Here is a 57671-nt window from a genome sequence, read left to right on the forward strand (position 1 = left end):
ATCAATGGTTTACAAGGACAGTATGCTAAAATTTACCTGTTTGACCGATTTGGTAAGCTTATCAAACAACTTAGCCCTGATACGCAAGGTTGGGACGGTACGTACAACGGTAATCCGCTACCTGCAACCGATTACTGGTTTACTGTCGAATACTTCGAACTCAATACAACAAAAACATTTAAAGCCCATTTCTCACTTAAAAGATAGTGTGATTATAGAATAAATAAAGCCCGAATAGATTACTCTATTCGGGCTTTTAAATTGTATGAATTTCGAAAAGTGGGTAGTAATAAAAGTATTGATTATCCAAAAAAACCAAAAAAAGTTATGACTCTTTTTGGTTTTTTATATTCATTTTATTTCAACGAACTTTAAAATACAAACATAGGTCTATCACTCATAAATGCATTAACTTCATCTGCAATTTGCTCCAACACATCTTCATTTTGATAGTTTGTAATTACTCTATCTATAAAATCTACAATAGTTTCCATATCGGCTTCAAGTAAACCTCTTGTAGTAATCGCAGGTGTACCTACTCTGATCCCTGAAGTAATAAATGGTGATTTATCATCAAAAGGCACCATATTTTTATTTACAGTAATTTCTGCCTTAACTAATGCATTTTCGGCTTCTTTTCCTGTAATATTTTTGTTTCTTAGGTCGATAAGCATCATGTGATTGTCTGTACCTCCAGAGATAATATTATAGCCTCTTTTTGTAAAAGCATCTGCCATAGCTTTGGCATTTTTTTGAACCTGCATAGCATAGCTAAAAAATTCATCTGTTAAACACTCTCCAAAGGCAACTGCTTTAGCCGCAATAATATGCATTAATGGACCACCTTGATTACCAGGAAAAACCGACATATCGAGTACATGGCTCATCATTCGAATTTCTCCTTTTGGAGTAGTTAATCCCCATGGATTTTCAAAATCTTTCCCCATCATAATCATACCACCTCTTGGTCCTCTAAGAGTTTTATGTGTGGTAGTTGTTATAATGTGGCAATGAGGGATAGGGTCATTCATTAAACCTTTGGCAATAAGTCCAGCAGGATGAGAAATATCTGCCAGTAAAATGGCTCCTACAGCATCTGCTATGTCTCGAAAACGTTTAAAATCGATATCACGTGAGTAAGCAGAAGCACCTGCAATTATTAATTTTGGTTGCTCTTTAATGGCTATTTCTTCTATTTTATCGTAATTTAAAACTCCTGTTTCTTTATCAACTCCATAAAAAACAGGACTATATAACTTTCCTGAAAAATTTACAGGAGAACCATGTGTTAAATGTCCTCCGTGAGATAAATCGAAACCAAGTATTTTATCGCCAGGTTTTAAACAAGCCGCAAAAACAGCCGTATTAGCTTGTGAACCACTATGCGGTTGCACGTTTGCATACGCTGCACCAAACAAAGCTTTGGCTCTATCTATGGCTATTTGCTCTACAATATCGACTACTTCACAGCCTCCATAATATCTTTTATTTGGGTATCCTTCTGCATATTTATTGGTAAGACAAGAACCTGCAGCTTCCATTACTTGGTCACTCACAAAATTCTCTGAAGCAATTAACTCTATACCATGCTGTTGTCTATCTTGTTCATCTAAGATGAGTTCAAAAATTTGTTCGTCGCGTTGCATATTTTTAAATTTTCAATAATTATTGCTCAAAAATACAAAATAAGTTTGTCAAATAAATTCTTAATAATATATTTGATTACAAATTTTTAAACAAACAAATCAATATACTTATGCCAAATATAGCTAATGATCCTAATAGAAAAAGCTGGATTGAAGTTCCAGAAAATAGCGATTTTCCTATTCAAAACATTCCTTTTGGAGTATTTATTACTAAAGACGATGTAGTTACTATAGGAACTCGTATTGGAAACTGTGCCATAGACATGGGTGCATTGCAACAACTAGGTTATTTTGAAGGAATAGAACTTACAGATGATATGTTTATGCAAGATACTCTGAATGATTTTATTTCTGATGGGAAAAAAACGTGGCGCTTAGTAAGAAATAGGCTTGCCGAATTATTTGATGCTAATAATCCTAAACTTAGAGACAACAAATCTCATAGAGAAGTTGTAATTTTTAAAGTAGAAGACATAGAAATGCTTTTACCTGTACAAATTGGCGATTACACTGATTTTTACAGTAGTAAAGAACACGCTACTAATGTTGGTAAAATGTTTCGTGATCCCGAAAATGCTTTATTACCCAATTGGTTACATTTACCTGTAGGATATCATGGTAGAAGTTCAACAATTGTGCCAAGTGGCGTGCCTGTACATCGCCCATTGGGGCAAACTATGCCTGCTGATGCCACAAGCCCTATTTTTGGACCTTCAAGATTGGTAGATTTTGAATTGGAAACAGCTTTTATTACTACCGATGCTAATGTAATGGGTGAAAGAATAAGTGTAGACGAAGCCGAAGATCATATTTTTGGAATGGTATTATTTAACGATTGGAGTGCACGTGATATACAAAAATGGGAATATGTGCCTCTTGGTCCATTTTTGGCAAAAAACTTTGCCTCTTCAATCTCACCATGGATTGTTACTATGGATGCATTAGAACCATTTCGTTGTGCATCTCCAAAACAAGAGCCTACACCTCTTCCCTATTTACAACAAACGGGCAATAAGGCTTTTGATATAAATTTAGAAGTATACATTCAACCCGAAAACGGCACAGAAAGTTTGGTATCTAAATCAAATTTTAAATATATGTACTGGACTATGGCTCAACAATTGGCACATCACACAGTAAACGGTTGCAGAGTTAATTCTGGAGACATGATGGGTTCTGGAACAATATCTGGCCCTACAGAAGATAGCTTTGGTTCTATGTTAGAATTAACTTGGGGCGGAAAAAATCCAATTAAACTTAACGACGGAAGCGAACGTAAATTTATAAATGACAATGATACTGTAATTATAAAAGGGTATTGTAAAAATGAAAATGTGCGTATTGGTTTTGGAGAATGTAGTAGCAAACTTTTGCCTGTAATAGAAAAATAAGTTGATTTTGGCTCAATATTTGAACCATTCTACTCAATAACCTAAAATTGATACACCATGAGATTAAAAAACTACTATTTTATTTTTTTGTTTTTTCTAACAAGTATCATACTATCTTGTGGAGTAAGACAAACCCGAGAATCATTATCTTCTGGAGATTATGATGCGGCTATTAAAACTGCTGTTGAAAACCTTAGTAACCGAAAAGATGCAAAAGGTAAGCAAGATTATGTATACATGCTCGAAGAAGCATTTGCAAAAGCCAAAGAACGCGATTTGCAAAATATAAATCTTTGGTTAAAAGATGCCAATCCAAGTAATACCGAAAAAATATACAATACTTACTTGCAACTCAACAACCGTCAAGAATTAATAAAACCTTTGCTACCATTAAAACTATTAGACGCAAGTAAAAATGCATACTTTCCGTTTGATAATTATGCTGATGAAATTGTTAGTAGTAAAAGTGCTTTAGCAAAACATTTGTATGATAATTCTAAAGCTCTTTTAATTACAAAAGATAAAATGAATTATCGAAGAGCTTATGATGATTTAATGTATCTATCACAATTACAAAGCAATTACAAAGATACAAATAGCCTTATTGACGAAGCCAAAGCCAAAGGAACAGACTATGTAAGTGTCTATACAAAAAATGAAACGAATATGGTTATTCCTTCTCGTTTGGAAAATGACCTTTTAGACTTTAGCACTTTTGGATTAAATGATAAATGGACTGTTTATCATAACAATCGACAAAAAGGCATAACTTACGATTATGGTTTAATTGTTAATTTTAGAAATATCGCAATATCGCCAGAACAAGTTAAAGAAAAAGAGTTTATTAAAGAAAAACAAGTTAAAGATGGAACAAAACCATTACTTGATGCCAATGGAAACCCTGTAAAAGATGACAAAGGAAACCCTATTAAAGTAGATAATTTTAAAACAATACGTATAAATATATACGAATTTAAACAATTAAAAACGGTTCAAGTTACAGCAAAGGTCGATTACATCGATTTCAAAAACAACCAATTAATAGATACATTTCCATTAAGTAGCGAATTTATTTTTGAAAACATTTATGCCAAATACAATGGAGATAAAGCCGCTTGTGATGATATCTATATGGGCTATTTTGATAAAAGAGCTGTTGAATTTCCTAGTAATGAACAAATGGTTTATGATTGTGGAGAAGACTTGAAAGCCAAATTGAAAAACATTATTTACACAAATAAATTCAGAAAATAATTTTATATTATAATTTAAAAAATCTGCTTAACTATTTTAGTTAAGCAGATTTTTTTTAGCTAAACCTTAACCTATAAAATAGTAAGATAAAAAATTTACTACATATAACTTATTCTCTGCAAAAACTAAACCACTATGGACTAGAAGTCCATAGGTTTGGTTGGCAGACTAAAAGTCTGCAAGGCTGAAAAGCAAAAAACTGCCACTGATTAAAATGATTTCCGCTGATTAAATCCTTTAAATCATCTTAATCAGTGGCAAAACTTTTTAGAAGCTAAAGCGAGATGCACTCAAAGTGCATAGTTTTAACTATATTTGAGACCAATAAATAATCATTCTGAATAATTATTCTTTTACAAAATAGATACTGATTTTCTTGAAAAACATTTCTAAAATTGACTAGAAAAACACTAAAAATAGCTCATACAAAAGTAAATACATAAAAAAGCACTTCAATTCTAATTTAGAATCTTGAAAGCAACTATAAACAAAAAAGTCTTCCTTTTTCAAGGAAGACTTTTTACTATATTAATTTGAAAATCTATTTATTAGCTTCTTCATGTCGTTTCTCTATAGAATCTATATCTTCTTTCTTCATAGAATCTAACAATACTGGAGTTGCAATAAACAATGAAGAGTAAGTACCTACAACAATACCTATCAACATAGCAAATACAAAGCCTCGTAGTGTATCGCCACCAAATATAAACATGATTAATAAAACCATAATCATTGTTAAAGAAGTATTGATAGTTCTAGACAATGTAGTATTAATAGAAGCATTTACAATTTCTTTAAATGTTCCTTTGTAATTACCATCTAAGAACTCTCTAATTCTATCAAACACAATTACGGTATCGTTCATAGAGTAACCAATAACAGTTAATATTGCAGCAATAAAATGCTGATCCATCTCCATGTGGAAAGGCATAAATTTGTATAGTAAAGAATAAGCGCCTAATACAAAAATAACATCGTGCACAATAGCGGCAATAGCACCTAATGAATATTGCCATTTTCTAAATGAAACAACCAAATACAAACCTACTATAAGCATTGCGCCTAATACAGACCAGTATGCGTTTGTTTTAATATCTGCCGAAATTGAAGGTCCTACTTTCATAGATTGTAATACTCCAAATTTTTTACCTTCAGCAGTGCTTGTGAATTGCTCATAAGAAATATTATTGAAGTATTTTTTCAACACATCATAAAGTTTAGTATTTACTTCTTTATCTACTTCAATTCCTTCGTCTTTAATTTTATATTTTGTTGTAATTTTTAGTTGGTCATCACTTCCAAATATTTTAGCTTCGGCACTACCGTCAAAAACAGCTGCTAGTTCTTTTGAAACTACTTCAGGTTGAACGGGTTTTTCAAATTTTACCTGATATGTTCTACCTCCAACAAAATCAATACCTTCATCTAATCCATTTGTAAAAAACGAAATACAACTAACAATAATTACTGTAGAAGAAATAATATAGGTCCATTTTTTTGCTCCAATAAAATCAAAATGGAATCCAGTAAACCAATTTTTTGACCATGGTGTAGTAAATGTTAATTGTTTTCCATGAGCAATATCTCTATCCATTAAAATTCTAGGTATAAATATAGATGTAAACAATGATGTGAATATACCTATCAATAATGTAGTAGCAAAACCTTGTATTGGACCTGTACCAAATATAAATAATATAGCTCCAGTAAGTATGTGAGTAACATTCGCATCAATTATAGATCGCATAGCACCTTTCCAGCCATAACCTATTCTTAAAGCTTCTTCTAATGTTTTTCCTGCTCGCAATTCTTCTTTAGCTCTTTCATAAATAATAATATTGGCATCTACAGCAGTACCCAATGTAAGTACGATACCTGCAATACCTGGCAAAGTAAGTACTGCACCTAAGCTAGCTAATATTCCGAATAAGAATAATAAATTTACAATTAACGCTACATTGGCATACCAACCTGCTCTACCATAGTATACCACCATCCATAAACATACTAAAAGTAAACCTACAATAGAAGAAGTAGTACCCGCATCAATTGCTTCTTGACCTAAAGATGGTCCTACTACAGTAGATTGAACAATTTCTGCACGAGCTGGTAATTTACCTGCTCTAAGAACATTGGCTAAGTCTTTTGTTTCAGCAACCTCAAAGCTTCCTGAAATTTCAGATCTACCTCCTGCAATTGGCCCTGATGTAACACCTGGCGCAGAATATACTACGTTATCTAAAGCAATGGCTATATATCCTTTTTCTGTATATGCTTTACCAGTAAGGTTTTCCCAAACTTTTGCTCCTTGATTGTTCATTTGCATAGATACAGATGGTTTACCCATAGGGTCAAACGAATCTCTAGCATCAACAATTACTCCACCACTAAGAGGAGCCACACCATCTTTATTTCCTTTTAAACCATATAGTTGAACAGTTTCTGTAACTTTTTTAGTTTTCTCATCTGTAGAAACATCAGGTTTACTCCATGCAAATTTTACGAGTCTTTTATCAGCAGGTAATAATGCTTTTACATCATTACGTTTTAAATAAGAATTAATTTTTGCAGTATCTTTAACCGAAACAACAGCTAAAATTGGTCCGCCACCTTGAGCCATTTTATCAAACAAAGGGTTTGAACCTTTTGCTTTTGAAGTAGCTACAGAATCTTTAGATTTATCGGCTAATACATTGTTTATAGAATCTATAGTAGTCGATTTTTTGTCTGTTTCAACTGTTGCTTCTGATTTTTTAAGCAATTCATTTACTGCTCCAAAAAATTGAGCAAAATCTTCAGCTCTATATGTTTCCCAAAATTCTAATTTGGCTGTTCCAGAAACAATTTTTGTAATTCTATCTACATCTTTAGCACCTGGTAATTCTACCAAAATACGACCTGATTCTCCAAGTTTTTGAATATTAGGTTGCGTAACACCAAATTGGTCAATACGTTTTCTAAGTACTTCAAAAGCACTTTCTACTGACTCATTTACTTTTTTACGAATTACTCTTTTTACTTGATCGTCAGACATTTTGAAATTAATTTCATCTGCTAAATTTTTATTAGCAAAAATATCTGGTGATGCCAATTTAGTTGTTCCTCCTGAAACGGCATCAAATGATCTAAAAAATGCGTCTAAATAAGACTCATTACCTTGTTGAATGCTTTTTGTATTTTCTAAGGCTTTATTAAATACTGGATTTTTAGAATCGTTGGCAAGATTTCTTAAAACATCTTTTACAGATATTTGTAAAATAACGTTGATACCTCCTTCTAAATCTAGACCTTTATTTATTTGCTTGGCACTTACATCTGCATAAGTATAATCTGCAAAACCTAAGCTAAATACATTTACTTTTTTTAATGAGTCTAAATATTTTACTTCAAGCGAATTTAAATCGGGTAGTTTATCGGTAGCTACTCCTTTGCTTTTTAGTTTATTTAACTCGGTTGATGCGAAGCTTTTTGCATCATTTTTAATGTTACTTGCAACAAATGTAAATGTAAGTTGGTAAATACTTACAATTGCAAATAAAATTGCAAAAAATTTAATAAGTCCTTTATTCTGCATTACTACTAAAAATTAATTAATTTTTTGTTTTCAAATATTCTAAAAAAACTATACAAAGTAACTCTTTGATTATCAACTAATCAAAGAAAAAACACTTGTTTTTGCTATTTTTAAAACGTGCAAATATATAATTCTGAACTAGATTATCAAATTATTTGTGTACTTATATCAAAAAAAAGACTGCAATTTCTTGCAGTCTTTCTTATTTGTTTGATTTTGGATATTATAATACAGAACTTAAATCGCCATTCATAGCTCTCACAGCATCTGCACTCTTCGCAAATTTTGCTTTTTCGTCATCATTCAATTCTACAGAAACTATTTTTTCTACACCATTTTTACCTATTATACATGGTACACCTATGCAAATATCGTTTTGTCCATATTCTCCTTCTAAAAATACAGAACATGGTATCATTTTCTTTTGATCATTTAAGATGCTATCTACCAAGTAGGCTACAGAAGCTCCTGGTGCATACCAAGCAGAAGTTCCTAATAATCCAGTAAGTGTTGCTCCTCCAACCATAGTGTCGGCTGCAACTTTTGCTAATTCTTCTTCTGATAAAAATTCAGAAACAGGTACTCCGTTGTAAGATGCTAAACGAGTAAGTGGTATCATGGTTGTATCGCCGTGTCCTCCTATTACCATTCCTTGTATATCGTTGGCAGGTTTATCTAAGGCTTGAGATAAATAACATTTAAAACGTGAGCTATCTAGTGCTCCGCCCATACCAATAATTCTATTTTTTGGTAAACCTGTAGCTTTAAGCGTTAAATATGTCATAGTATCCATAGGGTTTGATACTACTACAATAATTGCATTTGGAGAATGCGCCAAAAGGTTTTCGGCAACTCCTTTTACAATACCTGCATTAATTCCTATTAATTCCTCACGCGTCATTCCTGGCTTTCTTGGTATTCCCGATGTAATTACAACAACATCGCTACCTGCTGTTTTTGAATAATCGTTGGTACTACCTGTTACTTTTGTATTAAAACCAAGCGTGGTTTGAGTTTGCATAATATCTAAGGCTTTTCCTTCGGCAAAACCTTCTTTAATATCTATAAGAACTACTTCGCTAGCAATTCTTCTGTGAGCAATAGCATCGGCACATGTAGCACCTACATTTCCTGCTCCTACAACTGTTACTTTCATTGTATTGTGTGTGTTATATTAGAAATAAATTAAAATTCGTACTCAACAGAGAAGTTTGTGTTTACAAATTTACCAAATGCAACACTAGATTTTACAAAAATTTTGCTAAAATGATATCTACAAGCAATTTCTCCCAATGAATTGAATTTTTCTTTAGAAATAGACTTTAATCTTCGGTTTACTTCTTCTTGAAAATTGAGTACGTCTTCTATACTTCCTTTATCACCTGTAATTTTGTATTTAAAATTACTTTTGTTGGTAATAGAACTTGCCATGATTTCAAATTTTCCAAATTGTTTCGAAGCTGCCACTTGAAATTGATAAGTATCTACAAATCCTGTAATTTCGTTTAAACCAAGATTACCCAAAGGCGTATTGATATCTAAAAAATCGAAACTTATTTCTTCGTTGGAATAATTAGTAAGAAAAGCCAAAGCAATCTTATTTTTTTCTAAATACGGCATATATTGACTGATATTGTGTTTAATACCAAAACCATATACTTGATAATTGCCTTTTTTAAGTTTTACTTTTGTAGAGTATCTAGCTATAAGTTCTGTACCTTTCCAGAGTGCAATGTTTCCTTGCAAAAAAGGATGAAAAACGGTTTCCATGTCTACTCCTTTTGGCGATGCTATTCGAAGCGGATTTGTACCTATACTTGCATTGTAATAAACATCTGTATTACCGCCCAATGCTGTAGGAACGGTAGTTTGATTTGCGCCTTCAATGGTAAAAAGTTTAAAATCTGAATTGGCTACTTGAAAATTTCTATCTCTATTGGGTACAAAAAACAAATTACCATGGAGTGCCAATGAAACTTCTCCAAATTTCTTCTTTTGGGGTGTATTCATCCAAGAGCTAGAGGCTTGATAAACGGCACAATCTGTTGCTGGAGTTATATATTTTTCAGAAAAAAACAGGGCATCATCTAATAGATACCCTATTTGTTGTATTTCTTGTATTTGCGCACGACCAACTATTGATATGAATAGAAAAAAAGGTAATGCAATTTTTAAATGAATATTACGCATCAATATTTGCATACACTGCATTTTTCTCAATAAACTCTCTACGCGGTGGTACTTCGTCTCCCATAAGCATCGAAAATATTCTATCGGCTTCTGTGAGATTGTCTATTTTTACTTGCATTAAAGTTCGAGACTCTGGGTTCATTGTGGTTTCCCATAATTGTTCGGCATTCATTTCACCCAAACCTTTATAACGTTGTATATTTGCACCTCCACCTAATTGTTGGATAATTCTATCTCGTTGATCGTCGTTCCAAGCGTACTCTTTTTTATTTCCTTTTTTTACTAAATACAAAGGTGGTGAAGCTATATATACGTGTCCTGCTTCAATTAATTCACGCATAAAACGATAAAAGAACGTTAAAATTAATGTAGAAATGTGGCTACCATCTACATCGGCATCCGTCATGATTATTACTTTATGATAACGTAATTTTTCTAAATTGAGTGCTTTACTATCGTCTTCTGTACCTATGGTTACACCAAGTGCGGTAAAAATGTTTCTAATTTCTTCATTTTCAAAAACTTTATGATGCATAGCTTTTTCAACGTTCAAAATTTTACCTCTTAGCGGTAAAATAGCCTGAAAATTTCTATCTCTACCTTGTTTTGCTGTACCGCCCGCAGAGTCTCCCTCTACAAGATATACTTCGCATTTTGCTGGGTCTTGTTCTGAACAATCGGAAAGTTTACCTGGAAGACCGCCACCACCTAAAACAGTTTTTCTTTGAACCATTTCACGAGCTTTCTTCGCTGCATGACGGGCTTGGGCTGCCAAGATTACTTTTTGAACAATCGTTTTAGCGTCATTTGGGTTTTCTTCCAAATAATTTTCTAGCATCTCTGAAACGGCTTGAGATACTGGCGAAACGACTTCTCTATTTCCTAATTTGGTTTTTGTTTGTCCTTCAAATTGAGGTTCGGCAACTTTAACGGATATAATTGCTGTAAGTCCTTCTCTAAAATCATCTCCCGAGATTTCAAATTTTAATTTATCGAGCAATCCAGAGGCATCAGCATATTTTTTTAAGGTACGTGTAAGTCCCATTCTAAAACCTTGCAAATGGGTTCCTCCCTCGTGTGTATTAATGTTATTTACATACGAAAATATGTTTTCAGAATAACTTTCGTTGTAAACCAAAGCCACTTCTACAGGAATTTCTCCTTTTTCGTTTTCCATGCTAATTACATGGTTTATGATAGGAATACGGTTTCCATCTAGAAATTTCACAAATTCTTTCAAACCTTCTTTCGAATGGAATGCTTCTCCTTCAAAAGTGCCATCTTCTTTTACTACCCTTTTATCTGTAAGAGTAATAGTGATTCCTTTATTTAAAAATGCCAACTCACGCATACGAGCTGCCAAAGTATCATAGGAATATTCTAATGTTTGTGTAAAAATAGTACCGTCTGGCTTGAAAGTTACAGTAGTTCCTCTTTTATCTGTAGTTCCTGTTTGTTTTACAGGATATAAGGCTTTTCCTCTTTCATATTCTTGTTCATAAACCTTTCCATCGCGATAAACTGTAGCTGTTAAATGATCTGACAAAGCGTTTACACACGATACCCCAACTCCATGAAGACCTCCCGATACTTTATAAGAATCTTTATCAAATTTACCTCCCGCACCAATTTTAGTCATTACAACTTCTAGTGCCGATACGCCTTCTTTTTTATGTAAATCTACAGGTATACCTCTACCATTATCTTCTACAGATATTGAATTGTCTTCGTTTATAAATACACTAATAGTATCACAATGACCTGCTAATGCCTCATCTATAGAGTTATCTACTACTTCATATACTAAATGATGTAAACCTCTTACTCCAGTATCTCCAATATACATTGATGGACGCATACGCACATGCTCCATTCCTTCTAAGGCTTGAATACTATCGGCTGAATAACTATTCTTTTTAATTTCTTCGCTCATAAAAACGTTCTAGTTTAATGATTTTTGTATAACAGGCAAATATACAAAAAAAGAACGTTTTAAAAGCTATTTTAAGGCTTTTATAACACAAGTTATCAACAAAGACATAGCGTTAAGATATCGTTTATTAGAACCGAATAAAAAGCCTTATTACTCTTTATTGTTATGATAAAAAAAGAAACACCTACTAAACTAAAAGCAGGTGTTTCTAAACAAACAAACTAAACTTCAATATAATATTCAGATAACTGTATACTATATACTTTACATATTGTAAAAACTACAAAACTATTGTATTGTAAGCTTCTTCGTGTACATTGGCAACAGCTCTACCTGAAGGATCGTTCATATTTTTAAAAGCTTCGTCCCACTCTAAGGCTTTTTGTGTACTACAAGCTACACTGGCTTCTTGCGGAACACACAATGCTGCTGTATCACTAGGAAAATGCTCGCTAAAAATGGTTCGATAATAATATTCTTCTTTATTCGTAGGCGTTTGAATAGGGAACTTATATTTTGCATTAGCCAGTTGCTCATCTGACACTTCCTTCGATACTATTTCTTTGAGCGTGTCTATCCAACTATAGCCTACCCCATCGCTAAATTGTTCTTTTTGGCGCCAAGCAACACTTTCTGGCAACATATCTTCAAACGCTTTTCGTAATACCCATTTTTCCATTCGTTCACCATTGATCATCTTGTCTTGAGGGTTTATAGTCATAGCTACATCCATAAATTCTTTATCTAAAAACGGAACTCTACCTTCAATTCCCCATGCTGCTAAACTTTTATTAGCCCGCAAGCAATCGTACATGTGCAATTTGCTTAATTTACGAACTGTTTCTTCATGAAATTCTCTTGCATTTGGGGCTTTATGAAAATACAAATAACCTCCAAATAACTCATCAGATCCTTCGCCAGATAATACCATTTTTATACCCATAGATTTAATAACACGTGCCATTAAATACATAGGTGTAGAAGCTCGCACGGTAGTAACATCATAGGTTTCTAGATTATAAATAACATCACGAACAGCATCTAAACCTTCTTGAATGGTAAATTTTATTTCGTGATGAATTGTTCCTAAATGATTGGCTACTTTTTGAGCCGCTGCCAAATCGGGAGATCCTTCTAGCCCTACGGCAAATGAATGCAATTGCGGATACCATGCTTCGGCAACATCGTCTGACTCGATACGTTTTTGGGCATATTTTTTGGCAATTGCCGATGTAATAGAAGAATCTAACCCTCCAGATAATAATACGCCATAAGGCACATCGCTCATTAATTGTCTGTGTACTGCTGCTTCGAGTGCTACTTTAATTTTTTGGATATCAGTTTCATTATCTTTTACGGCATCATAGTCTACCCAATCTCTTTTGTACCATTGAACCAATTTTCCGTCTTTGCTAGAAAGATAGTGCCCTGGAGGAAACAGTTCTATTTTTGAGCAATATCCTTCTAATGCTTTAAGTTCTGAAGCTACATAAAAAGTTCCGTGTTTATCCCAACCCATATACAAGGGAATGATACCCATGTGGTCGCGAGCTACAAAATATTCATTTTTTTCTACATCGTACAACGCAAATCCAAATATACCATTCATTTCATCAATAAAATCGACTCCTTTTTCTTTATAAAGAGCTAAAATTACTTCACAATCACTTTGCGTTTGAAAATTGTATTTTCCTTCAAATTGTTTGCGTAATTCTCTATGGTTGTAAATTTCTCCATTGGCTGCTAAAACCAAATTTTTATCTTCACTAAAAAGAGGTTGTTTCCCTGATGCAGGATCTACGATAGCCAATCTTTCGTGTGCTAAAATCGCTTTGTCATTACTAAATATTCCGCTCCAATCTGGACCTCTATGACGAATTATTTTTGACATTTCGAGTACCTGAGGTCTTACAATCTCAGATTTTTGCTTCAATTCAAAGGCACATACAATACCACACATAATTATTATTTTATTTAGTAAGCAAATTTCTACTTTAAATACAATATTAAAAATTAAAATTTAAAATTTAATTATAGATTGTAACTTAAATTAATAAAAAAAGATAATTATGAAACTCAACAAGCTATTATTAATACTGTGAGATTAAAATTTTTAGATTTCACAAATAAAGGTTATTCATTTTTCCTGCAAATTCGTTAAAATTATAAACAAAAAACTTTAAATTTTATGTATATTTGAAAATTCAATTTATACATCAATATAGAAATCCGTCTAATTATATGTGTGGAATATCTGGCTTTACGCTTAAAACAGATAACGGAACTTTAAAAAATTCGCTTTTAGAAAATTTTAAAACACTACAAAATCATCGAGGTCCAGATCACAATGCGCTTTGGAACATAAATAACACCTATTTTTTTCATGATCGTTTGGCTGTTATAGATGGCTCTGCAACGGCCAATCAACCTTTTTATAATGATCGCTATGTTTTGTGTTACAATGGAGAAATCTATAATTTTGAAAAACTTAAAAAAAATTTACCAAACGTACATTTCCAATCGGCATCGGATACCGAAGTTTTATTTTATTATTTAATTGAATTTGGTATCGATAAAACGCTAAAAGATATTAAAGGAATGTTTGCCTTTTCCTTTTATTGTACAACCACACAAGAACTATTTTTGGCTCGTGATAGATATGGTATAAAGCCTCTTTATTTTGTAAATAATTCTGGTGTTTTTGCATTTGCTTCAGAAACCAGAACTCTAGCAAAATCTTTACAATTAAAACCCGATTCTTATAAAACCATTATGTCTATAAATAGTACTGTAGAAGGAAGTACTACTTATACGCTGTTTAATGATATTAAAAACATCAATGCTGGAACGTATTTAAAAGTTTCTGAGCACTTTACAGTTACTGAACATACTTACTACAAATTGTCTGATGATATTGATGAAAATTTGTTTAATGAACAAAAGAAAAAGTCTAAAAAACAAGTAATTACAGAATTTGAAAATTTACTTGGTAGTTCTGTAGAGCAAATGCTTACGAGTGATTTTCCTGTGGGTTCTTTGGTAAGCGGAGGCATTGACTCTTCAATAATAAGTTCGCTTGCCAAACAATACAGCCCAAATATTGAATTGTATACTGCAAATATTGTTGGAAAACATTCAGAATATGAAGACACAAAACTCTTAGCCTCTCATTTGAATTTAAACTTAAAAAAAGTAGATTTTTTACCGACGGATTTTTTAAACAATTGGCAACAAGCTACAGAATATAATGCAGCGCCTATAGTATATTTTACCAATGCACTTCCATTGGCGCAAGTAACCAAATTAGCTCGAAATAACAACCGAAAAGTTGTTCTCTCTGGAGAAGGAGCCGATGAATTGTTTTTGGGTTATTCAAAATTAATTGCACAACGCTATAAAAGTGCATTATTGTTGCCCGAAACAGTATTGAAAAAGTTATACAAAGTATATCCTGCATTGCACAACTACTTATTTCCTTCCAATTACAGTAATTTAGAGCCTTTTAACATTCGATTAGCAAATGGTTTTAAAAGCGAAGTTCTATACAATGAAGGAAATGATATCTATAATTTTATTCCAAAAAATACCAAGAAATATTATGTAGATAGTTATGAAATGATGCAAAAACATTTACATGCTTTATTGTATAGAAATGATAGAATGGGCATGATGTCATCTGTAGAAGTGCGATTTCCTTTTTTGCATGAAGATGTAATAAAATACATTATGAACCTTCCATTGGAATACAAAACAAAACGCACTGTTGATTTTCACAATAAAAAACATCCTTTTCTTACAGATAAATGGATTGTAAGAGAAATAGCTAAGAAATATTTGCCAAAAAAGTTAGTTTCAAAAAACAAAAATGGTTTACCTATTGATGGATTAACCAATTTGAAAATACAAAAAGATTTTTTTACCAACGGATATATAGCAGAACATTTACAGCTTACCAAGCAGGCTTTACACTATATGATAGAAAATGAAAATCCATATTTTATAGGAAAATTAGCTTCTGTAGAAGTATTTGCCATGCTTTATGAATACCACTGCAATACAGAAGAAATTCAAGAAAAAATAAACCGTAACTGTTACTACAAATAGTATTCTCTCTCTAGCAATATTATTCTACTGAAACTATCTTATACGGAGTATTATTTATTTTAAATTCATCTCCTGTAGTTTTACCCATTAACTCTAACCCGAGTGGAGAATTGGGCGAAAGAGAAATAATAACATGTGTATCTATTTCTATTTTGGGTAAAGCCGCACTCACAAACAACCAAATAGTATTGGCTTTTACCAAGCTACCCAAAGCTATTTTGTTGTGTTTTTTTGTTCTATCAATATGCTGTAAAATTGATTTTTGAGCAATTATTTCTTGTAGTTTTTTAGTAAGTTTTTCCTGCTCTAAGTGCATCATAGACAATGCTGTTTCGTGTTTATCTCCAGCCGAACCTTTTGCATCATTTTGAGCATCGATGGTTAAACCCAAAATCATATCTCTAAAAACATCTTCTTTATCTTGAAGCAGTAAAAGGTGTTGTTGCACGATTTTTTCTTTCATTATTTAGGCTATAAAAACTTATTAAAACATAAGTATTGCTAAGAAATTTTAGAATTAATACCTCTTGATTTATCTTTTTTAAAAATCAAATTTATAATTTGCTCCCAATAACACTTGAATACCTTGTACAGGATAGTTAGTCCATTTTTGGTAATTTTGATTGGCCATATTATTGCTTTTTACAAAGAAAGTCCATCTATCGTTATACTTAAATCCTACGTGAGCATTGGCATCAAAAAAACTATTAAGTTTTACGGTGGTGTTGGTATAGGCAGGTTCGCCAATTGCGGTTACATCTCGAACCATAAGGCGGTCTTTTCTTTCGCCAGTAAAATAAATTTTGAAGCCAGCATACCATTTTGGAGTAATTTGAAAATCTAATGTTGATGCTAATTTTAAAGCAGGAAGATTATACACTTCTTCAAGGTTTTTGGCGGTATAACTGTTTAATGTGCCTTGAATACCAAATACAATGTCTTTAGAAACATCTGCTTTTAATTCTCCAAAAAACGAAATTGTTTTTACAGTATCGTACAATACTTCAAACGAATTTAAATTTACATAAGGCATCGTAGTATCGGTTTGAAAACTATCGTAAACGTTGGAAACAAACATAGGTTTGTAATTTTCGTTTGTAAAAAAACCTTTTATATTATAACCTATTCCACTTGCCAATTTTCCTTTTAATCCTACAAAAACATCATACTGTTGGTCTGTTGGATTAATTTGTAAAGTAGGTGATACAAAATTGTTTTGATCTACAAATTCTTTATACGAATTTTGCTGCAAATTCCCTTCTGCTCCAGCATAACCTATCATTAAATCGCCTACAAGTTTGTACGACGCCGTAATATTTGGGTATACATAAAACTTACTGCTTGCATTGTCTGAGCCTGAAACGCTGTAAAACACTTTAGCTCCTATATTTACCAACAAATCATCTCGCGTAATTTGAAAACTTGGCACTAAACCTAAGTTGGTAGCTCCGTAATTATATGCTTTTGAAAGCAAATAACTTTTATCGAAACTTCCTCCTAAATAATCAAATATAAATTGTGTTTTTATCTTTTGATCTAAAACTTGAATTTCAAAATTTGGTTTTGCTACAAATCTATTTTCTGAAGAAGAAAATTTATCTGAAAAGTGCGTAAAACCTGCGGTTACATCTTTTAAAATACTTTCTGAAAGTGCTACTTTACCTCCTAACGACAGTGTGTTAAAGTTTTGCTTAGGGTTTATAGCGTTTAATTGTTCTGGGGTAAAAAAATCATGAGGAACGCCATACCAATTGTACATTTGATTTTGATAACCCAAATCGATATTCCACGATAGTTGTTGTGTTCTATTACCATACGTTACATCTAATGCAGAATTTGAAAACGAATTTTTAAGTTCTACATTTTTAATACCACCTTGCGAAGACAAGTGTTTTAACTTTGCTCCAACATAATTGTTATTTTCGAGTTGATGCGTAACAAATAACTCTGCGTTAATATTGGTATAATTGCCCGCAGCTAGCGTGGCATAATTGTCGAAATATTTTTCTTGTTTTGATTTTTCAACAGCTGCTGCTTTTCCTTTTGAAGGAGTAAAGGTAGATGCTACTGGAAAAGAAAAAATGGCGTAGTTTATCACTTCTTTCTCTGTGGCAACTTCATCTTCAAAAGTAGGTATTTCCTTTACTTTAAAAGCGTCTGATACAGATGGCGTGTATGGTTTTACAACATTTACCACTTCAGAACCTATAGGATTTTTTTGTGCATAAACACCTCCAAAAATCAATAATGCAATGGTTGTTTTTTCTATATTTTTGATAAAATTCATATCCGCTGTTTATTTTTTAATAGATGAATTGGTTTTGCTTTCTTCCGATTTTATTTTACTCAATTCGGCAGTAGCCTCATCGACAACATCTTTAAAATCTGTAAAATTTTCTAGTACACTTTCCAAAATGTATGTAGCTTGATAGCTGTCTTTAAGTCCGTAGAAATTTTTTGCCATAATTACAAGACTTTTTGCGCCCCAGTATTTATATCCCGAAAAATCTTTGGCTATTTTTTGTACCGATTTATTCGATTCTTCGTATTTATTTTCTTTATTTTTAAAATAAGCATCATAGTACCAAGCCTCGGCAGCAAGTTCTCCTTTGGCAATTTTTTGCAACGTGCTATAAGCCGATTTTGCTTTAGCTTCATCTTTGGTTTGTATAGCTGAGCGAGCCACTATAATTTGCGCATCACTTTTTATTTTATTGTCAGACTTTGGGTTTAACAATACCTTATCTGCATACAAAACGGCATTAGCATAGTCATCTTTTTCGTAATACGAACGCATTAAATTGGCTTGAGCAAATGTTTTATTTTGCGGAAAATCGGCTTCATTTTCCAATCTTACTAATACAGGTATTGCTTTTGAGTAATCTGATTGTTTTAAATAAATTTCTGCAAGTCTGCTTAGTGACTGTTCTGTAAACTCACTTTTGGGTTTTAGTACAACATTTTCATAATGTGTTGTAGCATTGTTTTCCATGCCTTCTGCAAAATACAATTGGGCTAAATAGAAATTGGCTTTTAAGCTATTGTTTCCATTTGGAAATTGATTTACATAGCCTGCAAATCCTGAAATAGCTTGTTTTTTATTTCCTTGTAAATATTGTTTCTCAGCCGATTGGTAAGTATCGCTATCAAGTTCGGCATCTGAAACCTCAATATAGCCTAATGATTTTACCCATGCTGCATATTGGTCTACTTGATTGTTATCCATATAAATTAATCGTGCCGTAGATACTGCCTCCATAGATTCTGGAGATTTTGGATAATCGGTAGCCACTTTTTTAAACTTTGCTATGGCTTGTTCATCTTTATCTGAGTTATAATATATAAGTCCTTGTTTTAATATAGCTTTTGGATTGTAAGTACTGTTTTTAAATTCAGTAAGCAACATATCATACGTTTTTATTGCCATATCTGTTTTGTCTTCAGTAATATAAGTATTACCTAGTTCATATAACACATCATCTCTATATTGCGATGATTTATAATTTTGAAGAAATTTATTAAAATCTTCTATTTTTTTATCGTTTTTACCTACAAAACCATAGCTTATTGCTTTTTGATAGGTTGCATAATCGGCATCTATACTTTTAAGTTCTATTACTTTGTTGTAAGCTTCCATAGCGGGCCAATATTTTGAAGTTACAAAACGACTATCTCCCAAGCGCAAATAAGCATCGTTTATTCTGGTTTTATCATCTTTATTTACTTCAATAAATTTCTGGAAATAAGTAGCCGCTTGTTCGTACTCTTTTTGTTTAAAATATGTGTAACCCAAATTATAGAATATATTTTTATACTCGGGTGTTACTTTTGCTTCTTGGCTATTCTCAAATTGTTTATACGATACTAATGCCTCTTGAAAATTATCTAAAACAAACTCTGTTTCGGCTTTCCAAAAAGTAGCTCTTGCCAAAAATTTAGCATCTTTGGGTTCTCCAATCGATTTTTTAAACATTTTAAGCGCTTCTTGATAAACGCCATCGTTGTACAACTCTATTCCTCTGTAAAACGTAACTTTTTGATACGCATTTTTTGTGTCTGCAGATTTATTTTTATCTAATACCGTTAGGGCTTGCTGATAATTTTTGGACGTAACATACGAACTCACTAATAAACTTTGAATTTCATTTTTACTCGTTGAGTTTGGATATTTATCTAAAAACGCATTCAAAATATCTGGCACACTTTGATACGAATTACCAATATCGTAACTAAGTTTGGCGTAGTTTAGGGTAGCATCTTCTTGAATTTTTTTATCAAAATCCATTTCAGAAGCGTTTTTAAAAGCGTTTAAAGCTTGTGGTTTCTTATCTGTTTTTAAGTAACTTTCTCCCAAATGATAAAACCCATTTTGCGCAACATAATCTTTTCCGTCAATTATTTTATTAAACTGTGAAATAGCATTTTCGTAATCTTTTTGTTGATAAAAGGTGTAACCTAATTGGTAATAATCGGTATTTGTCCATTGCCCATTTTTTCCTTTGTATTCTTTTAAATAAGGTAAAGCCTTGTCATATTGCTTTAAATTAAAATAGCTTTCTCCAATTATTTTGTTTAGCTCCGATTTTTCTTGGGCATTGGACTTTGGCATAGCCGCGATACCTAACTCTATAGCTTTTTTAAAATTACCCAATTTAAAATTCATATCGGCTTGAAAGTACGATAGTTTTTCTTTGTATTTTTCTTCGCCCGAAACTTGATCAAAATACGTATTGGCTTCTTTGTAATTATCATTATCATAAGCCATAAAACCTAAATAGTATTTTGCTTGCGAACCATATTCGCCCGAATTGGCAACTTTATTGAAATAATTAATCGCTTCTTTTTTGTTTTTGGAAGAAAAATAACAATATCCTTTTTGGAAATTATATTTTTCTAACTCCTCATAAGTAAGTGCGCTTTCATCTATTTTATCAAAATATTGTAACGCTTTTGGATAATTTGCTTGCTCAAAATAATAATGTGCAACACCCGTATAGGCTTGATTTTGCTTTGTACTTGTTGGGTTATTTGCCACAAAATCTTCCATAAGTATATCGGCATTGGGTTGGTTTAACCTTATGGCACAATTGGCAATGTAAAACTCAGCATCTGTTTTTGTTTCTTCTGAAACCGAAGTTTCTTTTACTTGCTCAAACATAATTTGTGCTGCCAAATATTGTTTTTCTTGATATAAGCTTAAAGCAGTATCAAATTTTGCTAAACTATTGGAATAAACTTCTGTTTTTTGTGCAAAAGCTGTAGTAGCCAATATACTTGCGCTTATTAAAACTATATTTTTTATAGTGTGCATTTTTTTGAGTTTTTTAAATATCAAAATTAGGTTACCTGTAATGTATAACGAAGTGTTTTATCTTTTTATTATAAACATTTTTCTTAACATTTAATACACAACGATATTTTATAATAAAATTTGTATAGAATGCGTTATAGTACTACTTTTACAAATAATTTAATTTAAAGTTATGCCAGAAACCGTATTATCGCTTAAAAATGCTACTATATATCAAGAAAAAAATGTAATTCTTTCAAATGTTAATGTAGATGTAAAAAAAGGAGAATTTATTTACTTAATAGGTAAAACTGGAACAGGAAAAAGTAGTTTTTTAAAAACACTCTACGCCGATTTGCCTCTTACAGAAGGTGAAGGAAATGTTGTAGACTACAATTTAGTTGGGTTAAAAGACGATGCTATTCCATATCTAAGAAGAAAACTTGGTATTGTATTTCAAGATTTTAAACTTTTAACCGATAGAACTGTTGCCGAAAATTTACTGTTTGTATTACGTGCTACAGGTTGGACGAATGAAAGTGACATGAAAAACAAAATTGATGAAGTTCTAGAAAAAGTAGGCTTAAGCGGATTTTCTGGAAAAATGCCTCATCAACTTTCTGGTGGAGAGCAACAGCGTGTTGCTATTGCAAGAGCTTTGCTAAATGATCCCGAAATTATTATTGCCGATGAGCCCACAGGAAATTTAGATCCGCAAACAAGTGTAGGTGTACTCGAGCTTTTAAGAAAAATTAATTCATTAGGAAAAACCATTATCATGGCAACACATGATTATGCTATTTTAATGAAATTTCCAAACAAAACCCTAAAATGCGAAGACGGAGCCGTATTTGAAGTTATGGTTCAAAAAACCTTATAAAAAAAGCAAAAGCGGTTTTTATAACCGCTTTTACTTTTTTAAAATTATGTGTATATTTTATTCTAAAGAGAAACTCACACTTACATTGGCAGTAACTTCTATCTCACCTACAGCAAGTGTTTCTTGATTTGCACCTGCGCCGTCGGCAACTGCCATATCATACTTCATCATAGCTCTTTGCGGGTAATAAACATTTACAGAATTGTCTGAAATGGTTATTGCTTTCCCTATTTTTTGGTTAAGTACCGAAACATAATCTTCTGCCTTATGCTTTGCATCTTTCATTGCTTCTTTTCTAGCTTGCGAACGAAAATCTTCTATTTTAGACGATTTGAATTCTACATTATCTATATTATTGATGCCTGTATCTACTAAGCCCATCATCAACTCGTCATACTTTGTTATATCTTTCAATAATATATTTATGTTTTGATAAGCTCTATAATTATATTTTTTCTTGTCATAATCGTAGTTTCTTTGCAAACTCACATTTGTAGTTTGAAAATCGGAAGTAGGAATTCCAAATTTTTTAATAAACTTCATGACTTTGTCTACCGTTTCGTCGTTTAATTTTTTTACTTCGGTAGCATCTTTACCAAGATTTTCTACTCCAAAATTTATAGATACTTGATCGGGCTTTACTTTTATTTTTCCTTCACCTGTTACAGATACTTGAGGAACAATCTTGGTTACTTCTTGCGCATTTGTCATGGTTGTAAATACTAATGTTGCTAATAGGATTAATTTTTTCATAATTGATTGTTTTTTAATTAGTGTATTGTCAATTTTTATGCCAATTATAATTTTCCTTGTTTCATTAAAAAATACAAAATTCCAATTGGAACTAATAACCCAACTATTAACAAGGGTTCTATTTGAAGTAATTCGGGCATTTTTATCACAGTAAGCACTAATCCACCGACTGCACCACCAAAATGTGCTGCGTGCCCTATTCCATCATTTTGGGCTTTCATTCCGTAAATAGAATACACCAAATACAAAACACCAAATACATAGGAAGGCATTGGTAGTAAAAAAAATACACCTACAGTACTCTCTGGAAAAAGCAATATAGAAGCATATACGATACCTGTAACGGCACCCGATGCTCCTACAGCACTGTAGCTGTAATCGTTTTTGTAAATAGTTAATGTTAATAAACTCCCAAACAGTAAACTTCCAAAATAAATAAGCAAAAACGAAAAATTTCCAAATGTACTAATGACACCTTGAGAAAAAGAATACAAAACATACATATTGAGCAATAAATGCACCCAATCGGCATGTAAAAACCCTGAGCTAATCATGCGTATTTGTTCTCCAGACCGAATGCTTCCAATATGAAATTTATATTTATTAAAAAATGTTCGGTCTTCAAAACCTTTGTAACTTATAATACACGTTACCAAAATAATGAGTAATACAATATGTTGCATATGCTATTTTTTAGGGTAAAAATAATAATTACTAAATGATTAGTTTGAGAAAATAAAATTATTTTTAAAGTATCTTTGCATTTCAATTTTTACAAAAATATGCAACGTATTGTTTTTTATATACTTTATCCAATATTATGGTTTATTTCTATATTACCCTTTAGGCTATTGTATATTTTATCAGATATAATTTATGTGTTTATATACTACATTGTAGGCTATAGAAAAAAAACAGTTAAAGAAAATTTACAAATTGCTTTTCCGCAGTTTACAGAAAAAGAAAGACTTGCTATAGAAAAACAATCGTATAAGCATTTGGTAGATATGTTTTTAGAAATGATAAAAACAATATCTATCTCTGAAAAAGAAATAAACAAACGATTTGTATTTAAAAACTTAGATGTTTATCTCGACTTAGAAAAAAAAGGAAAAAGCATTGCATTAATGTGTTCTCATTATGCTAGTTACGAATGGATAGTATCTTTAAATAGTAAAATTTCTTTTAAAGGCTATGCTATTTATAAACGTATTGCCAATGAGTATTTTGACACTTTGGTAAAAGACATTCGAGCCAAATTTAAAGCTTACTTGATTACGACCAAAGAAACCAAAAAAACAATTGAAGAAAATAGCTCTAAAGGTATTTTGGGAATTTATGGTTTTGCTAGCGACCAAACCCCACGACGCAATCACACTATGTATTGGTATCGATTTTTTAATCGAGAAACACCTATACATACTGGCGCAGAGGCATTGGCAAAACAATACAACATGAACATGATTTACTTAAAAGTTACCAAAGTTGGTCGTGGATATTATGAAGCCTATTTTGAAGTACTAACCGAAGATGTAAACAGCATTCCTGATTATCAAATTTCGGAATTATTTATCCGAAAAACGGAAGAGCAAATCAAAGAAAATCCAGGATATTATTTGTGGACTCACAAACGTTGGAAACACAAAAAAAACGAATAAAAAAGGGTGTTTGAATTTTCAAACACCCCTTTGTATTATACATACATTGTTTTTCTTAACTCTTGAATTTTAGCATCGTCTAAATAATCATCAAAAGTCATATATCTATCAATTACTCCTTTTGGCGTAATTTCCAAAACTCTATTGGCCACTGTTTGTGCAAACTCGTGGTCGTGTGTGGTAAATAATACCGAACCTTTAAAGTTTTTTAATGAATTGTTGAATGCTGTAATCGACTCTAAATCTAGGTGATTTGTAGGCTCGTCTAGCATAAGTACATTGGCTCGTAAAAGCATCATTCTAGAAATCATACAACGCACTTTTTCTCCTCCCGATAAAACATTACATTTTTTTAGAGCTTCTTCTCCAGAAAAAATCATTTTTCCTAAAAATCCTCTTACATAAACCTCATCACGCTCTTCTTCTGTTTTTGTCCATTGGCGTAACCAGTCTACCAAATTTAAGTCGCTTTGGAAAAACTCGGCATTATCGTTTGGCAAATACGATTGAGCTGTAGTAATACCCCAATCGAAAGTTCCAGAATCTGGAGTCATTCTATTATTTAAAACTTCATAAAAAGCAGTGGTGGCGCGAGAATCTTTTGAAAAAACAACAATTTTGTCGCCTTTTGCCATGTTTAAATCTACATTTTTAAACAAAACTTCACCGTCTACAGAAGCGCTTAAATTTTCTACATGCAAAATTTGATCTCCAGCTTCACGCTCTTGGTCAAATATTATGGCAGGATATCTTCGGCTTGATGGTTTTATTTCATCAAGATTTAATTTCTCAATCATTTTTTTACGAGAAGTAGCTTGTTTCGATTTGGCTACATTGGCACTAAATCTGCGAATAAACTCTTCCAATTCGGCTTTTTTCTCTTCTGCCTTTTTGTTTTGTTGTGCTCTTTGTTTGGCAGCTAGTTGGCTACTTTCGTACCAAAATGTATAGTTCCCCGAATAGTGATTAATTTTTCCAAAATCGATATCTGAAATATGTGTACAAACAGCATCTAGAAAGTGACGGTCGTGCGATACTACTATTACGGTATTTTCATAATTTGCCAAAAAGTTTTCTAGCCATGAAATTGTTTCAAAATCTAAATCGTTGGTAGGCTCATCCATAACCAAAACATCTGGGTTTCCAAACAATGCTTGTGCCAATAAGACTCTTACTTTTAGTTTTCCTTCCATTTCACTCATAAGTGTATAGTGAAACTCAGTGCCTATTCCTAAATTTGAAAGTAGTGTAGCAGCATCAGAATCGGCATTCCAACCATTCATTTCTTCAAACTGTACTTGAAGTTCTCCTATTCTGTCGGCATTTTCATCTGAATAATCTGCATAGAGTGCATCCATTTCAGATTTTACATCATACAATACTTTATTTCCCATCATAACGGTTTCAAGAACGGTATGATCGTCAAACATATTGTGATTTTGGTTTAATACTGACATACGCTTGCCTGGTTCTAAAATAACCCTACCCGATGTAGGCTCAATATCGCCAGCCAATATTTTTAAAAAAGTAGATTTTCCTGCTCCATTGGCGCCAATTACGCCATAACAATTGCCTTGTGTAAAAGTGGTATTTACTTCGTCAAAAAGAATTCTTTTTCCAAATTGTACCGATAAATTGGATACTGTAAGCATCTTTTTTGTATATTTAAAATTTGGTGCAAATGTAGCAATCCTATTCTAAATGTGCTATTTTATCGAGAGCAATTTCTAGTTCTTTTTCGTTGGATAGAATTTTGTATATTTTACCCTCTTTATCCAAAATATAATGCGTAGGAAAAGCGCCTACTCCCATGGTTGTGTACATATAATCTTTCATGTTTGGCACTACCAAATATTGTAACGGCTTTTTTTGCAAAAATATTTTCAATGCTTCTGCACTATCTTCTGCTAGGCTTATAAATACAATATCGTTTCTCGATTTATATTTTTCAGCTAAATTATTTACAGATGGAAATTCTTTTATACAAGAAGCACAGTGAATAAACCAACACTTTAGCACAATAATTTTTCCTTTTAATTGGGCAAAATCTATTGTATTTCCATCAATATCCTTGAATGAAAAATCAGGAAAAGGTAGTATTTCTCTTTTTAGATTTTGAAGAATGTCAAAACTTTGAGCTTCAATGGTAGCTTTTATACTTGTATCGGCTTTTGAGTTTATTACAAATAGTTTATAGGTGAACCCTTTTTCAGATTCAATTTCTACGGGTAGATATTTACCTGTGGTTAGTTCATTTAAAAAATTCTCTTTAGAAATTTCGGTATTATTTACATCTAGAGCCTTAAAATCTAATGAAAGTAGTATGTTGTTAAAATGATAGTTTTTCCAAATAGCATAACTAGATTGTATGTATTCTACATTTACTTTTGGTGTTTGAGAAAAAGTAAGTGTCGAAAATAGTAAGAATAGAAAACAATATTTAACCATAATAGTTCTAAATTTCAAAAATACATTTAATAATGCAAGAATAAAATATATCTTCGTTATTCTATGTAACAAATGTTTCGTCTATGTATTTTGGCCCTCAAAATTATCTTATTCATATTGTTTGCGAAACACTTGCTTTTTTTGTAGGTGTTCAATATTACTATCATTTAAAAAATAAAAATGTAGACATCATTAATTCAAAAAATAGACTTTGGATACTTATTGGTGCCATGTTTGGTGCTTTGATAGGCTCTAGAGTTATTGCTTTATTTGAAATACCTGAAGCATTAAAATATCAAACCTTATCTACAATTTATCAAAATAAAACTGTTGCTGGTGGTTTTATAGGAGGTTTATTTGGTGTAGAATTTATTAAAAAAATTATAGGCGAAAAAAAATCATCTGGAGATATTTATGTATTACCAATTATTGTTGCTCTTTTTATAGGAAGAATAGGTTGCTTTTGTATGGGTGTTGGAGAGCAAACTTATGGTATAGAAACTGATTTTTTTACTGGCATGAATCTTGGAGATGGAAAAATGCGTCATCCTATTGCATTGTATGAAATGCTTTATTTACTACTACTCTATATCTTATTTAAAAAAATACAGTATAAGGATATGGTAAATGGAGATCGATTTAAACTTTTTATGGTATTATATTTTGTATATAGATTTTGTGCAGAATTTATTAAGCCTTATCATTCATTATTTTTACATTTAAGCGTACATCATTGGTGTGCTTTGTTTATTTTTGGTTACTATTATAAGTTTATTTTAAAATTTAATAAAAATGCCTAACAGACCTTATATATATTATGATTATACCAAATCTATTTGTCCAGAATGTTTGGAACTTATAGATGCTAAAATAGTTTTTCAAGATGAAAAAGTATGGATGCTTAAAAACTGTAAAACTCATGGTGATAGTAAAGTAATGCTAGCCGATGATATAGCCTATTACAAACAAATTCGAAATTATAATAAACAATCTGAAATTCCTTTAAAATTTAATACAAAAGTTCATTATGGCTGTCCATACGATTGTGGTTTATGCACAGACCATGAGCAACATTCTTGTTTGTCTATAGTAGAAGTTACCGACAGATGCAATTTAACTTGTCCTACTTGTTATGCTAGTTCTGCACCAAATTATGGTAGACATAAAACATTGGAAGAAATTGAAAAAATGTTTGACGTTATTGTATTAAATGAAGGAGAACCCGATGTGGTACAAATATCTGGAGGTGAACCTACAGTACACCCGCATTTTTTTGAGATTCTTGATATGGCAAAAAAGAAACCTATAAAACATTTAATGCTTAATACCAACGGTATACGTATTGCAAAAGATATTGATTTTGTAGAAAAACTAGCTTCGTATATGCCTGACTTTGAAATTTATTTACAATTTGATAGTTTTAAACCTGACGTTTTAAAAAAATTAAGAGGAGAAGATTTAACTGAAGTTAGAAAAAAAGCTATTGAAAATCTCAATCAATTTAATTTATCTACTACCCTTGTTATAACTTTGCAAAAAGGAGAAAATGATGATGAAATTGGAGCCATTTTAGAATATGCTACACAACAAAAATGTATAAGAGGTGTTACTTTTCAGCCAACTCAAGTAGCAGGTAGGAACTATAATTACAATGATACTACAGATCGAATTACACTTACAGAAGTTCGAAGAAAAATATACGAGCAATATTCAATTTTTACTCCTCAAGACTTAATTCCGGTACCTTGCAATCCTGATGCTCTCTGTATGGCTTATGCTTTAAAAATGGACAACCAAGTTATTCCAATGACACATTTAATTAATCCAGAAGATTTATTAAATAGCACAAAAAATACAATTGTTTATGAAAATGATGACCAATTAAAACAACACCTAATCAATCTATTTAGTACGGGAATTTCTGTAGATTGTGCAGAAGAAGAGTTTAGCTCATTAATGTGTTGCTTACCTCGAGTAAAATCTGACAATTTACATTATGATAATTTGTTTAGAATAATTATAATGAATTTCATGGATGCGCATGACTTTGATGTAAGAGCGGTAAAAAAATCATGCGTTCATATAGTAGATTCTAGATACAAACTCATTCCTTTTGAAACAATGAATTTATTTTATAGAAATAATGAAATAAATCGTATTAGGCAAAAAATAGATTCAAAACAATGATACATATTAATTAAACAATAATAACTATTAGAATATATGAAAGAAATAATATCTATAATTGCTGCATGGGTTGCTTTTATTGCTACCCTATTATTTGTAATTTCTTTTTTTATGGTGTTTTTTGAAAAAACAAGAGAACAAGGGAAAAAATTAATGCTCTATTCTGTAATTGCTTTTATTATTGGATTTAGTACTTGCACTAGTTTGTTTACTTTAAGAATCTGACACTTATCATACAAGTAGTAAAGCTACTATCGTATTTTTGCACTTAAAATTGAGCTTCAATTACCGAAAATAACGAGTTTTATACAGCCTAAAAAAGAAAATCTTTTACTATGAATAGAAAGTTAAAATACTACGAGCTTGTTTGGATAAAACACGATTTACCTGCGGGTCTTACTGTTTTTTTGGTAGCTTTACCTTTATGTTTGGGCATTTCTTTAGCAAGTGGTGCTCCATTATATTCAGGTTTAATGTCGGGTATTATTGGTGGATTATTCGTTTCTGTACTTAGTGGCTCTCAATTGGGCGTTTCAGGTCCTGCTGCAGGATTAACTACTTTGGTATCGGCTTCGATACTTTCATTAGGAAACTTTCAAACTTTTTTATTGGCTGTAATTATTGCGGGGCTTTTTCAATTGCTATTAGGGATTTTAAAAATGGGACTTATTGCTAATTATTTTCCTTCAGCTGTTATTAAAGGAATGTTGGCTTCTATTGGTATTATATTAATATCCAAACAAATACCTATAGCTATAGGATATGACAAACCCGATTTTTGGACTAATGGATTTCTAAATTTATTTTCAAATAATGATGTTTTTGGCAATTTTATTTCATTAAACAAACACATTTCTAGAGCAACAATAATTATTTCGCTACTATCAATAGCAATACTCATAAGTTATTCTCAATCGTGGACAAAAAAAATACGATTGATTCCAGCCCCGTTACTAGTCGTTATACTTGGGATTGTAGCTACTTATATTTTTCAATATTATGATGCTTTAAATTCTTTAAAACCAACACAATTGGTTAAAATTCCAGAAAATATTTTTGGTAATATTGTATTTCCAAATTTTAATTTGTTTTTATCAAATAGTCAAATTTGGAAAGATGGAATACTTATTGGCTTGTTGGCCTCTTTGGAAACCTTGCTTTGTGTAGAAGCTGTAGATAAACTAGATAAACGCAACCGAATAACACCTGTAAATAGAGAGCTTATAGCACAAGGTATTGGTAATATGCTATGCGGATTTTTGGGTGCTATACCTATGACGGCTGTAGTTGTAAGAGGTGCTGCCAATGTTGAAGCGGGCGCTCGAACAAAGTTGGCGTCGTTTACACACGGCTTATTTTTGCTTTTGGCGGTACTGTTTATTCCTATCTTGCTCAATAAAATTCCTTATGCTTCATTGTCGGCAATACTTATTATTACTGGATTTAACTTGGCTAAACCTCGTTTATTTCGCAGTATGTGGTTATTGGGTTGGAAACAATTTTTTCCGTTTATTATTACCATAATTTTTATTCTCGCTACCGATTTGCTTATTGGTGTGCTTATTGGGCTATTGATAGCGCTTTACTTTATTATTCAAAATAATTTTCAGGCAGATTATAAGGTTATTCAAAGTAAACAACACGAAACCGAAGTTTACTATATTAAATTACATGATAATGTTACATTTTTAAACAAAGTAAAATTTAGAACTGTACTTGATAAAATTCCCGAATATAGTATTCTTACCATAGATGGGAACCATTGTAAATTTATAGATCATGATATTCTAGAAGTTATTAGCGAATATGGTGTTAAAGCACATTACAAACATATCGAACTCCGATTACTAGGTATCAACTTAGTACCTCACGCTACTTTGCACTAATTTTTATTCTTATATATTTAACTATTGATTAACAATAATTTTAGCTTCTAGTAAATACATTTGTTTTGTAGTAATCAAAATACCCCATGAAACTTTTTCATTTACTTAATCCTATATTAGTAAGCCTCACTACCGCTACGATATTTACTTCTTGCAAAAGTGATTTTTCGTCGGATAATTATGTGGCTTATTTTGGAGGAGAAGTTTTAAACCCTGTAACAAATTATGTTTTGTTTTGTAAGGGAAACAAAGTTTTGGATACTATTTTTTTAAAGAAAGATAATACCTTTTTTAAAAAATTTGACTCGCTGACCCCTGGCATGTACAACTTTAAGCATGACCCCGAATTTCAATATATTTACTACGATAAAAACGATAGTTTAATGGTTCGGGTAAACACCAACGATTTTGACAATTCTGTTGTTTTTTGTGGCAGAGGAGATCAAAAGAACAATTATTTAATGGAGATGTATTTAAAAAATGAATCAGACAAAGAAAAAATGTTTGATTTATTTGATGCTCCATTTCAAACCTTTAATACTTTTATTGAAAAATCCATTCAAAACAACACCAAATACTACACCAAAAAGAAACAAGAAATAGAATGGAATGATGATTTTGATGTATATGCAAAAGCTGTATTAGAATTTCCTTATTATTCCAAAAAAGAACTATATCCTGTTGTTCATAAAATAAGAACAGGTAAAGACGTAACAAAAGAATTACCAAAAGATTATTACAAGTTTAGAAAAGAAATAAATTTTGATAATAAAAATTTGACCGATTTTATGCCGTATGCTATGTATTTAAACCACATGTTTAATAATATGGCCGAAGTAGATACAAATGGTTTGTCTGAAGCCGATATTTCTTTGAAAACCAATATCAACAAGCTTAAAATAGCCGATACACTTATTAAAAATGTTGCGGCAAAGAATATGGTTTTAAATAATATTGCTTTTCAATATTTGCTTGAAGATCAAAACGTAAAAAACAACCAAAAATTTCTAAAGGTTTACGACCAATTTTCTAATGATATTAAACAAAAAAAAGAAATACTCGAAATAGGAAAATCTATTCAAGCATTAACCTTGGGTAATAAATTGCCAAATGTAGAATTGGTTTCGTCTGATGGCGAATTGGTAAATTCTGATGCTATTATTTCTAAAAAAACAGTTCTATTTTTCTGGACAAGTCGCTTAAACTCTCACATGGAAGGGGCGCATAAAAAAGCATTAGAACTTCAAAAGAAACATCCAGATTATGAATTTATTGCCATAAATTTAGATGAAAACGACAAACTATGGAAAGATGCTTTACAGCATAATAATTTTGGAACAATAAAGCAATTTCATAGCTCAAATTTTGAAGATACAAGAAAAAAATGGGCAATAACTAGAGTACACCGAACTATTATTGTAAATCAGGATAAAACAATTAAAAATGGTTTTACCAATATGTTTGAAGTACATTTTGAAAACGAACTAAAATAAAAAAGCCCTACATGATAGGACTTTTATTTTTACTGATTTCCTTTTGCATAGTCTGCCAAAAATTGTGCTAGACCAATATCGGTAAGTGGATGTTTAAGCAAACCTAATATAGACGACAAAGGCCCTGTCATTACATCGGCTCCTATTTTGGCACAATTTACCACATGCATGGTATGACGTACAGAGGCAGCTAAAATTTGTGTTTCAAAAGCATAATTGTCGTAAATATCTCTAATTTCTTGAATAAGATTTAAACCATCTGTAGATACATCGTCCAATCGACCTAAAAACGGTGAAACATAAGTAGCTCCAGCCTTGGCTGCTAGTAATGCTTGACCTGCCGAAAACACCAATGTTACATTTGTTTTTATTCCTTTGTCTGAGAAATATTTACATGCTTTAATACCGTCTTTTGTCATTGGTATTTTAACTACAATTTGCTCATGCAATTCAGCCAATTCTTCTCCTTCTTTTATCATTCCTTCAAAATCGGTAGCAATAACTTCGGCACTTACATCGCCAGTCACGATAGAACAAATGTCTACATAATGCTTTAAAATATTGTTTTTTCCTGTAATACCTTCTTTTGCCATTAAAGATGGGTTGGTTGTTACTCCATCTAATACTCCCAAAGCTTGAGCTTCTTTGATATCGTTTAAATTGGCTGTGTCAATAAAAAATTTCATACTATATAAATTGCGTTGTGTTTATTAATTCGCTTGCAAAATTACAAATTCAAACCTCAATACCAATGCGTTTTTAAAAATTAAATTTTACAATTTGTAGTGATTCATTAGCATTTTTTCGTACATCTTGTCTGGTAAAACTCTCTTTAAAATAATTGAAAACTTTTGCATAAAAGCACCTACTTTATAGTGAATTTTAGGCTTTTCTGTTTCTATTATTTGATAAATTGCCTTCGCCATTTGCTGCGGATTTCCACCACTATCTACATGGTCATTCATTGTTTTTAATACTTTAGAATATACCTTTTGATAAGCAGATCCTTCTATTACTGGAGCATGGTATCTTCCAGCGGCTATATTGGTAGCAAAATCACCTGGTGCAACATTGGTTATTTGAACGCCAAATTGCTTTGTTTCCATACGGAGAGCTTCTGTTACAAGTTCAAGTGCGCCTTTGCTTGCCGAATAAATTCCTCTGTAGGGCAAGCCCATATAACCTGCAATAGAGGTAATATTTATAATTAACCCTTTGTTTTGGTTTCTCATAGTAGGTAGTACTGCTTTGATGACCTCTATAGGACCAAATAGATTGGTTTGAAAATTGTTAATAATTTCATGTTGTGGTATTTCTTCTATAGGACCCGTAATACCTACACCAGCATTATTTATTAAGATATCTAATCTTTGTTCTTTTTCTACAATATATTGAATTGCTTTTTGTATACTTTCTGTATTTCTAACATCTAATGATACCAACGGAAATATAGAATCTTTGTTTTTTTCAGGATTTCTACTCGTACTGTATACTATAAATTGTTTGTTATGCAAATACTCGCCTATTGCTTTTCCAATTCCTGAAGAACCACCTGTTATAAGTACTACTCTTTTTTCCATAAATCTTGTCCAAATTGCAACATATATTTATTATTATCGTAGATAGCAAACTCGCGCATACCCCAGTCAAAATCGTCCAATTCATACGCTACCTCAACTTTATCTTTAATGGTTTCCCAAAGTTTGGTAACATCATTAGTTTTAATATAAAATGTACCCGAAAAATAGGGAGTTTCAAAAGGTGTGTGCTCATTTGGTCTAGCAATCATAATTTCGCATTGATCTTTATGCACAGCAGCCCAGCCCCAATCTTCATTATAATTGCCACACGTAAAACCGAGTATATCGCAGTAAAAATCTACTGTTTCGTGGAGTTGTCTTGTCCAAATCATTGGAACAATAGGTTGAAAGGTCATGTTATCTAATATTTTGGTAAAGATACTAAAGTATTTGTTGAAGCAAAACTCCATAAAAAAATCTCCATAAAGGAGATTTGTATTCATTAAGTATATAGCAAAAAAAAGTGGCAAGCTCCCTACATCGCACCGCTACAACCGCATACCTTTGCTGTGTTCCCACCCTGGAGGAGTTTGCAGGAGCTGGTCGTGTAGGACTTGCCGTTGCAAATATACATTTTTTTTATGTTTTCACAATATTTTAAGGGCAATATAGATATATTTGTGATGAATTTTTTGATGTTTTAAAAATGAAAAAATATAATTTCCTTACATTCATTTTGTTAGGCTTATCCTTTGTAAGTTGTAATGATAAAAATAATGCAGCAAGCTTCTCAATCAACGAAGAAAAATTGAATGCACAGTACAAAATAGGTGATAAAGTATCTGTAGAAATAAACAATAGTGCCAACGAGTCTTATGATAGTATTGCCGTTTTTTTGAATGAAAAACGTGTATCAGGTAGTAAAAATTTAGTACATACATTTACCATGCCCAATATTAAGTTTGGATATCAAGAGCTTGCAGTAAAAGTGTATAAAGGTAAAGATATAGAAGATATGCTTACTAGGCTAGAAGTAGTTTCGAATATAGAACCCAAAATGCTCGATTATACCATAGTTAATACATACCCACACAGTACAAGTTCATATACACAAGGTTTGGAATTTCACAATGGAATACTGTATGAAGGCACTGGGCAATATGGCGAATCTAAACTATTAAAAACTGATTTTAGAACAGGAAAAAGTACGCAATCATCTGTATTAGATGCTAAATATTTTGGCGAAGGTATTACTATTTTCAATAATAAAATTTACCAACTTACATGGCAAGAACAAACTGGTTTTGTGTACGATTTAGCTACTTTTACTAAAGAGAAAACTTTTTCTTATTTTAAAACTATAGAAGGTTGGGGTTTAACTCACGACAATCAATATCTATACCAAAGTGATGGTTCTGAAACAATCTATAAACTAGATCCAAATACGCTAAAAGAAGTATCAAAGATAAATGTTTACAGTCTTGACACAAAAGTTAAAGAATTAAATGAACTAGAGTGGATAGATGGTAAAATTTGGGCCAATGTGTATCAAAAATCAATTGTAGTTATTATTAATCCAGAAAATGGTGCCGTAGAAGGTATACTAAACTTTGCCGAACTCGAGAAAAAAATTACTCGCTTGCCCGATACAGATGTATTAAATGGTATTGCTTATAATCCTACAACTAAAACCGTTTTTATTACGGGTAAAAAATGGGATAAAATGTTTGAAATAAAACTAAAATAATATTCAAAAGGCGTTTTAAATACGCCTTTTGATATTTTATAGAAGCTCTACTCCTTTGGTATTTACAGACGAAAGATAAACATCAAAAGAAATTTTAGTATTGCTGTATACAATATTCATAGCTTGATTTACTTTATTTGCAGTGTCTTCTCCATAACATAAAGCAAACATAGAAGGCCCTGCGCCCGAAATTCCAAAACCTAAAGCACCTGCATTTTCTACTCCTGTTTTTACCTCGTCAAAATAAGGAATAAGCTGCTTGCGCAAAGGTTCTACAAGTTTGTCTATTAATGAACGTCCTATAAGTTGATAATCACTTGTATACAATCCAGCTATTAAACCCGCTAAATTTCCCGATTGTTCTACCGCATTTTTTAAAGAAACATTTGGAGACAACAACGCTCTTGCATCAGCTGTCTTAATTTCTATATGAGGGTGCAATACTACGGCATACAAACTTTTTGGAGCAGGAATTTCTATTATATCCAAGGGATTATAAGACCTTATTAATGTAAAACCTCCCAACATACAAGGTGCTACATTATCTGCATGTTCACTACCACTCGCCAAAGCTTCTCCTTTTATAGCAAACCCTATCAATTCTTTTTTTGTAAATGGTTTACCGAGTAGTTCGTTTACTCCAAATGCAGCACCAGCAGCACTTGCAGAAGAACTACCAATACCGCTACCTGCTTTAATTTTTTTATAAATTTCTATCTCTATACCAAAACTAGGGTTTATGGCATTGTAAACTGCTTGAGCTGCTACTCCGGCTACATTTAAATGAGTTTCATAAGGAAGATTGGCTCCTTCTATTTTTACAATTTTTATACCTTTTTGATTTGTTTTTCTAAAAATCATTTCATCGCCAATTCCATTTATGCAAACACCAAGAACATCAAACCCGCAATTGAGATTAGCAATAGTAGCTGGGCAAAATACTTTTATTTCTTCCATATACATTAATATTGGTTTCCTACACGTATTACATCTGCAAAAATACCCGATGCGGTAACTTCTGCCCCTGCCCCAGCCCCTTTTATAAGTAATGGTTGATCTTGATATCTATCGGTATAAAACAATACAATATTATCTTTTCCTTCCAAATTATAAAATGGATGATTTTTTGGTATAAATTGAAGTCCTACATTTGCTTTTCCGTTGTCAAAAGTTGCAACAAATTTTATTCGAGATTGGCTTTGATTGGCTTTTTCCAATAAATTTTCGAAGTGATTGTTATGGCTAATTAACGACTTGAAAAAGTCTTCATTAGTGGTAGTATTCATACATTCGGTAGGTAAAAACGAATTATTTTCAATACTTTCCATTTCAAATGGATAACCACTTTCTCTAATAAGAATTAGTATTTTTCGCGCCACATCTACGCCACTTAAATCTATTTTTGGATCGGGTTCGGTATAGCCTTGTACTCCTGCTTCTTTTACTACATCATGAAAACTATAGGTATTGCTAAAATTATTAAAAATAAAGTTTAAACTACCCGAAAGCACAGCTTGTATTTTGTGTACTTTATCTCCAGATGCTATTAAATTTTTTAAAGTATCAATAATAGGCAATCCAGCACCTACATTGGTTTCAAATAAAAACGGAGCATTGTATTTTCTAGATAAATCTTTAAGTTTTTTGTAATGATGATATGCCGAAGAACAAGCAATTTTATTGCAAGTTACCACAGCTATACTCTCTTTTAATAAGATTTCGTACAAAAATGCAACGTCTTGATTGGCAGTAATATCTACAAAAATGCTGTTTCTTAAATTAAGTTGCTGCATTGTATTTACAAACTCTTGCGCATTGGCTGGTTGTCCTTGTTGTAGTAATGTTTTCCATTGTTTTAAGTCTATTCCATTTTCATCAAAAAACATAGTTTTAGAATTGGAAAGCGCAACAACAGTTACATTTAGACGAAGGTTTTGTTTTAAAAAATCTCTTTGATTGTAAATTTGATGTAAAAACTTTTCGCCTACATTTCCAACTCCCATTACAAAAAGATTGAGTTGTTTAATATCATCTTCAAAAAAACATTCGTGTAGTGTATTTAATGCTTTATTGACATCTTTTTCGTTTATTACTACCGATATATTCCTTTCGGAAGCACCTTGCGCAATAGCTCTAATATTGACATTGTTTTTACCCAAAGTACTAAACATTTTACCCGATATACCTTGATGATTTTTCATGTTTTCGCCAACCAAAGCTACAATACACAAATTATTCTCGATAGTGCAAGCATCTATTTTTCCTTGTAAAATCTCCACTTCAAACGCCAAATCTACGGCTTGCTTTGCCTTATTGGCATCACTACTTTGAATACCTACACAAATAGAGTGTTCTGAAGAGGCTTGTGTAATAAAAATTACATTTATATTTTGTTGTGATAATACTTCGAATAAACGTTTTGAAGAGCCTGCTACACCAATCATTCCAGAGCCTTCTAAGGTAAGTAACGATATGGTATCTATATGTGAAATTCCTTTAATAGGATTTGAATGATTATCGTTTGTAGTAGAAATTAATGTACCATGAGCTTGCGGATTAAATGTGTTCTTTATCCAAACAGGTATTTTGGAATGCAATACAGGTTGAATAGTTGGTGGGTATAAAACTTTGGCTCCAAAATGAGAAAGCTCCATGGCTTCTTGATAACTTATTTGTGCAATAGGTTGTGCTTGTTTTACTAGCTTTGGATTTGCCGTGTACATACCATCTACGTCTGTCCATATTTCTAATGCTTTAGCATGAATTGCATTGGCAATAATTGCAGCCGTATAATCTGAACCGCCTCTGCCTAAAGTGGTTGTATCGTTGTTTTTTGAAGCTGCTACAAACCCAGGTACTAAAGTTATTTTGGCTGGGTTTGTATTAAAGTAATTTTGTATGGCTTTATTGGTACTATCAAAATCTACATCGGCTTTGCCAAAATTAGAATTTGTACTAATAAACTGTCTACTATCTTTGTATACTGTTTCGGTTACTGCATTTTTCAGTGCTTGGGCAATAATTTGAGATGAAAGTATTTCGCCATAAGCAGCAATAGCGTCTTTGGAACGAGGAGATAACTCGCCTAACAAAAAACAGCCATCTAATAAAATTTTTAATTGGTCTAATTGCGTTTGTACTCTTGGAAAAAATACATCAAATACTGTTTTTGATAGTAAATCTTGGGCAACTGTATGATGAATTGTTTCAATTTCTTTGTAAATTTCTAGATAATTTTTGCTTTTACAAGATGCTTGTGTTGCCGCTAAAAGCAATTTATCTGTAATGCCACTAAATGCAGAGACTACAACAACTAGTTTATTATTGTTAGATTTTTGAGATACTATTTCAATTGTTTTATTAATATTGATGGCATTTGCCACAGATGTTCCTCCGAACTTAAGTACAATCATTGTTTTGAGTATAAAAAATTAGATTATTTTTTTTAGAAAAAGATAATACACCTTTTTGCTGTATTATGTTTGTTGTGCGTTTTGAAACTGTTTATTTTTTGCTGAACTAGTATATTTTAGAAAAAACAACCGTTAATTTATTACCTGTTTTACAATAGTGAAAAATGGTTGTTTGAAAAAGCTTTTTTTCTTTTTGCATTATATGTTTTTATTCTACATTTTTATTTTTACTTTTTATCTTTATGTTTTGCACTTTTAATATTATGTTTTGCAGATTTGATATTTGAAGTTGCGTATTGAATAACAGACTTTGCGGATGCGTTATTATGTTTTACGGATTTGATAATAGGTTTTTACTATTGAATAATAAAGATTGCGGGTTTGATAATACGTTTTACAGATTAATTTTTATTATTTTACTATTTGTTATTAGGTTTTACTTATGCTTTATTATTTATTTATGATGCGTTATTATTATTTGTTTATGTTTTATTGTAAAAAGCACAAAAAATAATACAAAAGAATGTTAGTTCTTTTGTATTATTGGTTTTTTATTTATTGTCTTTGAATTGAAGTTTTACTATTGCATTATAGTATGGTTTTCCTGCATCTCCTAATGATTTTAAGTAGGCTTTTATATCTTTTATTAATTGTATAACATTTGTTTCGTTTTTGTATAAAATATTGTTTCTGTTTGCTCTTGCGGTAATTAAAGCATTGCCTGCGGAGTTTACGGCTTGGCTTAATGCAACTAGGTTTGAATGTAGGGTTTGTAAACTTGCAATTTGTATTTCTGTTTCGTTTGGTGCATATTCTGGATGTGATGCTAATTGATTGGTATAGGTATCTAAATTGGCAATACGACTGTCGTAACTCATTTGTGAGGTTGAGATACCGTCTGTTTCTGTAGTTTCTGGGTTTACTGATTTTGGTTTTTGGTCGCCACGTATTTTTTTGGCTTGGTTGGCTATGTTTTCTTTATCGGTGGTTGAAATGTCTAATGATTTTGCAAAGTTTGAAGATTTTGTCATTAGTTTTCCTAGAGGAGCAATAGCTACTTCACGAGCTGAAACCGCATTTTTGTAAATTGGTTTCTTATTGTTTAATTCTGTTATTACAGTTTGCAATGAAGTACGGATAGGATTTAGGTTTACTAACTGAATTTTTGCATTTGATGGGTTGTAAAGCGTACCCATTTCTTCTAAAATTTGGTAAGCTGTGCTAAAATTTGCCACATTTTTATTGTGACCTGTTTCTGAATTTGAAGCCATAATGTTTTGATTTATACTGTATATATTTCAAAAATACTAAATTAATTTATTGAAAAAACAAACCCTTTGAAAATTTCAAAGGGTTTGTTTTTATTTTTTTACAAATTTTACAGTTTGGGTTTCTGTTTGGGTTGAAAGTTTAACGAGATAGGTTGCTGATTGTAAATTTGAAATATCTATTTGATATTTGTTTTTGTTTTCATTGGTTGTTTTTATTAGTCTTCCTTGTAAATCAAAAATTTCAATTTTTTGTATTTGTTTTTCAATAGTATCAATAAATAAAAAATCATGTGTTGGGTTTGGATAAACTTTTACTTTGCTATCATTCACATAAAAATCGTTGTTGGATAATGTTGCAAGGTAATTGTAAACATTGGTATCGCAGCCGGAAGACCCAACAGCTACCCAAGGACTAACATCTGTAGCTGAACAAACTGACCTAACAAAAAAAATGTTACATCCTGATAGTGTTAAGTCAGAAAAAGTATATGAGTTACTTATTGCTGTAGTACCAGCAGTCGGCAAAGGTGTACCTACAATAAAATTAGGAATTACTGTTACCTCCCAAGAGGTAGCTGTTCCGTTTTCAGTCCATGTTAAATCAACCGTAGTTGCTGTAAGGGATGATAGAATTAAATTTGAAGGAGCAGGACATTGGGTAAAACCTTTGAAAAAGGTTAATAATACAAATAAGGTTATAATTTTTTTCATAATGCTTATTATTAGAAACTCTTTGTAGAAGGTTTAGCTCTGACAAAGAGTTTGGTTGTGGTATTACTCTTTGATTATTTTTTTATACATTTTTCCACTTTCTGTAAAGATTTCTATAAAATAAATACCTTTTGAAAAATTTTCTAAATTAATTTCGTTAGTGCTTTGTGTTTGTGTTAGAATTACTTTTCCTAAAGAATCGAATACAGTTATTTTATCAATTTTTGAAGTACTTTTTATTTGAACGCTATTTTTTGATGGGTTTGGATAAACTTGTATTGCGCTGTTTTCTAGATTGTGAGTGTTAGTACTTAAAGTAGCTAGATAATTATAAACATTGGTATCGCAGCCGGAAGTTGCAAGAGCTACCCAAGGGCTGACTTCTGTAGCTGAACAACGCGACCTAACAAAAAACACATCACATCCTGTTATTGGAAAATTGGCAAATGTAAATGAATTAGCACTTGATACAGAATAAGAATCGGTTGGTAATGGTGCTCCCACATAAAAATTAGGAACTACTGTAATATCCCAAGCGTTTGCAGTTCCGTTTTCAGTCCAGTTTAATTGAACATCTTGAGAATTAATATAGTTATATGTTAAATTTGAAGGAGTTGGGCATTGGGTAAAACCTTTGAAAAAGGTTAATAATACAAATAAGGTTATAATTTTTTTCATAATGCTTATTATTAAAAACTCTTTGCCAAAGGTTTAGCTCTGACAGAAGATTCGGTTAATTCATTAATTTTTGATTATTTTTTGGATTTGGGTGGTGGTGTTTGTTTTAGAATAATTTTTTATCAAAAATATGCTTTTCTTTGAGATATTTAACTATAAATAAGCATGTTATTGAAAAAAACACAATATGAAATCGATCACCTTGTGTGCAAGAAACTCCTGAAACAACTATTGTATACAGTATATATAAAGCCATTAAAGTATAAACCGTGTTTGTTGTGTAGTACTTTTTTGTAAAATATAATGCGAGTAAAAATCCAGCAATGGTTAAAAATCTATTTTGGTATTTGGATAAAAAAATAAAAATTTGTTGCACGGTATTATGATAAGCATTCTGGTTTACATTGGAGTAAATTATAATACTTCCGCTCGCCGATTTTGTGTTGTCTATAATATTAGACAAATAGGCTTTTGCTAGATTTGACTTGTTTGATGTAAGTTGCTCTAAAAAATCATGCAAAGCATATTGTTTTTGTTGAGAAAATGTAAGTGTTTCCATTGTATGAGCTCTTTTATTGTAAGCCTCATCAAAACTGATATTTTCTTTGTAAGCTGTGGCTTTAGCTCCCAGATAGTTGTAATACGTAACGCCATCTATATAAGAAACGGTATAGTTCCCAAATTGTTTTTTCATCAATATATTTTGGCATATAAGAGAAAATACACCCAATAATATAAAAAATATATACGGAGATTTTAAATTATTCCATATCGTTTTAGAATAATACAATAAAACGAAGAAACTGAAAAAAGTTATACTGGGTTTGATTAAAATTAAGAGTAATAAAATACAAATTGCTAGCGATAAATAGTAAAATTTTTGTTTGATATTGTATTGATCGATTAGAAAAAAAGAAAGCAAAGACAAAAAAGTAAATATGTTTTCGGTAAGTAAATGAAAGTTAAGTAATGCAATACCAAAAAAGGTATAATAACACAGCGATAAAAGAAAGGCTGTTTTATTGTTTACATATTTTTTTACAAAACTAAACAGTAAAATGGCTGTACCAATCCACGAAAAAACATTCATATAAAAACTAAACTGATATACAGATGCATCATCTCCTCCAAATAAATACGGAATTCCAGAAATAATTGCCATAAACAAAGGTCGGTAGTAATGAACTTTGTGCTCAAAATACCACATTCTTGCAGATTCTCTGTAATTATCAGAATCGGGAAAAATATAACTTTGGCTGTCTATTTGAAGTATTTTCATTAAAAAAATAATCCAAATTATTCCGCACAAAGCTAACAGAAACTGATACTTACCTTTTTTTGTTACAAAATTCATGATTATCAATGATGTATTAGATGAATAGGCAAACAAAAATACCTCTTCTTTTTGTTGTTTTTTTATAAATGTTTACAGAATTTTGAAAACTTATTTTTTTAGCTATTACTATGGACACAATACATTATATAAGTTCTGAATTACTTACTTTAGAAAAAATTCAAGAAATTTTATTAGAACATAAAACACTTGCTCTTTCAGACGAAGCAAAAGTAAATATTCAAAAATGCAGAACTTATCTCGACCAAACTATGGCTTCACATCAAGAGCCAATTTATGGAATAAATACAGGTTTTGGGTCGCTGTGTAATGTAAAAATATCTTCTGAAAAATTAACACTTTTACAAGAAAATTTAGTAAAATCGCATGCTTGTGGTACAGGCGATGAAGTTCCACAAGAAATTGTAAAACTCATGCTTTTACTCAAAATTCAAAGCTTGAGTTATGGTCATTCGGGAGTACAATTGTGTACTGTAGAACGTTTGATTGATTTTTACAACCATAGTATTTTACCAGTAGTATATACGCAAGGTTCGCTTGGTGCTAGTGGCGATTTGGCTCCTTTGGCACACTTATCTTTACCTCTTATTGGTGAGGGTGAAGTGTATTTTAATAATAGTAAATGTAGCTCGGCCGAAATGCTTAAACATTTTAATTGGGAGCCTATTACTTTGCAGTCAAAAGAAGGTCTTGCTTTACTTAATGGCACCCAATTTATGAGTTCTTATGGTTGTTACATTTTGCTAAATGCTATGAAATATATGTATTTGGCCGATGTAATTTCTGCTATATCACTAGAAGGATTTGATGGTAGAATTGAACCTTTTAATGAACTTATTCATTATGTACGTCCGCACAAGGGTCAAATTAATACAGCACAGCACATACAAGAATTACTTAAAGACAGCCAAATACTAAATCAACCTAAAAAACATGTACAAGATCCTTACTCGTTTCGATGTATTCCGCAAGTGCATGGCGCCTCCAAAGATGCTTTAGACTATGTAAAAAAAGTATTTAAAACAGAGATTAATTCGGTAACCGATAATCCAAATATTTTTGTTGAAAATGATACTATCATTTCTGGTGGTAATTTTCATGGGCAACCTTTGGCATTAGCATTAGACTTTTTGGCTATCGCTCTTGCAGAAATTGGAAATATATCAGAAAGAAGAACTTACCAGCTTATATCTGGTTTGAGAGAGCTTCCGCCATTTTTGGTAAAAAACCCTGGGTTAAATTCTGGTTTTATGATTCCGCAATATACAGCGGCAAGTATTGTAAGTCAAAACAAGCAACTAGCAAGCCCTGCAAGTGTAGATAGTATTGTATCGAGCAACGGACAAGAAGACCATGTGAGTATGGGGGCAAATGCCGCTACAAAATGTTTAAAAGTGTTGGAAAATCTAGAACGCATTTTGGCTATCGAACTTATGAATGCAGCGCAAGCTATAGAGTATAGAAGACCTTTACAATCGAGCGATTTTATTGAAATGTTTTTAAAATCTTACCGTACAGAAGTTTCTTTTGTAGAAGAAGATCGTATTTTGCATTACGACATAGAAAAATCGGTTTCGTTTTTAAAAAGTTTTGTAATTGATCTAGAAAATTAGTATTCAGCAACTATTTTTTCTATTCTTTTATCTGGAATAAGCCATAGTAAAGCAACTATTGTGTAAATAATTCCTGAAATAAAAGGTAAAGAATATGCCAATAAAATCCCGAGGGTATATAATAGTAACGATATTTTTCCTTTACTATCGTTACCTACGGCTTTTGCTAATAATGATTCTTTTCCGTGAGCGTGTATTATATGGTATTGCAAAACAGTATATACCAAGGCATTGCATAGCAAAACAATACCATATAACATCATAGGTGCATTGCTAAAATTATTATCTCCTGCCCAAGCTGTTACAAAAGGAATTAAAGATAACCAAAATAATAAATGAAGATTACTCCATAAAATTGCACCAGTAACCTTTTTTACAGTTTGCAACATGTGGTGATGGTTATTCCAATAAATACCCACATAAATAAAACTTAAAATGTAAGCTAAAAATTTTGGAAAAAGCTTTTCTAAATTAAAAAAAGAGGAACCCTCTGGTACTTTGAGTTCCAAAACCATAATGGTTATAATAATGGCCAAAACTCCATCGCTAAAAGCTTCTAGTCTCGATTTATTCATTTTTACTATCGTAATATTAAGTCGGTTATTACTTGTTTCCCCATTTCATCATTAAGCATATCAATAATTTTTTGTTTGCCCATAGACAATTCTTCTCTTACAACTGCCGAAGAAAGTTTTACATACAACGTTGAGTTTTTTAAAACTACTTCTTGAGTGTAACTTTTAATTCCGTTGCCGAGTAAATTATACCAAGCCTCTTGTATAGAAACACGATCTATTCCTTTTTGTAAATTATTGGTTTCTATAAACATTTTTAAAACCTCAGAAATAGAATTTTCGTTGCTGGTTCTTTTTGCCATACATGCTAAAATTATTTTAGAGAAAAAAGTTTTGCTTTTTTATACTGATATTCTATATCATCTTTATTTTTAACAACCAAAACACTATCTTCAATTTTAACCAACTCTTCTTTCCATTTGCCATACGAAGTAGTATAAAGCATATAATACACTCCTTTTTCTGCCTGAATAGAAAGATTTTCTTTTATACCATTTGTGGTACAAGTTCCATTTAATTGAGGCATTACTTTTTGGCGAAATCCATTATTGTTCTTTACCAAAAAATAATCTATAGTTTCATTAATCTTATATTCTTTGTAAGAACCGTCGGGCAATATTACTTTTTGTATTTCCCAATATCCATTTAACTTTGAAATATCGCTTGGATTTATTTTTTGTTTACAAGAATAAAGTACGAGTATACTTAAAAAAACAAATGAAAAGACTTTAATTTTTTTCATAAATAGTTGATTGTGTGTTGATTTTTTTAAAATCAATCTTATTTCTATTAAAATTTAAAATTACAACTTATTTTATGTAATTGAATTAAACCTTTTCATAAATTTAATGTCCTATACTAAACTTATCAATACATGAATAAAATTATTGCCTTTTTTGCCCTAACGCTACTTGTTGGATGCAACACAGAAAATGTTGATACTACACCTACAAATCCTACCGAAGAAGCCATGTATTTTCCACCCAACGATGGTAATGTTGTATGGGAAACCAAAAGTTTATCGAGCTTAGGTTGGCATAGCAATGCCGTTCAACCTCTTGTAGACTATTTAACCCTAAAAAATACTAAATCATTCATGATTTTGGTAAATGGTAGAATTGTAATGGAATATTACTTAAATGGTCATACAGCAACTACGCCTTGGTATTGGGCAAGTGCAGGAAAAACACTAACAGCCACAGTTACAGGTATCGCTCAAGATGAAGGCATAATCAATATAAACAATAAAGTTTCTACCTATTTGGGTACAGGCTGGACAAGTGCTCCTTTAGCTAAAGAAAACATGATAACTTGTAAACATTTATTAACGATGACTTCTGGGCTCGACGATAGTCTTGGAGATGATGTTTCGCCTGCCAACCTTCAATACAAAGCAGATGCTGGAACAAGATGGGCATACCATAATGTGTATGTAAAACTACAAGATGTTATTGCACAAGCAAGCGGACAAACATGGACTACCTATTTTAATAACAAACTACGTGATAAAATAGGTATGACTGGTGGAGCTTGGATACAACAAGACGGCTTAAGTGTATACTGGAGTACTACTAGAAACATGGCCCGATTTGGCTTACTAGCTTTAAACAAAGGTAAATGGAATAATACTACTGTAGTTAGTGAAATTTATTTTACTGATGCTACAAATACCTCTCAAAATATTAACTTAGCTTATGGTTATTTATGGTGGCTTAATGGAAAAACTAGCTTCCATTTACCACAATCTCAATTTGAATTTCCAGGAACTTTAATTCCAAATGCTCCAAGCGATATGTATGCAGCATTAGGAAAAAATGATCAAAAAATTTATGTTGTTCCAAGCAAAAAAATGGTTGTAATTCGTATGGGAGATGCCGCAGATTCTGTAAATATGGCGCTTTCTGATTTTGATAATGTGCTTTGGCAAAAAATTAATGCTTTGTATCAATAATATTTTTTAGCAAACAAAACAAGTTAAAACTAAAAAAGTACTCTATTTTATTTCAAACAAAAACAAATACTTGATTACTTAAAATATGCTAATGATTTTAAACTGTATCTTATTTTCTAAACTTAGCATTTAATAGCTTTTTAAGTCCAAACAATATCAGTATAAAACCTATTATTTGAAATAGCATAGCGATGTCTTTGAACTTTAGTTCAATAATTTTGGAAACAACAATTATAGCTACTGCAATTGCTAATATTAAAAATGGAGATCCGCTCTTAAAGAAATTTATTATATTTTTCATGCATCAAATTATTTAAAAAAGCTGTCTACAAATTCATACTTATTAAACACTTGTAAGTCGTTTATTCCTTCGCCTACTCCAATATATTTTACAGGAATTTGAAATTGATCTGATATTCCAATAACAACGCCTCCCTTTGCAGTGCCATCAAGTTTGGTAACTGCCAAGCATGACACTTCTGTAGCTGCTGTAAATTGTTTAGCTTGCTCAAAAGCATTTTGCCCCGTAGAACCATCAAGTACTAATAATACATCATGTGGAGCATCTGGAATTACTTTTTGCATTACTTTTTTTACTTTTGATAGCTCATTCATTAAGCCTACTTTATTGTGCAAGCGTCCTGCTGTGTCAATAATTACAACATCGGCATTTTGAGCTACGGCACTTTGTAGTGTATCAAAAGCTACCGAGGCTGGGTCGCTTCCCATTTGTTGTTTTACAATAGAAACTCCTACTCTATCTGCCCATATTTGTAACTGATCTATAGCGGCTGCTCTAAAAGTATCTGCTGCACCAAGTACTACATTATAGCCTGCGTTTTTAAATTGATGAGCCAATTTACCAATAGTTGTGGTTTTCCCTACTCCATTTACACCTACTACCATAATAACATAGGGTTTGGTAGTGCTAGGTACTATAAATTCTGATTCTTCTCCAGAATTTGTTTCAGATAATAAAGCGGCTATTTCTTCTCTAAGTATGGCATTGAGTTCATCTGTGCCTAAGTATTTATCTTTAGAAACACGTTCTTCTATACGCTCTATTATTTTTAATGTTGTGTTTACACCTACATCTGAAGAAACCAACACTTCCTCTAGATTATCCAAAACCTCATCATCTACTTTAGATTTTCCGGCAACAGCTTTGGTAAGCTTTGAGAAAAATGATGTTTTGGTTTTTTCTAAGCCTTGGTCGAGTGTTTGTTTTGCCTCTTGGCTAAGTTTTGAGTCGTTTTTTTGGTTTGAAAACAGTTTTTTAAAAAAACTCATATTGTATTCTTTTAGTGTTTATTTTTAACCCCGATTGAAGCGGTATCCTTTTATGGTTTTGACAAAAACTATAAAAGATATAGCGAAAAGCGGGAATAGGGTTTACTAAAATGCCTATAGTGATGTTACAAATATATAAAATAAAAAAGCTACCTTCAAACGAAAGTAGCTTTGATATATTGTAATGGATGAATTATTTCTTTTTTAAATATTCATCTACCTCTTCTGGAGCCATAATGCTTTCAACAAAAGTATAAGCACCTGTTTTTGGTGATTTTACCATTTTGATTGCTTTAGTCAATCTTTTTGAAGCGGTTTGTAAAGTTGCTACGGTTTTCTTTGCCATGACTAATGTGTTTTACTGGAAACTTTTAGTATAAAAAGTTTCTAAATTATTTAATTTCTTTGTGAACAGTCATTCTCTTTAAGATTGGGTTGAATTTTTTCAACTCAAGTCTATCTGGAGTATTTTTTTTGTTCTTTTTGGTGATATAACGTGAAGTACCTGGCATACCTGATTCTTTATGCTCTGTACATTCTAAAATAACCTGAATTCTATTACCTTTTTTTGCCATTGTAAATGTATTTTAAACGGTTTAGATTTATATAAATCCGTTTGCTTTAGCATCTTTTAATACCGCAGCAATTCCTTTTTTGTTTATTGTTTTGATTGTAGATGCAGCTACTCTAAGAGTAATCCATCTGTCTTCTTCAGGAAGATAAAAACGTTTTTTAACTAAATTTACAGAAAACTTTCTTTTAGTTTTGTTCATTGCGTGAGAAACATTGTTTCCTACCATCGCTCTTTTACCTGTAAGGGCACAAACTCTTGACATTATACTCTTCGTTTAATTGTTTTTGAAAATCAGGGTGCAAAGAAACAAAAAAGAAACATTAGTAGCAAATTATTTTAGATATTTTTTAAAATTTCTTTTTGCAACATTTCTAAACCTTTGTTTGAGGCTCTATTGATTACTTTTTCTCTAGGTTCGCCAAGTTCAAATTTTTCGGAAATACAGCCATTTGGTGTCGCTATGGCAATGTAAACAGTGCCTACTTTCTCATTGGTTTCTCCTGCTGTTGGGCCAGCATTTCCTGTGGTTGCTATGGCATAATCTGTTTGAAAGAGTTTTTGTGCACCCAGCGCCATTTGTTCTGCTACTGCTGCACTTACTACTGAATGAGTCTCTATCATTTCGGGTAATACACCTAATATTTTAATTTTTGTTTCTGTGGCATAGCTCACTACCGAACCTTTAAAATATGATGAACTTCCTGCTACCGAAGTAACTAATTCTGATATTTTACCGCCTGTACAACTCTCTGCTAGAGCTAGCGTTTTATTTGCTTTGTTTAAAAGTTTACCTACTACAACTTCCAATGTTTCGTTTTCGTCGTAACCGACAATAATATCGCCTATTATTTGAGATAATGCTTGTACTTGACGTGCAATTTCATCTTCTAATATTTGAGCGTTTTCACCTCGAGCTGTTAGGCGTAAACGCACACGACCAGGCGCTGGTAAATAGGCTAATTTAATAAAGCTAGGCAAATTGTTTTCCCACGCTTCTATACGCTCTGCCACCAAACTTTCTCCTTGTCCATAAGTAAGTATTGTTTTGTGTAGTATATATGGTCTTTTGTATTCTGTAACTAGTTTGGGTACAATTACTTCTTCTACCAAATACTTCATTTCATAAGGAACACCAGGTAAAGAAACATAAATTGTGTTTTCTTTTTGCATCCACATTCCAGGTGCAGTACCTACTTTGTTAAACAAAACTTGACACTTAGATGGCACTAATGCCTGATCTCTATTCATTTGGTTGATAGGTCTTTTAAAAAAGTTTTCTATCAAATGGGTTACATGTGCCAAGACTTCTCTATTCTCTATTAAAGTATCGTCAAAGTATTCGCAAAATGTTTTTTTAGTAATATCGTCTTTTGTAGGCCCCAAACCGCCTGTTATGAGTACTAAATCTACCTTGTTTTGAAGCTTTGAAAAGGTGCTTAAAATGTGTTGTTTATCGTCGCTTATAGACAACATTTCGTGTGTTTGCACTCCTATTTTATCAAGTGCTTTTGCTATAAATCCTGAATTGGTATCTACTATTTGACCAATAAGAATTTCATCTCCTATGGTTACAATTGCTGCTTTCAAGTACAAATTGGTATTATAAATTGAAATCTTTTTTTATTTCTTTAACGGCTTTTTCTACTTGTGTTTTTATGCTTTCAAAAGTAGCTTCTATTTCTTTTTTCTTGCCTTCTCGCTTAGCCCAAGCTTCTACTTCTAGAATTTCTTGATGCGCTACGGTCATGCCTAATAAATCAAATGTTGGTTTTATTTTGTGCGAATAGCTGTAGGCTTGGTGATAATCTTTATTTTTTATTCCCAATTCTATTTGCTTAACATCTTGTGGCACTTCAGTTACAAACAAACTGGTTACTTGTAGTGCAAATTCATTATCATTGCCAGACAAAGCATAAACTTTTGATAAATTGTAGTTTAAAGCCATTATTTTACATTTATCTTAAACATTTTTTTACCTTCTAAAAAACCTTCGAGCACATCATTTTCTTCTACTTTACCAACGCCTTGCGGTGTACCTGTAAATATAATATCGCCTGTACGTAAAGTAAAATATTGCGAAACATGAGCTATTATTTGATCTATATTCCAAAGCATTAAATTGGTGTTCCCTTTTTGTACTGTACTACCATTTTTTTGCAATTCAAAAGTACAATTTTCCAAAGAATTTATACTCGATTTAGGTAAAAAATCACCTATTACTGCGGCACCGTCAAATGCTTTTGCTTTTTCCCAAGGTAACCCTTTTTCTTTAAGTTTGGTTTGCAAATCACGAGCGGTAAAATCTATACCCAAACCTATTTCATCATAATATTTATGCGCAAATTTTTCATCTATGTACTTCCCTACTTTGTTAATCTTTACCAATACTTCTACTTCATGGTGTACATCGTTTGAAAATTCTGGAATAACAAATGGAAATTGTTTTGGTAATACCGCTGTATCGGGTTTTAAAAAAATAACGGGTTCGCTAGGTCGTTCGTTTTGCAATTCCGAAATATGATCGGCATAATTACGTCCTATACAAATAATTTTCATTGTTTTTGTTGGTTTTTCAAAGGTCTATTTTGTACTCAATTTTCTAAGCTTAATAGCTGTAAGGACTTTTTTGGTATATAAAGGAAAATCGGCATTTTGTATCCAACCAAAATAGCCTGGTTCTTTTTCAAAAATATCTTCTACCAAAGCTCCTTTGTGTTTGCCAAATGTAAAAATTTCTTGTCCTTTATCATTAAATGCTATAAAACCTGCAAAATCTACCGATTTTTTGCGTGTAGTAAATTCTGACAACGATTTCATATCATTCTCCAAATCGGAATAACGATCTAATTGAGCTTTCAAAATTTCGTAGGTTGCCATAGTATCTGCCTCGGCACTATGAGCATTTTCTAAACTTTGATTGCAATAAAATTTATACGCAGCACTAAGTGTTCGTTCTTCTTTTTTATGAAATATAGTTTGAATATCTACAGAAACTCTATTTTTCATATCAAAATCTACTCCTGCTCGCAAGAGTTCTTCTGCCAAAAGCGGAATATCAAAACGATCTGAATTAAACCCTGCCAAATCGGAATCTTTAATCATAGTATGAACAAGTGGTGCTAACTCAGAAAATGTAGGTTCGTTGGCAACTTGTTCATTGGTTATTCCATGCACAGCAGTGGTTTGCGGTGGTATGGGTATGGTTGGGTTTACAAGCCATGTTTTGCTTTCTTTGTTTCCGTTGGGATAGACTTTAAAAATTGAAATTTCAACAATACGGTCTTTTGTAATATCGATTCCTGTAGTTTCTAAATCGAAAAAACAAATAGGGCGGTGTAATTTTAGTTCCATTATTATTTCTTTAAAACTAAAAAACCATATAAGAACAGGATAAGAATACTTATTTGTGCCTATATGGTCTTTGTTGTTTTTATTTATTTTTTATACTTCTCTATTAATATCCCAAGCTTCTAGATAATCTGCAACTCGTTTTACAAACATACCTCCCAAAGCTCCATCTACAACACGGTGGTCGTAGCTGTGAGAGAGAAACATTTTTTGACGAATTCCAATAAAATCACCTTCTGGAGTTTCTATAACAGCTGGCACTTTACGAATAGCTCCCAAAGCTAAGATACCCACTTGTGGTTGATTGATTATAGGTGTGCCGAACACCGAACCAAATGTTCCTACATTGGTTACTGTATAAGTTCCTCCTTGTGTATCGTCTGGCTTTAATTTTCCTGCTTTTGCTCGGTTGCCCAAATCGTTTACAGCTTTTGCCATTCCTACCAAATTTAACTGATCTGCATTTTTAATAACAGGTACTATTAAATTTCCGTTTGGCAAAGCGGCTGCCATACCCAAATTGATTGCTTTTTTCTTGATAATATAATCGCCTTCTACCGAAATATTCATCATTGGGAAATCTTTTAATGCCTTGGCAACAGCTTCCATGAATATTGGAGTGAATGTTAATTTTTCGCCTTCACGTTTTTCAAAAGTATTTTTAACTTTGTCTCTCCATTTTACAATATTAGTAACATCTACCTCTACAAACGACTGCACATGAGCCGAAGTTTGTACCGATTCTACCATATATTTAGAAATAAGCTTGCGCATTCTATCCATTTCTATAATTTCATCGGCTCCATTTACAGAAACAGGAATTTCTTGAGATGTAGGCTGTAGGTTTTGAGTTGTAGCTTTTGGCGCTTCAACTGTGGTAGTTGTAACAGATTGCGGAGTAGATTTTCTGTTTTCAACAAATTTTAAAATATCGTCTTTAGTAACACGACCGTCTTTTCCTGTGCCTTGAATTGCATCTAATTCTTGTGCAGATACACCTTCTTGTTGAGCAATATTTTTTACTAATGGTGAAAAGAATTTATCACTTGTTGAAAAATCTACAGGTGCAACCGATTCTTTGGCAACCTCAACCGTTTTGGCAATTTCTTGAACGGCTACTGGTGATATTTCGACTACTTTTTGAGTTTCTACACTGGCTCCTCCTTCGGTTTCAATAATAGCAATGGTTTGCCCCACTTTTACTACATCGTCTTTACCAAAAAGTTGTTCTACCAAAACGCCCGAAACTTCGCTAGGTACCTCGCTATCTACTTTGTCGGTAGCTATTTCAAGTACAGCTTCGTCTTGCTCTATTCTATCGCCTACATTTTTAAGCCAGTTGGTAATGGTTGCCTCTGCAACACTTTCTCCCATTTTGGGTAGCTTTAATTCAAATTTTGCCATATTGATAACCTAATGTTGTGTTTTCTAATTTGGATTGCAAAAATACTAAAATAATAGAGTTTTTTTATTTTTTTAGCAAATTATTATTTTCCCTAAATCGTTTGCGTTGTTGCTTCCTATTATATAATTACTACTAGCAATATAGTTTTTAAAAATAATATTTTGAGCTTTGTGTTGTTGCATAAAAGCTATAATTTCTGCAAAAGAAAAATAGGTTGTATCAAAAATTAGCTCGTAGCGTAACTTATTGTTTGTAAAGGCTTCCAATGAATTTAAAATTTCTGCATTTGGTATTTTTGAAAAATAAATATCTTTTGTAAAAACTATTGTTTTTTGCACTTTAAAATCAATGTTTTTTTGTTTAGATTGTTTTGATAAAGCAAATACAAACGAACCTGCTTTCATCATCACATCAAAGACTAATGATTTTTTAAAATGTTTTTTATAAAAATAATTCATCGCTTCTTGAAATCGATGCAAATATTTTTGGTCTCTCACTGTGCTTTCTCCTTTGTAATGAATTACCGCTGTATCTGCAAAATAATAATTTTTGTAGCCTTTTTGCTGTATGGTGTAACTTAAATCGATATCGTCTGAATACATAAAACAATTTTCATCAAAACCACCTACTTCAAGATATAAACTTTTTTTAAGAACCATAAAAGCTCCAACTAAAATATCTACTTCACCCGTTTGATTTTCGGATAAATGCTGTGCATAGTATTTCCCAAAAACATTTGAAATTTTATACAATCCAAAAACCTTTGTAAAAGCCACCCAAGGCGTTGGTACACCACGCTTACTTTCGGGCAAAAAATTACCCTTTCCATCAATAAGTTTACAACCTATTATTCCAGCTGATAGCTGATGGTTTTTAGCTAATAGCTTTTTAAAAGTATCTTCGGCAACAACAGTATCGGGATTTAAAATGCAAACATATTCGCCTTTGGCTTGAGCAACCCCAATGTTATTTCCTTTAGGAAAACCCAAATTTTCTTTATTTTCAATAAGTTTTACTTCAGGAAAAAGTTGTCGTACCATCTGGCAACTATCATCTATTGAATGGTTATCAACTACGATAATTTCGCCATCAATAGTTTGCAATGCTTTTTGCACACTAGTAATGCATTGCTCTAAAAAGTAGCGTACATTGTAGTTGAGTATTATTACTGAAAGTTGCATTTTATTTTAACTCATTGGACTTTAATTGAATTCTGTTTTGTAAATCATTAATTAGAGTATCTGTTATAATGAAATTTAATTCTTTAATTTTAGAGTTTAAAAAAAATCGACAGCTTTTAATAAAATTGTCTCTTACCTCTTCTAGGTTATCTTTATTCTCATTAATTTTATTACTATAAACTTTCAAATTATCTTCTATATATATAGAAACTGCTTCATAAAAAATTTTATCCTCATTCATAAAATGAAACTACTTTAAACTAAACAATAATTTTTGTCTCTCTATTTCTTCTTCTAATTCTTTTTCTGATGGTAAAAATGCTAAATATTTAGAAGTAAAAAGTTGGTTTTTTTCATTTAAAACCGAATACTTTACGATTGTCCTATCTGTTTCTGTGCAAAGCAAAATCCCAATAGTTGGGTTGTCTTCTTTTTGCTTTTTTAAATCGTCATACATCCGCACATACATATCTAGTTGCCCAATATCTTGGTGTGTAATAGTATGTGTTTTTAATTCTATAATTACAAAACATTTTAAAATATAGTTATAGAAAACCAAGTCTATAAAAAAATCAGCTGTTTCTGTTTTTATATGTTGTTGGCGTTCAACAAAGGCGAATCCTTTTCCTAGCTCTAGTATAAATTTTTGCAAGTTATCAATTAAAGCTTTTTCAAATTCTGCTTCGGTATAACTTAAAGTTGAAGGAAGATTTAAAAATTCAAGAACTGTTGGATTTTTTATAAAATTTTGAATATTATATTCATTTGAATTTTCTTTTTCATGCAAAATCTCTTTATTTTGTGAAGATAATAATCGTTGATAATATAAAGTGGAAATATTTCTGTCTAATGTACGTACAGACCATGTGTTTTGCGCTGCTTCTTTTAAGTAATACATTCTTGCTTCTTCATCTGATACTTTTAAAACTCTTTGAAAATGAGACCAATTCAATTGTGCGAACAATGTTCGCATTTTTTTAATATCAGGAAAAACAATGTAAAACTGTCTCATTTCCCATATAGTTCTTGCGCTAAATCCTTTACCGAATTCTTTAGAAAGCTCTAAGGAAATTGTCTTAACAATTTCTTTACCATAATCAGCACGTTGTTTTCCATTTTGTTCTTCTTCGACAATTTTTCTACCAATATTCCAGTATGCTTCAATCATAGCTGTATTAATAGATTGATAAGTTTTTTGACGCGCCTGTAAAAGAATTTGTTTTATTTCATTAATATACAACATAGATAACTTATAATGAGCAAATATAATGTGAAAATATGGCAATTTGAAAATTTGAAAGTCTTACTTTTGTATCTTTAAAAAATTGGGCGTATTGCCACATTATTAAAATTTGCAAAGTAAAAAGTGAATTATCTATCTGTAGAAAACATATCCAAATCTTTTGGAGAAAGAACCTTGTTTGAAAACATTTCTTTCGGAATTAACAAAGACCAAAAAATAGCTTTTGTTGCCAAAAATGGTACAGGAAAAACCTCTATTCTTAAAATTATTACAGGCGAAGACACCCCAGATAATGGGCAAGTAGTAATGCGAAAAGACATTAAAATGGCTTTTCTTTCGCAAGAACCAAAATTACAAAGCGAACTCACCATTGAAGAAAGTATTTTTGCTAGTGATAACGACAGCTTAAAAGTAATAGAGCAGTATGAAAAAGCTCTCGAAAACCCAGAAGATGAAGAAGCCTACCAAAAAGCGTTTGACAATATGGATAGGCATAATGCTTGGGATTTTGAAACGCAATACAAACAAATTCTATTTCGATTAAAACTTGAAGATTTAAAACTCAAAGTAAAAAATCTTTCGGGTGGACAAAAAAAACGTTTAGCATTGGCAATCATACTTATTAATAAACCCGATTTATTAATACTTGACGAACCTACAAATCATCTCGATTTGGAAATGATAGAATGGCTTGAAAGCTATTTTGCCAAAGAAAACATTACGCTTTTTATGGTTACTCACGACCGCTTTTTTCTAGAGCGTGTGTGCAACGAAATTTTGGAACTCGACAATGGTAAAATATACCAATATAAGGGTAATTATTCTTATTTTTTACAGAAAAAAGACGAACGCATTACGAGCGAAATAGCTTCGGTAGAAAAAGCTAAAAATTTATTTACCAAAGAGCTAGACTGGATGCGTAGACAGCCCAAAGCCAGAACTACCAAGTCTAAATCGCGTCAAGATGATTTTTATATAATTAAAGAAAAAGCATTTTCAAGAAGAAAAGAACACGTTATTGAGCTCGAAATCAATATGGAGCGCATGGGTAGCAAAGTAATAGAGTTGCACAAAGTTTCGAAGAAATTTCAAGACAAAGTAATTCTCGAT

At 31.8% G+C, this 57671-nt stretch carries 51 protein-coding genes and 1 other RNA gene (1 of these 52 running past the window's edge); 15 read left to right on the forward strand and 37 right to left on the reverse strand.

The annotated features are described in order from the left end of the window. Positions 1-207: T9SS type B sorting domain-containing protein (locus tag Q361_RS06985; protein ID WP_146046988.1), on the forward strand; the 207-nt coding region annotated here is incomplete at its 5' end. Positions 208-371: 164 nt separating this feature from the next. Here the strand turns inward: Q361_RS06985 and glyA are convergent. After that, a complete protein-coding gene (gene glyA / locus Q361_RS06990) occupies positions 372-1646 on the reverse strand; it encodes a serine hydroxymethyltransferase (protein WP_103726012.1) in 1275 nt (424 codons plus the stop codon). Between the two features lie 110 nt (positions 1647-1756). Between glyA and fahA the strand changes: the two genes are divergently transcribed. Both fahA and Q361_RS07000 read left to right on the forward strand, forming a co-directional pair. After that, positions 1757-3037, forward strand: coding sequence for a fumarylacetoacetase (gene fahA, locus Q361_RS06995; protein WP_103726013.1), 1281 nt, complete (start codon positions 1757-1759; stop codon positions 3035-3037). Positions 3038-3094: 57 nt separating this feature from the next. Next, positions 3095-4291 (forward strand): hypothetical protein, encoded by a 1197-nt coding sequence (locus tag Q361_RS07000; protein WP_103726014.1) that lies wholly within the window; start codon positions 3095-3097, stop codon positions 4289-4291. Between the two features lie 541 nt (positions 4292-4832). On the opposite strand, the gene secDF is transcribed toward Q361_RS07000, so the two are convergent. The 5 genes from secDF to asnB (Q361_RS07025) form a co-directional block, all read right to left on the reverse strand. Further along, on the reverse strand, positions 4833-7865 hold the full coding sequence (gene secDF, locus Q361_RS07005) for a protein translocase subunit SecDF (protein WP_103726015.1): 3033 nt from the start codon (positions 7863-7865) through the stop codon (positions 4833-4835). Between the two features lie 223 nt (positions 7866-8088). Next, entirely contained in the window at positions 8089-9021 is a 933-nt protein-coding gene (gene mdh / locus Q361_RS07010) for a malate dehydrogenase (RefSeq protein ID WP_103726016.1), read from the reverse strand. Positions 9022-9050: 29 nt separating this feature from the next. Further along, positions 9051-10067, reverse strand: a complete 1017-nt coding sequence (locus Q361_RS07015) for a DUF6588 family protein (RefSeq protein WP_103726017.1) — start codon at positions 10065-10067, stop codon at positions 9051-9053. Continuing rightward, positions 10048-11988, reverse strand: a complete 1941-nt coding sequence (gyrB, locus tag Q361_RS07020) for a DNA topoisomerase (ATP-hydrolyzing) subunit B (protein ID WP_103726018.1) — start codon at positions 11986-11988, stop codon at positions 10048-10050. The genes Q361_RS07015 and gyrB overlap by 20 nt, the downstream gene beginning before the upstream one ends. A 280-nt stretch (positions 11989-12268) precedes the next feature. Then, positions 12269-13948, reverse strand: coding sequence for an asparagine synthase B (gene asnB / locus Q361_RS07025; RefSeq protein WP_103726019.1), 1680 nt, complete (start codon positions 13946-13948; stop codon positions 12269-12271). Between the two features lie 236 nt (positions 13949-14184). On the opposite strand from asnB (Q361_RS07025), the gene asnB (Q361_RS07030) reads away from it, so the two are divergent. Continuing rightward, entirely contained in the window at positions 14185-16092 is a 1908-nt protein-coding gene (asnB, locus tag Q361_RS07030; RefSeq protein ID WP_146046989.1) for an asparagine synthase (glutamine-hydrolyzing), read from the forward strand. 19 nt (positions 16093-16111) lie between these two features. Here asnB (Q361_RS07030) and Q361_RS07035 read toward each other — a convergent pair whose 3' ends face one another. From Q361_RS07035 to Q361_RS07045, 3 genes are all read right to left on the reverse strand, one after another. Further along, positions 16112-16555 (reverse strand): GreA/GreB family elongation factor, encoded by a 444-nt coding sequence (locus Q361_RS07035; protein WP_103726021.1) that lies wholly within the window; start codon positions 16553-16555, stop codon positions 16112-16114. A gap of 78 nt (positions 16556-16633) precedes the next feature. After that, positions 16634-18379, reverse strand: a complete 1746-nt coding sequence (locus Q361_RS07040; RefSeq protein WP_103726022.1) for a TonB-dependent receptor — start codon at positions 18377-18379, stop codon at positions 16634-16636. A gap of 9 nt (positions 18380-18388) precedes the next feature. Beyond that, positions 18389-21403 (reverse strand): tetratricopeptide repeat protein, encoded by a 3015-nt coding sequence (locus Q361_RS07045; RefSeq protein WP_103726023.1) that lies wholly within the window; start codon positions 21401-21403, stop codon positions 18389-18391. A 172-nt stretch (positions 21404-21575) separates the two neighbouring features. Between Q361_RS07045 and Q361_RS07050 the strand changes: the two genes are divergently transcribed. Next, positions 21576-22262: a cell division ATP-binding protein FtsE gene (locus tag Q361_RS07050; protein ID WP_103726024.1), complete on the forward strand. Its 687-nt coding sequence runs from the start codon at positions 21576-21578 to the stop codon at positions 22260-22262. 57 nt (positions 22263-22319) lie between these two features. Here the strand turns inward: Q361_RS07050 and Q361_RS07055 are convergent, their stop codons facing one another. After that, on the reverse strand, positions 22320-23015 hold the full coding sequence (locus Q361_RS07055; RefSeq protein ID WP_103726025.1) for an SIMPL domain-containing protein: 696 nt from the start codon (positions 23013-23015) through the stop codon (positions 22320-22322). Between the two features lie 44 nt (positions 23016-23059). Next, positions 23060-23698 (reverse strand): rhomboid family intramembrane serine protease, encoded by a 639-nt coding sequence (locus Q361_RS07060; protein WP_103726026.1) that lies wholly within the window; start codon positions 23696-23698, stop codon positions 23060-23062. 99 nt (positions 23699-23797) lie between these two features. Here Q361_RS07060 and Q361_RS07065 point away from each other — a divergent pair, with 99 nt between their 5' ends. Next, on the forward strand, positions 23798-24673 hold the full coding sequence (locus Q361_RS07065) for a lysophospholipid acyltransferase family protein (RefSeq protein WP_103726027.1): 876 nt from the start codon (positions 23798-23800) through the stop codon (positions 24671-24673). A 35-nt stretch (positions 24674-24708) separates the two neighbouring features. Here Q361_RS07065 and Q361_RS07070 read toward each other — a convergent pair whose 3' ends face one another. Together Q361_RS07070 and Q361_RS07075 are read right to left on the reverse strand one after the other, a co-directional pair. Then, positions 24709-26325: an ABC-F family ATP-binding cassette domain-containing protein gene (locus Q361_RS07070; RefSeq protein WP_103726028.1), complete on the reverse strand. Its 1617-nt coding sequence runs from the start codon at positions 26323-26325 to the stop codon at positions 24709-24711. 40 nt (positions 26326-26365) lie between these two features. Next, a complete protein-coding gene (locus Q361_RS07075) occupies positions 26366-27121 on the reverse strand; it encodes a TlpA family protein disulfide reductase (protein ID WP_103726029.1) in 756 nt (251 codons plus the stop codon). An 83-nt stretch (positions 27122-27204) separates the two neighbouring features. Between Q361_RS07075 and Q361_RS07080 the strand changes: the two genes are divergently transcribed. From Q361_RS07080 to Q361_RS07100, 5 genes are all read left to right on the forward strand, one after another. After that, entirely contained in the window at positions 27205-27921 is a 717-nt protein-coding gene (locus tag Q361_RS07080) for a prolipoprotein diacylglyceryl transferase family protein (RefSeq protein ID WP_103726030.1), read from the forward strand. Beyond that, complete coding sequence (locus Q361_RS07085; protein ID WP_103726031.1) at positions 27914-29308, forward strand: radical SAM protein; 1395 nt, start codon at positions 27914-27916, stop codon at positions 29306-29308. The genes Q361_RS07080 and Q361_RS07085 overlap by 8 nt, the downstream gene beginning before the upstream one ends. A gap of 36 nt (positions 29309-29344) precedes the next feature. Next, the gene (locus Q361_RS07090) at positions 29345-29533 is read left to right on the forward strand and encodes a hypothetical protein (protein WP_103726032.1); all 189 of its coding nucleotides are present in this window, start codon (positions 29345-29347) and stop codon (positions 29531-29533) included. 110 nt (positions 29534-29643) lie between these two features. After that, positions 29644-31194 carry a SulP family inorganic anion transporter gene (locus Q361_RS07095; protein WP_103726033.1) on the forward strand — a complete coding sequence of 517 codons (1551 nt, stop codon included), beginning with the start codon at positions 29644-29646 and terminating at the stop codon, positions 31192-31194. An 86-nt stretch (positions 31195-31280) separates the two neighbouring features. Beyond that, positions 31281-32687: a TlpA family protein disulfide reductase gene (locus Q361_RS07100; RefSeq protein WP_103726034.1), complete on the forward strand. Its 1407-nt coding sequence runs from the start codon at positions 31281-31283 to the stop codon at positions 32685-32687. A gap of 29 nt (positions 32688-32716) precedes the next feature. Here Q361_RS07100 and fsa read toward each other — a convergent pair whose 3' ends face one another. The 4 genes from fsa to ffs form a co-directional block, all read right to left on the reverse strand. Beyond that, a complete protein-coding gene (gene fsa / locus Q361_RS07105; protein ID WP_103726035.1) occupies positions 32717-33373 on the reverse strand; it encodes a fructose-6-phosphate aldolase in 657 nt (218 codons plus the stop codon). An 87-nt stretch (positions 33374-33460) separates the two neighbouring features. Then, complete coding sequence (locus tag Q361_RS07110) at positions 33461-34267, reverse strand: SDR family oxidoreductase (protein ID WP_103726036.1); 807 nt, start codon at positions 34265-34267, stop codon at positions 33461-33463. Next, positions 34252-34710, reverse strand: a complete 459-nt coding sequence (locus Q361_RS07115) for a VOC family protein (RefSeq protein WP_245874615.1) — start codon at positions 34708-34710, stop codon at positions 34252-34254. Before Q361_RS07115 ends, Q361_RS07110 begins: the two co-directional genes overlap by 16 nt. A gap of 18 nt (positions 34711-34728) precedes the next feature. Continuing rightward, positions 34729-34827: signal recognition particle sRNA small type (gene ffs, locus Q361_RS07120), an RNA gene on the reverse strand. Positions 34828-34913: 86 nt separating this feature from the next. On the opposite strand from ffs, the gene Q361_RS07125 reads away from it, so the two are divergent. Next, positions 34914-35954, forward strand: a complete 1041-nt coding sequence (locus Q361_RS07125) for a glutaminyl-peptide cyclotransferase (RefSeq protein ID WP_103726037.1) — start codon at positions 34914-34916, stop codon at positions 35952-35954. A gap of 36 nt (positions 35955-35990) precedes the next feature. Here the strand turns inward: Q361_RS07125 and Q361_RS07130 are convergent, their stop codons facing one another. The 6 genes from Q361_RS07130 to Q361_RS07155 all read right to left on the reverse strand — a co-directional run bounded on the left by Q361_RS07130 (position 35991) and on the right by Q361_RS07155 (position 43381). After that, complete coding sequence (locus tag Q361_RS07130) at positions 35991-36911, reverse strand: homoserine kinase (protein WP_103726139.1); 921 nt, start codon at positions 36909-36911, stop codon at positions 35991-35993. 5 nt (positions 36912-36916) lie between these two features. Continuing rightward, a complete protein-coding gene (gene thrA, locus Q361_RS07135; protein WP_103726038.1) occupies positions 36917-39367 on the reverse strand; it encodes a bifunctional aspartate kinase/homoserine dehydrogenase I in 2451 nt (816 codons plus the stop codon). A 551-nt stretch (positions 39368-39918) separates the two neighbouring features. Next, positions 39919-40638, reverse strand: a complete 720-nt coding sequence (locus tag Q361_RS07140) for a hypothetical protein (protein ID WP_103726039.1) — start codon at positions 40636-40638, stop codon at positions 39919-39921. Between the two features lie 90 nt (positions 40639-40728). Continuing rightward, positions 40729-41349 (reverse strand): T9SS type A sorting domain-containing protein, encoded by a 621-nt coding sequence (locus tag Q361_RS07145; protein ID WP_103726040.1) that lies wholly within the window; start codon positions 41347-41349, stop codon positions 40729-40731. A 63-nt stretch (positions 41350-41412) separates the two neighbouring features. After that, entirely contained in the window at positions 41413-42027 is a 615-nt protein-coding gene (locus tag Q361_RS07150; RefSeq protein WP_103726041.1) for a T9SS type A sorting domain-containing protein, read from the reverse strand. A 106-nt stretch (positions 42028-42133) separates the two neighbouring features. Next, positions 42134-43381, reverse strand: a complete 1248-nt coding sequence (locus Q361_RS07155; RefSeq protein WP_103726042.1) for a hypothetical protein — start codon at positions 43379-43381, stop codon at positions 42134-42136. Positions 43382-43491: 110 nt separating this feature from the next. Between Q361_RS07155 and hutH the strand changes: the two genes are divergently transcribed. Continuing rightward, complete coding sequence (hutH, locus tag Q361_RS07160; RefSeq protein ID WP_103726043.1) at positions 43492-44994, forward strand: histidine ammonia-lyase; 1503 nt, start codon at positions 43492-43494, stop codon at positions 44992-44994. On the opposite strand, the gene Q361_RS07165 is transcribed toward hutH, so the two are convergent. Genes Q361_RS07165 through Q361_RS07175 form a run of 3 tightly spaced genes read right to left on the reverse strand, consistent with a single transcriptional unit; the run spans position 44991 to position 46311 of the window. After that, positions 44991-45569, reverse strand: a complete 579-nt coding sequence (locus tag Q361_RS07165; RefSeq protein WP_103726044.1) for a TMEM175 family protein — start codon at positions 45567-45569, stop codon at positions 44991-44993. The genes hutH and Q361_RS07165 overlap by 4 nt on opposite strands. A gap of 5 nt (positions 45570-45574) precedes the next feature. Then, the gene (locus Q361_RS07170) at positions 45575-45871 is read right to left on the reverse strand and encodes a DUF721 domain-containing protein (protein ID WP_103726045.1); all 297 of its coding nucleotides are present in this window, start codon (positions 45869-45871) and stop codon (positions 45575-45577) included. An 11-nt stretch (positions 45872-45882) separates the two neighbouring features. Further along, on the reverse strand, positions 45883-46311 hold the full coding sequence (locus Q361_RS07175) for a hypothetical protein (protein ID WP_103726046.1): 429 nt from the start codon (positions 46309-46311) through the stop codon (positions 45883-45885). A gap of 132 nt (positions 46312-46443) precedes the next feature. Here Q361_RS07175 and Q361_RS07180 point away from each other — a divergent pair, with 132 nt between their 5' ends. Next, positions 46444-47520, forward strand: coding sequence for a serine hydrolase domain-containing protein (locus Q361_RS07180; protein ID WP_103726047.1), 1077 nt, complete (start codon positions 46444-46446; stop codon positions 47518-47520). Positions 47521-47829: 309 nt separating this feature from the next. On the opposite strand, the gene ftsY is transcribed toward Q361_RS07180, so the two are convergent. The 11 genes from ftsY to Q361_RS07245 all read right to left on the reverse strand — a co-directional run bounded on the left by ftsY (position 47830) and on the right by Q361_RS07245 (position 56561). Then, positions 47830-48810, reverse strand: coding sequence for a signal recognition particle-docking protein FtsY (ftsY, locus tag Q361_RS07190; protein WP_103726049.1), 981 nt, complete (start codon positions 48808-48810; stop codon positions 47830-47832). A 193-nt stretch (positions 48811-49003) separates the two neighbouring features. Further along, complete coding sequence (locus Q361_RS07195) at positions 49004-49156, reverse strand: DUF4295 domain-containing protein (RefSeq protein WP_103726050.1); 153 nt, start codon at positions 49154-49156, stop codon at positions 49004-49006. Positions 49157-49202: 46 nt separating this feature from the next. Then, positions 49203-49385, reverse strand: coding sequence for a 50S ribosomal protein L33 (gene rpmG / locus Q361_RS07200; RefSeq protein ID WP_103726051.1), 183 nt, complete (start codon positions 49383-49385; stop codon positions 49203-49205). A 27-nt stretch (positions 49386-49412) separates the two neighbouring features. Then, positions 49413-49646 carry a 50S ribosomal protein L28 gene (gene rpmB, locus Q361_RS07205; RefSeq protein WP_103726052.1) on the reverse strand — a complete coding sequence of 78 codons (234 nt, stop codon included), beginning with the start codon at positions 49644-49646 and terminating at the stop codon, positions 49413-49415. Positions 49647-49720: 74 nt separating this feature from the next. Then, positions 49721-50971: a CinA family nicotinamide mononucleotide deamidase-related protein gene (locus tag Q361_RS07210; protein ID WP_103726053.1), complete on the reverse strand. Its 1251-nt coding sequence runs from the start codon at positions 50969-50971 to the stop codon at positions 49721-49723. Positions 50972-50984: 13 nt separating this feature from the next. After that, positions 50985-51329 carry an Hpt domain-containing protein gene (locus Q361_RS07215; protein WP_103726054.1) on the reverse strand — a complete coding sequence of 115 codons (345 nt, stop codon included), beginning with the start codon at positions 51327-51329 and terminating at the stop codon, positions 50985-50987. Continuing rightward, positions 51329-51940, reverse strand: a complete 612-nt coding sequence (locus Q361_RS07220; RefSeq protein WP_103726055.1) for a fumarylacetoacetate hydrolase family protein — start codon at positions 51938-51940, stop codon at positions 51329-51331. Before Q361_RS07220 ends, Q361_RS07215 begins: the two co-directional genes overlap by 1 nt. Before the next feature lie 24 nt (positions 51941-51964). Next, positions 51965-52735, reverse strand: a complete 771-nt coding sequence (locus tag Q361_RS07225; RefSeq protein ID WP_103726056.1) for a 3'-5' exonuclease — start codon at positions 52733-52735, stop codon at positions 51965-51967. A 90-nt stretch (positions 52736-52825) separates the two neighbouring features. After that, the gene (locus Q361_RS07230; RefSeq protein ID WP_103726057.1) at positions 52826-54136 is read right to left on the reverse strand and encodes a dihydrolipoamide acetyltransferase family protein; all 1311 of its coding nucleotides are present in this window, start codon (positions 54134-54136) and stop codon (positions 52826-52828) included. A gap of 72 nt (positions 54137-54208) precedes the next feature. Then, positions 54209-55318, reverse strand: coding sequence for a glycosyltransferase family 2 protein (locus Q361_RS07235; protein ID WP_103726058.1), 1110 nt, complete (start codon positions 55316-55318; stop codon positions 54209-54211). A gap of 250 nt (positions 55319-55568) precedes the next feature. Further along, positions 55569-56561: a PDDEXK nuclease domain-containing protein gene (locus Q361_RS07245; protein WP_103726060.1), complete on the reverse strand. Its 993-nt coding sequence runs from the start codon at positions 56559-56561 to the stop codon at positions 55569-55571. A 123-nt stretch (positions 56562-56684) separates the two neighbouring features. On the opposite strand from Q361_RS07245, the gene abc-f reads away from it, so the two are divergent. Next, positions 56685-57671, forward strand: the 5' portion of a protein-coding gene (abc-f, locus tag Q361_RS07250) for a ribosomal protection-like ABC-F family protein (protein WP_103726061.1). It continues 876 nt past the right edge of the window; only the first 987 of its 1863 coding nucleotides appear in the window; the start codon lies at positions 56685-56687; its stop codon lies beyond the right edge, outside the window.

Origin of the sequence: Flavobacterium croceum DSM 17960, assembly GCF_002917885.1 — a bacterium.
Classification (GTDB): Bacteria; Bacteroidota; Bacteroidia; order Flavobacteriales; family Flavobacteriaceae; genus Flavobacterium; species Flavobacterium croceum.

Coding starts and splice junctions, on each gene's coding strand:
- glyA (WP_103726012.1), bottom strand. CDS start 1,646: ATGCAACGCGACGAACAAATTTTTGAACTCATCTTAGATGAACAAGAT.
- fahA (WP_103726013.1), top strand. CDS start 1,757: ATGCCAAATATAGCTAATGATCCTAATAGAAAAAGCTGGATTGAAGTT.
- Q361_RS07000 (WP_103726014.1), top strand. CDS start 3,095: ATGAGATTAAAAAACTACTATTTTATTTTTTTGTTTTTTCTAACAAGT.
- secDF (WP_103726015.1), bottom strand. CDS start 7,865: ATGCAGAATAAAGGACTTATTAAATTTTTTGCAATTTTATTTGCAATT.
- mdh (WP_103726016.1), bottom strand. CDS start 9,021: ATGAAAGTAACAGTTGTAGGAGCAGGAAATGTAGGTGCTACATGTGCC.
- Q361_RS07015 (WP_103726017.1), bottom strand. CDS start 10,067: ATGCAAATATTGATGCGTAATATTCATTTAAAAATTGCATTACCTTTT.
- gyrB (WP_103726018.1), bottom strand. CDS start 11,988: ATGAGCGAAGAAATTAAAAAGAATAGTTATTCAGCCGATAGTATTCAA.
- asnB (WP_103726019.1), bottom strand. CDS start 13,948: ATGTGTGGTATTGTATGTGCCTTTGAATTGAAGCAAAAATCTGAGATT.
- Q361_RS07035 (WP_103726021.1), bottom strand. CDS start 16,555: ATGAAAGAAAAAATCGTGCAACAACACCTTTTACTGCTTCAAGATAAA.
- Q361_RS07040 (WP_103726022.1), bottom strand. CDS start 18,379: ATGAATTTTATCAAAAATATAGAAAAAACAACCATTGCATTATTGATT.
- Q361_RS07045 (WP_103726023.1), bottom strand. CDS start 21,403: ATGCACACTATAAAAAATATAGTTTTAATAAGCGCAAGTATATTGGCT.
- Q361_RS07050 (WP_103726024.1), top strand. CDS start 21,576: ATGCCAGAAACCGTATTATCGCTTAAAAATGCTACTATATATCAAGAA.
- Q361_RS07055 (WP_103726025.1), bottom strand. CDS start 23,015: ATGAAAAAATTAATCCTATTAGCAACATTAGTATTTACAACCATGACA.
- Q361_RS07060 (WP_103726026.1), bottom strand. CDS start 23,698: ATGCAACATATTGTATTACTCATTATTTTGGTAACGTGTATTATAAGT.
- Q361_RS07065 (WP_103726027.1), top strand. CDS start 23,798: ATGCAACGTATTGTTTTTTATATACTTTATCCAATATTATGGTTTATT.
- Q361_RS07070 (WP_103726028.1), bottom strand. CDS start 26,325: ATGCTTACAGTATCCAATTTATCGGTACAATTTGGAAAAAGAATTCTT.
- Q361_RS07075 (WP_103726029.1), bottom strand. CDS start 27,121: ATGGTTAAATATTGTTTTCTATTCTTACTATTTTCGACACTTACTTTT.
- Q361_RS07080 (WP_103726030.1), top strand. CDS start 27,205: ATGTATTTTGGCCCTCAAAATTATCTTATTCATATTGTTTGCGAAACA.
- Q361_RS07085 (WP_103726031.1), top strand. CDS start 27,914: ATGCCTAACAGACCTTATATATATTATGATTATACCAAATCTATTTGT.
- Q361_RS07090 (WP_103726032.1), top strand. CDS start 29,345: ATGAAAGAAATAATATCTATAATTGCTGCATGGGTTGCTTTTATTGCT.
- Q361_RS07095 (WP_103726033.1), top strand. CDS start 29,644: ATGAATAGAAAGTTAAAATACTACGAGCTTGTTTGGATAAAACACGAT.
- Q361_RS07100 (WP_103726034.1), top strand. CDS start 31,281: ATGAAACTTTTTCATTTACTTAATCCTATATTAGTAAGCCTCACTACC.
- fsa (WP_103726035.1), bottom strand. CDS start 33,373: ATGAAATTTTTTATTGACACAGCCAATTTAAACGATATCAAAGAAGCT.
- Q361_RS07110 (WP_103726036.1), bottom strand. CDS start 34,267: ATGGAAAAAAGAGTAGTACTTATAACAGGTGGTTCTTCAGGAATTGGA.
- Q361_RS07115 (WP_245874615.1), bottom strand. CDS start 34,710: ATGAATACAAATCTCCTTTATGGAGATTTTTTTATGGAGTTTTGCTTC.
- Q361_RS07125 (WP_103726037.1), top strand. CDS start 34,914: ATGAAAAAATATAATTTCCTTACATTCATTTTGTTAGGCTTATCCTTT.
- Q361_RS07130 (WP_103726139.1), bottom strand. CDS start 36,911: ATGGAAGAAATAAAAGTATTTTGCCCAGCTACTATTGCTAATCTCAAT.
- thrA (WP_103726038.1), bottom strand. CDS start 39,367: ATGATTGTACTTAAGTTCGGAGGAACATCTGTGGCAAATGCCATCAAT.
- Q361_RS07140 (WP_103726039.1), bottom strand. CDS start 40,638: ATGGCTTCAAATTCAGAAACAGGTCACAATAAAAATGTGGCAAATTTT.
- Q361_RS07145 (WP_103726040.1), bottom strand. CDS start 41,349: ATGAAAAAAATTATAACCTTATTTGTATTATTAACCTTTTTCAAAGGT.
- Q361_RS07150 (WP_103726041.1), bottom strand. CDS start 42,027: ATGAAAAAAATTATAACCTTATTTGTATTATTAACCTTTTTCAAAGGT.
- Q361_RS07155 (WP_103726042.1), bottom strand. CDS start 43,381: ATGAATTTTGTAACAAAAAAAGGTAAGTATCAGTTTCTGTTAGCTTTG.
- hutH (WP_103726043.1), top strand. CDS start 43,492: ATGGACACAATACATTATATAAGTTCTGAATTACTTACTTTAGAAAAA.
- Q361_RS07165 (WP_103726044.1), bottom strand. CDS start 45,569: ATGAATAAATCGAGACTAGAAGCTTTTAGCGATGGAGTTTTGGCCATT.
- Q361_RS07170 (WP_103726045.1), bottom strand. CDS start 45,871: ATGGCAAAAAGAACCAGCAACGAAAATTCTATTTCTGAGGTTTTAAAA.
- Q361_RS07175 (WP_103726046.1), bottom strand. CDS start 46,311: ATGAAAAAAATTAAAGTCTTTTCATTTGTTTTTTTAAGTATACTCGTA.
- Q361_RS07180 (WP_103726047.1), top strand. CDS start 46,444: ATGAATAAAATTATTGCCTTTTTTGCCCTAACGCTACTTGTTGGATGC.
- ftsY (WP_103726049.1), bottom strand. CDS start 48,810: ATGAGTTTTTTTAAAAAACTGTTTTCAAACCAAAAAAACGACTCAAAA.
- Q361_RS07195 (WP_103726050.1), bottom strand. CDS start 49,156: ATGGCAAAGAAAACCGTAGCAACTTTACAAACCGCTTCAAAAAGATTG.
- rpmG (WP_103726051.1), bottom strand. CDS start 49,385: ATGGCAAAAAAAGGTAATAGAATTCAGGTTATTTTAGAATGTACAGAG.
- rpmB (WP_103726052.1), bottom strand. CDS start 49,646: ATGTCAAGAGTTTGTGCCCTTACAGGTAAAAGAGCGATGGTAGGAAAC.
- Q361_RS07215 (WP_103726054.1), bottom strand. CDS start 51,329: ATGGCTTTAAACTACAATTTATCAAAAGTTTATGCTTTGTCTGGCAAT.
- Q361_RS07220 (WP_103726055.1), bottom strand. CDS start 51,940: ATGAAAATTATTTGTATAGGACGTAATTATGCCGATCATATTTCGGAA.
- Q361_RS07225 (WP_103726056.1), bottom strand. CDS start 52,735: ATGGAACTAAAATTACACCGCCCTATTTGTTTTTTCGATTTAGAAACT.
- Q361_RS07230 (WP_103726057.1), bottom strand. CDS start 54,136: ATGGCAAAATTTGAATTAAAGCTACCCAAAATGGGAGAAAGTGTTGCA.
- Q361_RS07235 (WP_103726058.1), bottom strand. CDS start 55,318: ATGCAACTTTCAGTAATAATACTCAACTACAATGTACGCTACTTTTTA.
- Q361_RS07245 (WP_103726060.1), bottom strand. CDS start 56,561: ATGTTGTATATTAATGAAATAAAACAAATTCTTTTACAGGCGCGTCAA.